Source organism: Actinomadura pelletieri DSM 43383, assembly GCF_003634705.1.
GTDB lineage: Bacteria > Actinomycetota > Actinomycetes > Streptosporangiales > Streptosporangiaceae > Spirillospora > Spirillospora pelletieri.
This window is the reverse complement of the sequence record NZ_RBWU01000003.1, coordinates 512,588-570,258: the sequence shown is the minus strand read 5'-3', so window position 1 is coordinate 570,258 and position 57,671 is coordinate 512,588. Positions and strand designations below refer to the sequence as shown.

The 57,671-nt window shown below is 72.2% G+C and carries 50 protein-coding genes (2 of these 50 running past the window's edge); 26 read left to right on the top strand and 24 right to left on the bottom strand.

The window, feature by feature from the left end; translation table 11 throughout:
- Positions 1-2,618 carry the 5' portion of a type VII secretion protein EccCa gene (gene eccCa, locus BZB76_RS15830; protein ID WP_121435123.1) on the bottom strand. 1,381 nt of this gene lie to the left of the window's left edge, so the window shows 2,618 of its 3,999 coding nt (coding positions 1-2,618); it begins with the start codon at positions 2,616-2,618; the stop codon falls past the left edge of the window.
- Between the two features lie 84 nt (positions 2,619-2,702).
- Between eccCa and BZB76_RS15825 the strand changes: the two genes are divergently transcribed.
- Positions 2,703-3,500 carry a PIN domain-containing protein gene (locus BZB76_RS15825; RefSeq protein WP_121435122.1) on the top strand — a complete coding sequence of 266 codons (798 nt, stop codon included), beginning with the start codon at positions 2,703-2,705 and terminating at the stop codon, positions 3,498-3,500.
- Between the two features lie 3 nt (positions 3,501-3,503).
- On the opposite strand, the gene BZB76_RS15820 is transcribed toward BZB76_RS15825, so the two are convergent.
- The 5 genes from BZB76_RS15820 to BZB76_RS15795 all read right to left on the bottom strand — a co-directional run bounded on the left by BZB76_RS15820 (position 3,504) and on the right by BZB76_RS15795 (position 8,450).
- The gene (locus BZB76_RS15820; protein WP_121435121.1) at positions 3,504-4,415 is read right to left on the bottom strand and encodes a nucleotide-binding protein; all 912 of its coding nucleotides are present in this window, start codon (positions 4,413-4,415) and stop codon (positions 3,504-3,506) included.
- An 884-nt stretch (positions 4,416-5,299) separates the two neighbouring features.
- On the bottom strand, positions 5,300-6,637 hold the full coding sequence (gene eccD, locus BZB76_RS15810) for a type VII secretion integral membrane protein EccD (RefSeq protein WP_121435119.1): 1,338 nt from the start codon (positions 6,635-6,637) through the stop codon (positions 5,300-5,302).
- Positions 6,638-6,659: 22 nt separating this feature from the next.
- On the bottom strand, positions 6,660-7,658 hold the full coding sequence (locus BZB76_RS15805) for a TNT domain-containing protein (RefSeq protein ID WP_246006975.1): 999 nt from the start codon (positions 7,656-7,658) through the stop codon (positions 6,660-6,662).
- 124 nt (positions 7,659-7,782) lie between these two features.
- Positions 7,783-8,085, bottom strand: a complete 303-nt coding sequence (locus BZB76_RS15800; RefSeq protein WP_121435118.1) for a pore-forming ESAT-6 family protein — start codon at positions 8,083-8,085, stop codon at positions 7,783-7,785.
- A 29-nt stretch (positions 8,086-8,114) separates the two neighbouring features.
- A complete protein-coding gene (locus tag BZB76_RS15795) occupies positions 8,115-8,450 on the bottom strand; it encodes a hypothetical protein (protein ID WP_121435117.1) in 336 nt (111 codons plus the stop codon).
- Between the two features lie 277 nt (positions 8,451-8,727).
- Here BZB76_RS15795 and BZB76_RS15790 point away from each other — a divergent pair, with 277 nt between their 5' ends.
- The 5 genes from BZB76_RS15790 (at position 8,728) to BZB76_RS15770 (ending at position 15,193) form a co-directional block, all read left to right on the top strand.
- A complete protein-coding gene (locus tag BZB76_RS15790) occupies positions 8,728-9,024 on the top strand; it encodes a hypothetical protein (RefSeq protein ID WP_121435116.1) in 297 nt (98 codons plus the stop codon).
- Positions 9,021-9,374, top strand: coding sequence for a DUF6507 family protein (locus tag BZB76_RS15785; protein WP_121435115.1), 354 nt, complete (start codon positions 9,021-9,023; stop codon positions 9,372-9,374). Before BZB76_RS15790 ends, BZB76_RS15785 begins: the two co-directional genes overlap by 4 nt.
- A gap of 102 nt (positions 9,375-9,476) precedes the next feature.
- On the top strand, positions 9,477-13,121 hold the full coding sequence (locus BZB76_RS15780; protein WP_121435114.1) for an ADP-ribosyltransferase: 3,645 nt from the start codon (positions 9,477-9,479) through the stop codon (positions 13,119-13,121).
- Positions 13,122-13,140: 19 nt separating this feature from the next.
- On the top strand, positions 13,141-14,247 hold the full coding sequence (locus BZB76_RS15775; protein WP_121435113.1) for a hypothetical protein: 1,107 nt from the start codon (positions 13,141-13,143) through the stop codon (positions 14,245-14,247).
- Entirely contained in the window at positions 14,240-15,193 is a 954-nt protein-coding gene (locus BZB76_RS15770; RefSeq protein WP_121435112.1) for a hypothetical protein, read from the top strand. Before BZB76_RS15775 ends, BZB76_RS15770 begins: the two co-directional genes overlap by 8 nt.
- A 29-nt stretch (positions 15,194-15,222) precedes the next feature.
- On the opposite strand, the gene BZB76_RS15765 is transcribed toward BZB76_RS15770, so the two are convergent.
- On the bottom strand, positions 15,223-16,986 hold the full coding sequence (locus BZB76_RS15765) for an NAD+ synthase (RefSeq protein WP_121435111.1): 1,764 nt from the start codon (positions 16,984-16,986) through the stop codon (positions 15,223-15,225).
- A gap of 32 nt (positions 16,987-17,018) precedes the next feature.
- Positions 17,019-18,281: an MDR family MFS transporter gene (locus BZB76_RS15760; RefSeq protein WP_337959753.1), complete on the bottom strand. Its 1,263-nt coding sequence runs from the start codon at positions 18,279-18,281 to the stop codon at positions 17,019-17,021.
- Positions 18,282-18,336: 55 nt separating this feature from the next.
- Here BZB76_RS15760 and BZB76_RS15755 point away from each other — a divergent pair, with 55 nt between their 5' ends.
- Entirely contained in the window at positions 18,337-19,314 is a 978-nt protein-coding gene (locus BZB76_RS15755) for an ArsR/SmtB family transcription factor (protein ID WP_121435110.1), read from the top strand.
- On the opposite strand, the gene BZB76_RS15750 is transcribed toward BZB76_RS15755, so the two are convergent.
- Positions 19,303-20,349 carry a terpene synthase family protein gene (locus tag BZB76_RS15750; protein ID WP_246006974.1) on the bottom strand — a complete coding sequence of 349 codons (1,047 nt, stop codon included), beginning with the start codon at positions 20,347-20,349 and terminating at the stop codon, positions 19,303-19,305. The genes BZB76_RS15755 and BZB76_RS15750 overlap by 12 nt on opposite strands.
- A 195-nt stretch (positions 20,350-20,544) precedes the next feature.
- Between BZB76_RS15750 and BZB76_RS15745 the strand changes: the two genes are divergently transcribed.
- From BZB76_RS15745 to BZB76_RS15725, 5 genes are all read left to right on the top strand, one after another.
- Positions 20,545-21,366 carry a substrate-binding periplasmic protein gene (locus BZB76_RS15745; RefSeq protein ID WP_246006973.1) on the top strand — a complete coding sequence of 274 codons (822 nt, stop codon included), beginning with the start codon at positions 20,545-20,547 and terminating at the stop codon, positions 21,364-21,366.
- The gene (locus BZB76_RS15740) at positions 21,363-22,190 is read left to right on the top strand and encodes an amino acid ABC transporter permease (protein WP_121435505.1); all 828 of its coding nucleotides are present in this window, start codon (positions 21,363-21,365) and stop codon (positions 22,188-22,190) included. Before BZB76_RS15745 ends, BZB76_RS15740 begins: the two co-directional genes overlap by 4 nt.
- On the top strand, positions 22,187-22,999 hold the full coding sequence (locus BZB76_RS15735) for an amino acid ABC transporter ATP-binding protein (RefSeq protein ID WP_121435108.1): 813 nt from the start codon (positions 22,187-22,189) through the stop codon (positions 22,997-22,999). The genes BZB76_RS15740 and BZB76_RS15735 overlap by 4 nt, the downstream gene beginning before the upstream one ends.
- Positions 23,000-23,171: 172 nt before the next feature.
- Complete coding sequence (glnA, locus tag BZB76_RS15730; protein ID WP_117399339.1) at positions 23,172-24,533, top strand: type I glutamate--ammonia ligase; 1,362 nt, start codon at positions 23,172-23,174, stop codon at positions 24,531-24,533.
- A gap of 28 nt (positions 24,534-24,561) precedes the next feature.
- Positions 24,562-27,597 carry a bifunctional [glutamine synthetase] adenylyltransferase/[glutamine synthetase]-adenylyl-L-tyrosine phosphorylase gene (locus BZB76_RS15725; protein WP_246006972.1) on the top strand — a complete coding sequence of 1,012 codons (3,036 nt, stop codon included), beginning with the start codon at positions 24,562-24,564 and terminating at the stop codon, positions 27,595-27,597.
- A 79-nt stretch (positions 27,598-27,676) separates the two neighbouring features.
- Here BZB76_RS15725 and BZB76_RS15720 read toward each other — a convergent pair whose 3' ends face one another.
- Positions 27,677-28,576: a phosphatase PAP2 family protein gene (locus BZB76_RS15720; protein WP_246006971.1), complete on the bottom strand. Its 900-nt coding sequence runs from the start codon at positions 28,574-28,576 to the stop codon at positions 27,677-27,679.
- 283 nt (positions 28,577-28,859) lie between these two features.
- Here BZB76_RS15720 and BZB76_RS15715 point away from each other — a divergent pair, with 283 nt between their 5' ends.
- Positions 28,860-30,374, top strand: coding sequence for an alpha/beta hydrolase (locus tag BZB76_RS15715; protein WP_121435106.1), 1,515 nt, complete (start codon positions 28,860-28,862; stop codon positions 30,372-30,374).
- Positions 30,375-30,477: 103 nt separating this feature from the next.
- A complete protein-coding gene (locus BZB76_RS15710; protein WP_121435105.1) occupies positions 30,478-32,214 on the top strand; it encodes a glycoside hydrolase family 3 protein in 1,737 nt (578 codons plus the stop codon).
- A 48-nt stretch (positions 32,215-32,262) separates the two neighbouring features.
- Here BZB76_RS15710 and BZB76_RS15705 read toward each other — a convergent pair whose 3' ends face one another.
- Positions 32,263-32,655 (bottom strand): OsmC family protein, encoded by a 393-nt coding sequence (locus BZB76_RS15705; protein WP_121435104.1) that lies wholly within the window; start codon positions 32,653-32,655, stop codon positions 32,263-32,265.
- Positions 32,656-33,032: 377 nt separating this feature from the next.
- On the opposite strand from BZB76_RS15705, the gene BZB76_RS15700 reads away from it, so the two are divergent.
- The 3 genes from BZB76_RS15700 (at position 33,033) to BZB76_RS15690 (ending at position 34,942) form a co-directional block, all read left to right on the top strand.
- On the top strand, positions 33,033-34,268 hold the full coding sequence (locus tag BZB76_RS15700) for a helix-turn-helix domain-containing protein (RefSeq protein WP_121435103.1): 1,236 nt from the start codon (positions 33,033-33,035) through the stop codon (positions 34,266-34,268).
- Positions 34,269-34,418: 150 nt separating this feature from the next.
- On the top strand, positions 34,419-34,610 hold the full coding sequence (locus BZB76_RS15695) for a hypothetical protein (protein ID WP_121435102.1): 192 nt from the start codon (positions 34,419-34,421) through the stop codon (positions 34,608-34,610).
- Complete coding sequence (locus tag BZB76_RS15690) at positions 34,607-34,942, top strand: hypothetical protein (RefSeq protein WP_121435101.1); 336 nt, start codon at positions 34,607-34,609, stop codon at positions 34,940-34,942. Before BZB76_RS15695 ends, BZB76_RS15690 begins: the two co-directional genes overlap by 4 nt.
- Here the strand turns inward: BZB76_RS15690 and BZB76_RS15685 are convergent.
- The 3 genes from BZB76_RS15685 to glnA (BZB76_RS15675) form a co-directional block, all read right to left on the bottom strand.
- Positions 34,920-35,429, bottom strand: coding sequence for a GNAT family N-acetyltransferase (locus tag BZB76_RS15685; protein WP_121435100.1), 510 nt, complete (start codon positions 35,427-35,429; stop codon positions 34,920-34,922). The two genes, BZB76_RS15690 and BZB76_RS15685, sit on opposite strands and share 23 nt — an antisense overlap.
- A 33-nt stretch (positions 35,430-35,462) precedes the next feature.
- Complete coding sequence (locus BZB76_RS15680; protein ID WP_121435099.1) at positions 35,463-36,062, bottom strand: hypothetical protein; 600 nt, start codon at positions 36,060-36,062, stop codon at positions 35,463-35,465.
- Between the two features lie 101 nt (positions 36,063-36,163).
- Complete coding sequence (glnA, locus tag BZB76_RS15675) at positions 36,164-37,588, bottom strand: type I glutamate--ammonia ligase (protein WP_121435098.1); 1,425 nt, start codon at positions 37,586-37,588, stop codon at positions 36,164-36,166.
- Positions 37,589-37,729: 141 nt separating this feature from the next.
- On the opposite strand from glnA (BZB76_RS15675), the gene BZB76_RS15670 reads away from it, so the two are divergent.
- Complete coding sequence (locus tag BZB76_RS15670; protein ID WP_121435097.1) at positions 37,730-38,203, top strand: RDD family protein; 474 nt, start codon at positions 37,730-37,732, stop codon at positions 38,201-38,203.
- Positions 38,204-38,232: 29 nt separating this feature from the next.
- Here the strand turns inward: BZB76_RS15670 and BZB76_RS15665 are convergent, their stop codons facing one another.
- Together BZB76_RS15665 and lipA are read right to left on the bottom strand one after the other, a co-directional pair.
- Positions 38,233-38,928 carry a DUF4191 domain-containing protein gene (locus BZB76_RS15665; RefSeq protein WP_121435503.1) on the bottom strand — a complete coding sequence of 232 codons (696 nt, stop codon included), beginning with the start codon at positions 38,926-38,928 and terminating at the stop codon, positions 38,233-38,235.
- A gap of 270 nt (positions 38,929-39,198) precedes the next feature.
- Entirely contained in the window at positions 39,199-40,125 is a 927-nt protein-coding gene (lipA, locus tag BZB76_RS15660; protein ID WP_121435096.1) for a lipoyl synthase, read from the bottom strand.
- Between the two features lie 291 nt (positions 40,126-40,416).
- Here lipA and BZB76_RS15655 point away from each other — a divergent pair, with 291 nt between their 5' ends.
- Positions 40,417-40,890, top strand: a complete 474-nt coding sequence (locus tag BZB76_RS15655) for a DUF1877 family protein (RefSeq protein ID WP_246006970.1) — start codon at positions 40,417-40,419, stop codon at positions 40,888-40,890.
- Here BZB76_RS15655 and lipB read toward each other — a convergent pair.
- The 6 genes from lipB to BZB76_RS15625 all read right to left on the bottom strand — a co-directional run bounded on the left by lipB (position 40,863) and on the right by BZB76_RS15625 (position 48,211).
- A complete protein-coding gene (lipB, locus tag BZB76_RS15650; RefSeq protein ID WP_246006969.1) occupies positions 40,863-41,591 on the bottom strand; it encodes a lipoyl(octanoyl) transferase LipB in 729 nt (242 codons plus the stop codon). The genes BZB76_RS15655 and lipB overlap by 28 nt on opposite strands.
- Before the next feature lie 36 nt (positions 41,592-41,627).
- A complete protein-coding gene (locus BZB76_RS15645) occupies positions 41,628-42,365 on the bottom strand; it encodes a Type 1 glutamine amidotransferase-like domain-containing protein (protein ID WP_121435093.1) in 738 nt (245 codons plus the stop codon).
- An 86-nt stretch (positions 42,366-42,451) separates the two neighbouring features.
- The gene (locus BZB76_RS15640) at positions 42,452-43,339 is read right to left on the bottom strand and encodes a TIGR01777 family oxidoreductase (protein WP_121435092.1); all 888 of its coding nucleotides are present in this window, start codon (positions 43,337-43,339) and stop codon (positions 42,452-42,454) included.
- Between the two features lie 209 nt (positions 43,340-43,548).
- The gene (sucB, locus tag BZB76_RS15635) at positions 43,549-45,087 is read right to left on the bottom strand and encodes a 2-oxoglutarate dehydrogenase, E2 component, dihydrolipoamide succinyltransferase (protein WP_121435091.1); all 1,539 of its coding nucleotides are present in this window, start codon (positions 45,085-45,087) and stop codon (positions 43,549-43,551) included.
- Positions 45,088-45,123: 36 nt separating this feature from the next.
- Complete coding sequence (gene lpdA / locus BZB76_RS15630; protein WP_121435090.1) at positions 45,124-46,515, bottom strand: dihydrolipoyl dehydrogenase; 1,392 nt, start codon at positions 46,513-46,515, stop codon at positions 45,124-45,126.
- 205 nt (positions 46,516-46,720) lie between these two features.
- Complete coding sequence (locus BZB76_RS15625; protein ID WP_121435089.1) at positions 46,721-48,211, bottom strand: leucyl aminopeptidase; 1,491 nt, start codon at positions 48,209-48,211, stop codon at positions 46,721-46,723.
- Positions 48,212-48,505: 294 nt separating this feature from the next.
- Between BZB76_RS15625 and BZB76_RS15620 the strand changes: the two genes are divergently transcribed.
- From BZB76_RS15620 to BZB76_RS15595, 6 genes are read left to right on the top strand one after another with little or no spacing between them, the layout of a single operon-like run.
- Positions 48,506-49,273 carry a GntR family transcriptional regulator gene (locus tag BZB76_RS15620; protein ID WP_246006968.1) on the top strand — a complete coding sequence of 256 codons (768 nt, stop codon included), beginning with the start codon at positions 48,506-48,508 and terminating at the stop codon, positions 49,271-49,273.
- Between the two features lie 12 nt (positions 49,274-49,285).
- Entirely contained in the window at positions 49,286-49,513 is a 228-nt protein-coding gene (locus BZB76_RS15615) for a 4Fe-4S dicluster domain-containing protein (protein WP_117399319.1), read from the top strand.
- A 10-nt stretch (positions 49,514-49,523) separates the two neighbouring features.
- On the top strand, positions 49,524-50,963 hold the full coding sequence (locus BZB76_RS15610) for an ABC transporter substrate-binding protein (protein ID WP_121435088.1): 1,440 nt from the start codon (positions 49,524-49,526) through the stop codon (positions 50,961-50,963).
- Positions 50,960-51,739: an ABC transporter permease gene (locus tag BZB76_RS15605; protein WP_121435087.1), complete on the top strand. Its 780-nt coding sequence runs from the start codon at positions 50,960-50,962 to the stop codon at positions 51,737-51,739. Before BZB76_RS15610 ends, BZB76_RS15605 begins: the two co-directional genes overlap by 4 nt.
- The gene (locus BZB76_RS15600) at positions 51,736-52,533 is read left to right on the top strand and encodes an ABC transporter ATP-binding protein (RefSeq protein ID WP_121435086.1); all 798 of its coding nucleotides are present in this window, start codon (positions 51,736-51,738) and stop codon (positions 52,531-52,533) included. The genes BZB76_RS15605 and BZB76_RS15600 overlap by 4 nt, the downstream gene beginning before the upstream one ends.
- The gene (locus BZB76_RS15595) at positions 52,533-55,232 is read left to right on the top strand and encodes a fumarate reductase/succinate dehydrogenase flavoprotein subunit (protein ID WP_121435085.1); all 2,700 of its coding nucleotides are present in this window, start codon (positions 52,533-52,535) and stop codon (positions 55,230-55,232) included. Before BZB76_RS15600 ends, BZB76_RS15595 begins: the two co-directional genes overlap by 1 nt.
- Here BZB76_RS15595 and BZB76_RS15590 read toward each other — a convergent pair.
- Both BZB76_RS15590 and BZB76_RS15585 read right to left on the bottom strand, forming a co-directional pair.
- Positions 55,216-55,986 carry an adenosylcobinamide-GDP ribazoletransferase gene (locus tag BZB76_RS15590; protein ID WP_121435084.1) on the bottom strand — a complete coding sequence of 257 codons (771 nt, stop codon included), beginning with the start codon at positions 55,984-55,986 and terminating at the stop codon, positions 55,216-55,218. The two genes, BZB76_RS15595 and BZB76_RS15590, sit on opposite strands and share 17 nt — an antisense overlap.
- Positions 55,983-56,927: a bifunctional adenosylcobinamide kinase/adenosylcobinamide-phosphate guanylyltransferase gene (locus tag BZB76_RS15585; protein WP_121435083.1), complete on the bottom strand. Its 945-nt coding sequence runs from the start codon at positions 56,925-56,927 to the stop codon at positions 55,983-55,985. The genes BZB76_RS15590 and BZB76_RS15585 overlap by 4 nt, the downstream gene beginning before the upstream one ends.
- 64 nt (positions 56,928-56,991) lie before the next feature.
- Between BZB76_RS15585 and BZB76_RS34795 the strand changes: the two genes are divergently transcribed.
- Positions 56,992-57,671, top strand: partial view of a DsbA family protein gene (locus tag BZB76_RS34795; RefSeq protein ID WP_170180642.1) — the 5' portion only. It continues 220 nt past the right edge of the window; the window shows 680 of its 900 coding nt (coding positions 1-680); the start codon lies at positions 56,992-56,994; the stop codon falls past the right edge of the window.

Genomic DNA, 57,671 nt, shown 5'->3' with positions numbered 1-57,671 from the left:
TACACCGCCGCCTGGGCGGGGGAGTGGGTCAGCGCCAGCGACAGCACCAGCGTGCGCAGCAGCGTCGTCTTGCCCGTCTGCGGGCCGCCGATCAGCGCGACATGACCGCCCGCCGACGCCAGGTCGAGGAACCACACGCCCTGCCACTGGCGGCGGGCGTCGTCCAGCAGCCCGATCGGCACCCGCATCGGCTCGACGCGCACCGGCAGGCGCATGCCGTCGTGGTCGATCCGGACGGGGCCGGTGACGCCGTCGAGGGTGACCAGCGCCGGCAGCGGCGGCAGCCAGATGTCCTGGATCCTGCGCCCGTGCCGGACGAGCCCGGTGACCATGACGTCCAGCAGCCGGGGACCGGCGGAGCGTTCGGGGAGCGCCGCGCCCTGATCCGCCGGTTGTTCGGCGCCGCGCGACGCGTCGGGCGGGCCCGCGACGTTGTAGGCCGTGTACACCCGCACCGGCGGTCGCTTGTCGCCTTCCTGCACGGTCTGCACGGGCCCCCGGTACGGGCCGGACACGTACCCGCTCTTGAACCGCTGGTACACGCTCGTGTCGACCTTCAGGTACCCGAACCCCGGCAGCGCGGGCAGGTGGAAGGCGTCCGGGGTGTCCAGGACCGTCCGGCTCTCCTCCTCCGAGAACGTCCGCAGCCCCAGCCGGTACGACAGGTACGTCTCCAAGCCTCGCAGTTTCCCGCTCTCGATCCGCTGGCTCGACAGAAGAAGATGCACGCCGATGCTGCGCCCGATCCGGCCGATCGACAGGAACAGCTCGATGAAGTCGGGACGGGCGGTGAGCAGCTCACCGAACTCGTCGATGATGACCAGCAGGTACGGCATCGGCGCGAGTTCGGGCCGCCGTGTCCGCTCGAACGCGTAGTCGCCGATGTTCGCGATGTTGCCCGCGTCACGCAGGAGCTGCTGGCGGCGCTGCACCTCACCGGACAGGCTCGCGTAGGCCCGCTCGATCAGCCCGGCGTCGTCCTCCAGGTTGGTGATGACGCCCGCCACGTGCGGCAGGTCCGCGAACGGCGCGAACGTGGCACCGCCCTTGTAGTCGACCAGGACCATGCTGACCTGCTCGGGCGGGTGCGTGGCCGCCAGCGTCAGCACCAGCGTGCGCAGCATCTCGCTCTTGCCGGAACCGGTCGCTCCCACGCAGAGCCCGTGCGGACCCATGCCGAGGCTCGCGGCCTCCTTCAGGTCCAGCACCACCGGCTCGCCCGCGTCGTCCAAACCGATCGGCACCCGCAGGAACGCGCGCTCGCTGCGCGGCGCCCACATGCGCGCCACATCGAGTTCGGCCGGGTCGTCCACCCCCCACAGCGCGGTGAAGTCGATCTCACCGCCCTCGGCCGCGCTCTCCTCCGCCGACTCGCGCGACAGCCGCAGCGGCGCCAGCATCCGCGTCAGCCCGACCAGCATCCCGGGCGGCACATCGTCGACCGTGCCGGCCATCGCCGTCCCGGCCGGGTCGCGCAGGTCCGCTATCTCGACGCGGTCGCCGTCCACCCGGATGCGGACGCTCACGTCGCCGGGCTCCTGCCGCTGGTCGGCCACCAGATGGACGATGGTCGCGCCGAGGTCGGCGGGCGGCACGGCCTCGTCCGGACGGACCAGATCGGCGGCGACCTCGCCGTGGGTGTCGTGCACCACCAGCAGCCTGCGCAGCAGCTGGAAGGAGTCCCTGCGACCGAGCCCGCGCCGCACCTCGGCCGCGAAGTCGGTGCGCTCCCGCAGGTCGTCGGCGAGCAGCGCGGCCAGCCGCAGCGGGCTCGGCGCGATCAGCCGGACGGGCGCGCCGCCGTCATGGCGATGCCGGTCCAGGACGTGCGGCAGCCACTTCACCCAGTCCCAGTCGGCGGCGCGGTCGGCGCCGCAGGCCACCGCGACGGCCACGTCCTGCGGCGAGTGGAACGCCGTGAGCTGGGCCAGCAGCGCCCGCATCAACCGCAGCACGTCGTGGCGCGAACCGACGACGCTGACGTTGCCCGCCATGTCGAGCGGCAACGTCAGCGGCATGTCGGGCGCGCTGCGGAACCGGTCCAGCACCGCCCGCGCCTCCGCGAGCATGAACGGGTCGGTCGGCGTCAGCGCGGTGCCCTGCTCCCCGAGGTCCAGCGGCGCGCCCGGCATGAACCCGGTGCCGACCCGCACCCGCAGGAAGTCGGGTTGGCGGCGCCGGCGCTCCCACAGCCGGGTCGGGTCGCGGACGATGTCGTACAGCGCTTCCGGCGGCGGGTCCAGGACACGGGCCCGCGCCCGCTCCGCCGCCTCCCGGGCCGCCAGTTCCTCCCGCAGCGTCTCCAGGTACTCCAGGTACCGTTCCCGCTGCGCGCGGCGCTGCCGGGACACCTGCCCGCGCCGCGACAGCAGCATCGCCGCGCCCGCCAGCACCGCGACGACCAGCAGCACCGCCCCGAAGACCATGAACGCCGGGTTTCGCAGCACCGTCATGATCGCCAGCGAGGCCATCATCCCGACCATGGGCAGGATCATCAGCACCTGGTTGCCCTGCGCGCCCTCCTCCGGAAGGGTCGGCGGCGCCTCGATGAGACGCGGCTCGGGCTCCGGAGGGGGCAGGATGGTACGGGCCGGCCGATGGACTACCCGGATGGTCACGACCGTTCACTCCTCGACGTTCACGGTGGCGTTGATCAACCCTAATGTCGGTTTCAGGGAGCCGGATCACCCTTGGAGGTTTCGATGGACATGCCGATCGTCGAGGTGTCCGGCCGGGTGCACGCCCTCATCGAGGACCTCCTGCCCGTCGTGTTCCCCGGCGCGACCTTCGACGCCCCCACCGCCAGGGTGATCTTCCCGGTGGGCCGGTACGCGCGCGGCGTCTCCACCTGGATCGCGCTGGAACGGTGCGCCCGGGAGCCGTCCGAACGCTGGCCGCGGCTGGTCGAGGACTGGATCCGCGAGGCCGGCGACCTCGTCGTGCTGTCGATCGCCGACATCGAACTGCTGGGGGACGTCCGGGAACTGCTGCGGCTCCGGATCGTGCCGAAGCTGTCCGACGCCGACCGCGAACCCCTGATGGCCGTGACCGCCGGACCGTTCTTCGACGGTGTGATCGTCATCGACCATCCCGAGTACGGCGGCCCGCTGACCAAGGCGCGGGCCAACCTGCTCGGGCTGCGGCGGCTCGGCTACGTCGTCGCCCGCACGCACGAGGAGGTGGCCGACGTGGACGTCCGTGACCAGCCCCTCACGCTGCGGGAGTCGGTCCGCGTGGTCAGCAAGCCGGGCTCCCGGTACGTTCCGGTCCTGCTGACCGAGATCGCGCGTTTCGTTCCCGAGGCCGGGCCGGAGGGGGCGCTGTTCTCCGTGCCGACGCACAGCACGATGCTGCTGCATCCGCTCACCTCGCCCGCCCGGGACGCCCTTCCCGCGTTCGCCGACGTCACCGAGGAAATGCACGCGTCCTCCTCCGATCCATGCGCGCCCACCACGTTCCGGTGGCGGCGCGGCGAGCCGATGGAACGGCTGCGCTCGTGACCGTCACGCCGTCAGCGCCCGTCGCAGCGCCTCGGCGGCGATCGAGACGGCGGTGACCCGGGTCGCGTACGCCAGCCGCCCGGTGTCGAGCACCGACCCGGTGGCGAGCTGCCGGTCGAACTGCAACCTGATCGAGGCGACCCCGGCCTCGGCGAGGATCTCCCCGGCCCTGCGCACGTCCGCGAGCCGTTTGAGATGCGGGCTCTGCACCGCGAACACCACCACGGTCCGGGAGACCAGGCCCTGGAAACCGGACGCGTTCATCCAGTCGATCGCGCGGCCCACGCTGGCGGCCCCGTCGACGGTCGCGGGGGTCACCAGCACCTGCGCGTGCGCCGCGGACAGCACCGTCCGGTGCAGCTCCGTGCTGATCCCGGCGCCGCAGTCGGTCACGGCGATCCCGAAGAACCGGCTCAACGGGATGCCCACCGCGCGGTAGACGTCGCCGTTCATGCCGCCGCCCATCGACCCGCGGTGACCGGGCAGCGCCCACAGGCTCTCGCCGAGCCGCGTCAGCCGCGGTTCGACCTCCTCGAACGGCGCCGCGCCGAGGTCGAGACCGGCGAGGTCGGCGGGCGTGTGCCGGGGCGGGGCACCGAGCCGCAGCGGCAGCGACCCGAGTTCCGGATCGACGTCCAGCGCCAGCACCCGGTCCTGCCGGTACCGGGCGAACACCGACGCGAGCAGCGCCGCGACCGTGCTCTTGCCCGCGCCGCCGCGCAGACCCGTCACCGCGATCCGCCGTCCGGTCGTCACCGGATGCTGGATCCACGCCCCGTGCTCGGACAGCGCCTGCACATCGTCGGACGGACGGAACGGCCGGACCGCGCCACGGGACACGCGACGCAGCAGCGAGTCACCGTGCACCTGCCCCCGCTCCAGCTCCTCCGGCGACACCGCCGGAGGCCCCGGCACGAGCCCCGACTGCGCCCCCGACTGCGACGGCGGCTGCGACCCCGGTTGCGATGGCGGTTGCGCGGGTGGCTGCGATGGCGGTTGCGCGGGCGGCTGCGTCGGTGGTTGCGCGGGCTGCTGCGATGGCGGTTGCGACGGCGTTTGTGCGGGCGGTTGCGCCGGCGGCTGCGACCCCGGCTGCGATGGCGGTTGCGCGGGCGGCTGCGACGGCGGTTGCGCGGGCTGCTGCGTCGGTGGTTGCGACGGCGCTTGCGCAGGCGGCTGTGTCGGTGGTTGCGCGGGTGGCTGCGATGGCGGTTGCGCGGGCGGCTGTGCCGGTGGTTGCGCGGGCGGCTGCGACCCCGGTTGCGATGGCGGTTGCGCGGGCGGTTGCGTCGGTGGTTGCGCGGGCTGCTGCGATGGCGGTTGCGACGGCGTTTGTGCGGGCGGTTGCGCCGGCGGCTGCGCCCCCGGCGGCGATGGCGGTTGCGCGGGCGGCTGCGACGGCACTTGCGCGGGCGGCTGTGTTGGTGGTTGCGCGGGCGGTTGCGATGGCGGTTGCGCCCCCGGCTGCGATGGCGGCTGCGCGGATGGCTGTGTTGGTGGTTGCGGGGGCGGGGACGGTGGCGGTCCCGGTTGCGGACGCGGCGTCGGCGCCGGGACGGGCCCCGGTCGTTGTGGCGGAGTGGCGGGACGCGGGGGTGGTTCCGCGGCGGCCCCGAACGACGGCGGCCGCGCGGGCGGAGACGTGTCCGGGCGCCGCGCCTCGGGCGCGGGGCGCGCGCCCTCCGGGGGGAGGCTCGCCGGCCGGCGGGAGGTGACGGGAGGATCGACGGCCGTCGTCTCGAGGGCCGGTCCGGTCTCCTCACCCGGCCTGTCCTCGCCGAGGTCAGCCAAGCTTCCTCTCAAAACGTCTCGCGCAACCGTGCGAAGATGCCGAAGACACCGATCGCGACCGGGATGATCGCGATCACGGCCGTCGCCTCGATCCGGTTCATGATCCGTCGCAGCCGCGCCCGGGTGTGCTCGGCCGGATGGACGGTGAGCACCACGACCGCGGCGGTCAGGCCGACGACCAGCATACCCAGCGCGGGCGCGATGCCCCAGGACACCTGTTCAGCCCACCGCACCCCGAGCCCGATGACGATCACCACGGCCGCGCCCAGCAGCGCCGCCTTCTGCAGGACCAGGGGAAAGACGCGGGCGCGGCCCGCGACGACGAGCGCCAGCAGCGCGGCCAGCGCGGCGTTCCAGGCGCCCCGCGACCCGCCGAGTTCGGTGGCGGCGCCCAGCCCGGCGACCGCCGCGGCCACCGACACCGCCAGTGTGGCGATCACCATGGTGCGGTGCGCCCGGTCGAGCGCGGCCATCAGGTCGACCCGCGGCACCGCGCCCCCGGCGCTGCGCCGGTCGTCGAGGGATGTCAGCCCGGACAGCGACAGCGCCGTCCGCAGCAGCACGCTGAGCAGCACCACGCAGGAGAGCGCGAGCACCGCCCCGGTGCGGTCGGGTTCCAGCCCCGACGCGGCGCAGGCCGTGCCGATTCCGGCGAGCAGGACGGCCGCGGCGCCGCCGACCAGCGCGCCGCGTCCGAGCGGTGAGCTGAGTCCGAGCAGCATGACCAGCACGGCGAGCAGCAACGCCGCACCGCCCCAGCGGCCCCAGGTCGGCCAGTCGTCAGCGGCGGCGGCCCACCACAGTGCCGGCAGGCCCGCCGCGCCACCGCCCAGGATCATCGCCAGCCCCGCGGGTTCGCGCCCGGCCATGCCGATCACGACACCGCAGAGCAGCAGCAACGCCGCCAGGCCCGCCGTCGCGACGGCGGCCGTCGCGGCGCTGGACCCCGCCCGGATCACCAGCCCGACGCCCACCGATAGCGCCACCAGCGTGAACGTCGCGGTCCACCGCGCCGCCGCCGGGCTCCAGCTCAGCAGCCGCAGGTCGAGCGAGTCGCCCACCACCTCCGGCACCTCGTGCACCACCGGCGCGGGCACCGGTTCGTCGGACCGGACGAGCCGCAGCACGGCACCGTCCGGCACCTGCCGGTCGGCGAGGCTCGCGCCAGGGTCGAGCACCTCGCCGGTGGAGGTGACCAGATGCCTCAACTGCGGCGGGTTACGCACCGGATCGCCCAGCAGTTGGAGCACGTCCGGCATCAGCGCGCCGAGCGGCTCCTGCGCCGGCAACACCATGTCCACCGTCCGGGCCTCACCCACCAGGGTCACCCGGCTCCACACGCTCATGAACGCCCTTCCGTCCGGACCGTCACCCGGGGACCGCCGTGCCCGAGACCCGCTCAAGGTAGCCGTCGCGGAGCAGCATCCGGACGGTCGGCAGCAGCGGGGGCCGCGTGAACAGGCCGGGCTCGATGGTGAACCGCACCGCTCCGCCGGGTGAGATCCCGACGCGCGGCGAGATCGACGCCGCCACCTTGAACGGGCGGCGGACCCGGTAGCGGTGGTAACCGGCGGGCGCGTCGGCGGGGACGCCCGCCCGCACCGCCTCCGGCAGCCCGCGAACCCCGAACCCGACGCCGAACGGGAACAGCGTCGCCCCGCTCTCCGGCCCGAACCGGTCGATCAGCGTGCCCTGCTTCAGCGGGACCGTCGTCGACGCGCCCCCGGCCACGGCGATCTCTTCCCGCACCCGCTGGTTCAGCGCCGCGCCGTCCGCGACCGCCTTCCGCTCGGCCGGCGGGTCGAGCCTGTGCGGGGGCGTCTCGGCGACGACCAGCTCACCGTAGAGCCAGCGGCATGCCTCGTCCTCGGACGAGAACTCGGCCGCGATCCGCGCCTGCCGGAACTCGACGACGCCGCCGGTGAAGTTGTCCTGGCCCCTGGCGATGACGTAGTAGCCGGCGGCCTTCGCCGGTCTCGGCCGTGGCTCGCCCGGCAGGACGTAGAGGTCACCGGGCACGCCCGCCTTCGTCAGCGCCGTCCGCAGCCGACCGAACGTCACCTGCGCGCCCACCCAGTCGGCGGGCACCGGCGCGGCGCCCCCGCCCGCGGGCTGCTGCTCCTGCGCGGCCCGCTCCCGCTTCTGCTCCTGGAACATCGACTGGAGATACGACCAGCCGACGGTGCCCGCGCACAGCACCGCCGCCACGCACAACCCGGCGATGATCTTGCCGACGTGCTCGTCGAACGTGCGGCGGGTGCGCTGCGGGCCGAACAACAGCGCGTCCCGGAGCCGGCGGCGCCGTACCGTCACCGACTCCAGCAACTGGTTGTCGTAGTCGCGCGCCAACGCCACCTCCCCTGCCACGCCCCCGCGTGCCCCTGTTACCCGTACACATCATTGACGCGGGAGGGGACGCGCACGTCCTGCGTTCCCTCCCGCGTCGGCCGGCCGCCGACCGTGGACCGGTCGGCGGCCGTTCAGTGACCGTTCAGATCGCCTGTACCGCCGCGCTCGCCTTGCCGAGCGTGGTGTGCGCGATCTCGTCGTTCTTCTCCAGCGTGGCCTTCACCAGGCGGATGATCTCACGGGTCTCGTTCGCCGCGGAGTGCCACTTCAACTCCTTGGCGTTGTACTCGTCCGAGACCCCGGTCGCCTCGAAGTCGGCCATCGCGGCCTTGACGTCGGTGTCGCGGGTGCCGATCAGGGCCTCCAACCGCGCCACGATCGCCTGGATGTTGGTCTGGGCCTCGCCCGAGGCCCCGGTGTCGTAACTGCGCCGTCCGTCCGTCACCGTGTTGTCCCCTTTCGTTCGTCCCCGTGTCAGGCGGTGCGGAACTTCGCGCCGTCGAAGTTGGCGGCGCCCATGGCGCGGGTCCCCTCGTCGGCCATCTCCTGGTCACCACCGGCGAACGCGCGCTCCATGCCGAGCTGACCGGTGTTGACGCGGTCCAACCCGCCCTTCAGATCCGCGCAGATCTGGTCGGAGCGAGCCTTGAAGCTGTCGAACGCCGCCTTGCCCGCCCCGTTGAACTTGCCGGACAGCGGTTCGGCGGCCACGATCAACTGCCGCACCAGCCCCGCCAGTTCCTCACCCGATGCCCCGGTCTGTTTGGCCAGGTGAATCAGCGTGTTCTGTCCTTGGTCCCATCGACCCATCACTACCTCGCTTGCCAGAGGTCGTCACACTTGATTCTCTGCAATTGCCGATGCCTGGCACCGACGATAGTTTCTCCGATGCCCGTCCTGCCACCCGGAGGTGATCCGTGGCCGATCGGAAACACACCGACAACCTAGTGTGAGACGCGCGCCACGGCCATTCGGTTCCGCGCGAAGCCGATCGACTGCGAAATCGTTCGGATCTGTGCCGTCCACTGGACATGGCGGCTCCGGACGATCAGGATAGAACGGCGATGTCGCCGTTCGGTGTGGAGTCATGAAGTTCGAGCTGGTCCAATTCCCGGAGACCGACGTCCCTGAAAGCACCGTCGAACCGCCCGTTGACGAGGCCGTTCGACCGGGGGTGCCGGACGGGGACCCGGTCGCGGCGGTCAACGCCGCCACCGCGCATCTCGCCGCGCAGGCGCGCGCCGAGGGTGAGCGGATCGGGGCCGCACTGACCGAACTCGCGGGCATCGTGGACGGGGCGCCGCCGCAGGGGACGCGGTGGCAGGCGGCAAGGCCGCCCGGAAACTTCCGGGCGGGCCGGTTCTCGAAGGGGGACGCGGGTTGACGACTTACGACATCAAGCCGTCGGGGGTGGCCTCGGTCGTCACCAAGGTCGGCGGCCTCGTCGCGGGCGAGGGGGGTGAGGGCGGCGGAGGCCTGGTCAAGCAACTGGAGACCTTCGGCACCCACGTCGGACAGGCCGGAACGGCGGCGGCGAGCATGCCCGTCGGAACCGCGCTGAAGGAGTACGTGGAGTACACGACCCCCGGGTTGAAGGGCATGGTGACGAAGGGTGGCGCCTGTATCACCGGCGCCGTCAAAGCCACCAAGGCCTTTATCAACGGCGACATGGAAATGCTCGCGGAGGCGCAGCGCACCGCCGTGAACGCGCCCGCTCCCAAGATCGGGAAGTAAAGGCCGGAGAACGGCCGAACGACGCCGCACCGCCGTGCGTCGGACACAGAAACGTAACGACCGCGTAACCGCAGGACACAGGGTGGTGCGACGTTGAGCGGAGTGATCGACCCGAACGCGATCCCGATTCCGAAGGCCGACCCCGACGGAGTCGAGGAAGCGGGACGGGCGCTCCAGAAGGACGGGACCACGATCGCCCAGACCGGGGACGACATCCATTCGGCCTGGCAGGGACTGGACGCCTTCTATACCGCGCCCCATGAACAACAGCTGTTCGCCGCGACCAAGCCGATCGCCACGGCCGGTCACGGGTTCAAGGGCGAGGTCACCACGGTCGGCAACGCCCTGGTGACGTTCGCGGGGGAGATCAGGCCGCTGATCAGCCGGTTGCAGGGCCTGAAGAGCCACGCCCAGCAGTTCCGCGCCGGCATCGAGGGCGACGACGACTGGCGCGAGGACGAGGACAAGGTCAAGGAGCACAACCAGCTCAACGACGACATCCTCGCGGCGATCGCGGCGTACCAGGAGGCGGAGCGCGCCTGCGCCAACAAGATCACCGGCGTCTTCGGCGGCACGCACTTCATTCCGGGCGACGGCGACCCGAAGGCCGGGGAGAAGGGGTACGGCCTCGGCCAGGCGCCCAAGGGCATCGAGACCCCCTGGGCCAAGCCGCAGGAGTACGACGCGCCCTGGTGGGAGGACGCCTGGAACGGCGTCAAGGACTTCGGCGTCGGCATCGTCACCGACCTCGCCGACCTGGTCGGCATCCACGGTGAGAACGGCTGGGTCTGGGAGGAGGACTCCCACTTCTGGAGCAACCTCGGCAACAACTGGATGGGCGTTCTGGAGGACACGGCGGGCCTGGTCGGCCTGCACGGTGAGAACGGCTGGGTGTGGGAGGAGGACTCCCACTTCTGGAGCAACCTCGGCAACAACTGGAAGGAGGTCGCGCACTCCTTCGTCCCGTGGCGCGAGTGGGGCGACCGTCCCGGCTACGTCATCACCTCCAGCATCCTCAACATCGGCAGCTGCTTCGTCGGCGTCGGCCTGGTCCGCGCGGGCGTCAAGCTCCTCAAACGCGGCGACGCCGACACCGACGGCGGCGGTAACGACCGCCAGAGCGGCGACCGCGACGGCGACGGCCGGATCGACCAGGACGAGGTCGGCTTCCAGCAGAACCCCAGCACCCAGGACCTCCAGAACCAGGTCAACAACCTGGACATCGACACCGGGGACCTCCAGGACTCCCTGGACGACATGGAGGACCTCCAGAACACCCCCGACCGCGATCCCGCGCACGTCGGCGGCAACGAGCAGAACGGCCAGAACCAGCAGAACGGCCAGGACGACCCCACGAGCAACGGTCGCGACCCCGCGAACAACGACCGCACCCCCCAGGACACCACCCCCGACGGCGGGAACGACCCGTCCAACGCGGACCCCACCCCTGACGGTGGCGACCCCACCCCCGACGGCGGCGACCCGACGCCTGACGGTGGCGACCCGACACCTGATGGTGGCGACCCCACGCCCGACGGCGCGGACCCGACGCCCGACGGTGGCGACCCGACACCTGATGGTGGCGACCCGACGCCTGACGGTGGCGACCCGACACCTGATGGTGGCGACCCCACGCCCGACGGCGCGGACCCGACGCCCGACGGTGGCGACCCGACACCTGATGGTGGCGACCCGACGCCCGACGGCGCGGACCCGACGCCGGACGGCGGCGACCCGACGCCCGACGGTGACGGACGGCCGGACGGAGACGGCGACGGGAAGGAGATCCCGCCCGACCACTTCGGCGACCAGGACCCCACGCAGCCGGGTCCGGTCGGCGACAAGTTCCGTCCCGGTGTCTACGACCCGCCCGAGGCCAACGACATCGACCGCTTCGACGACAAGGAGCGCGAGACCGCCGAGCAGCGGGCGGACGAGGGCAGGCTCGTCACACGGTTGCCGCGCCACCCCGACAGCGGCGACGGCTTCAAGTCCATGGACGCCCTGGAGCGCAGCGGCCCCGACGACCCGGGCACCCCGACCGAGTACAAGGACGTCGGCAAGAACACCCGCCGTGCGTTCGACCACCAGCTGAAGAACGGGCTCGACAAGTTCAACGAGCAGCCCGACGGCACCCGTCTGTCCGGCGACATCGTCATCGACGGCCGCCGCGCCGGGCTCAGCGAGGACCATGTCGTCAACGGCCTCAAGAGCCGGCTCGGACGGATGCTCGGCGCGGACGACGCCCGGCTGAACCAGCTCGGCCGGATCGAGACCTACCTCGGCGACGGGTCCAAGATCGTCTTCGAGAACGGCAAGATCACCAAGATCGACGCCGATGGGGAGCACGACCTCGGCCGCTGGGACCCGGACAGCCGCCGCTTCGTCACGCCCGACGAGAACGGGCCCCGCGGCGACGGCAAGGACGGCGACGGCGACGGCAAGGACGGCGACGGCGACGGCAAGGACGGCGACGGCGACGGCGGGGACGGCAAGGACGGGGACGGCGACGGCGGGGACGGCAAGGACGGGGACGACGACGGCGGGACGCCGAAGGGCGGCGCCGAGCCGCCGAGCGATCCGCGCGGTGGCGGCGGTGCCAAGGCCCCGGACGGTGACGGTCCCGATGTGACGCCGGTGCGCGACGGCGCCGACGGCGGTCCGGGCGACCCCGGCGGCCCGGGTGGCGGGAAGAACCCTGACGGCGGTCAGCAGGGCCCGCAGCAGAACGGCCCCGGCACCCCCGACCCGACCCCGGGCGGCGCGGACCCGACGCCCGATGGAGGGGACCCGACCCCGAATGGTGGGGACCCGACCCCGGACGGTGGGGACCCGACCCCGGATGGTGGGGACCCGACCCCGGATGGTGGGGACCCGACGCCGGACGGTTCCGACCCGCTTCCCGGGCATATGGACGACGACGGCATCCGCCGCTTCGACACCGACGACGACGGCCAGGACTACGGCGACCGGCACCTCTCCGACCAGTACAACGACCTGCCGGCGGAAGAGCGCGCCGCGATCCGGGAGTACACCCGCCACTCCTGGCCGTACAACCCGCACCTGCGCGGCCAGGCCGATGTCGCGAACAGCCTGCGACAGTGGTACGCGAACGTGGGTCCCGGGTGGTCGCTCTTCGAGATGAACCACGGCCGCCCGCCGTCCATGAGCGACATCTACGACGCGGCGCACCGAACCGATCTGACACCGGAACAGCGCCACATCGTCGATGACATCCTTAACAACCCGCAGCCCGGCCGGCGGTTGGAGGCGTGGATCCAGCACTCCGGTGCGCGCGGGATCATCGCCAGGAGTTTCGACGGTTTCCCGACCGTGGCCGAGTTCAACGAGCGGGTCCGGTTGATCGACCAGGCGCTGAGCCACCGGCTTCCCGAGGGCGTCCAGGTCCTGCGCGGGCTGCACGACGTGAACTTCATGAACGGGTTCAACGGCAACCCGCGCTCCTTGATCGGGACCGTCCAGACGGAGCAGTCGTTCATGTCGACGGCGTTGGGCCGGACGACTCCGCCGATCGACGGTCAACACCACCCGATCGTCATGCACATGGACGTGCCCGAAGGCTCACGCGGCCTCTGGATGGGAAGGAACAGCCTCTTCCCCGACCAGCGGGAGCTGATTCTCCCCCGGAACACGCGGTACGAGATTATGGACGCGCGGGTCGAGGCGGACGGGAAACTCCATCTCTATGCCAAGGTGCTGGAGACCCCCGTGAACGACGGACTGTGACGAGGAGGCTGACGATCACATGAGCGGGCGGCGGCCCAGACGCCCCGCGTCGTCCTACGAGGACAGCGCGCGGGGGAGCGTCCGGTATGTTCCGGTCACTCTCGGTGGGGAGTTGATCGGTTACCTGTGGGCGGCCAACACCGAACAGGCCGCCGGGTTCGTGCGGCGGCTGAAGGGGCCGCGGGCCGCGCTCCGCGCTCCGCTGCTGTGGTCGGAACGTTTGGACGCGGCGGCCACGGGCGGCCTGGAGCCGCTGGAGGCGCTGCGGAAATGGCGGGGCGCGCCCGAGCACGCGGAGGGCGGCGGCGTCCCCGCCGACGCCGCCGAGGAGGAGGCCAAGAGCGTCGACGAGTTGACCGAACGGCTGAATCCCGACTGGGTGGATCCGCTCAAGGACTTCTTCGCCAAGGAGCCGACCTGGCCGGACGGGACGCCCATCGACCGCAGGAAGGCGTGGGAGCCGCTCGGGCCGATGCAGGTTCCGGCGACGGACTATCCGGCGTCGACCGACGGCCCCGTCCGGTACTACCCGGTCGTCCTCCAGGGCAAGGTGGTCGGCTACCTGTGGGCGTCGGTGGCCGACGACGCCGCCTACTGGCAGGACCGCGCGGACGCCGGAGCGCTCGGCTACAACGCGGGCGTGCCGTGGGTGCTGCGGCTGCGCGAGGCGGCCCGGGAGGGTCTGACCCCGTTGCAGGCGCTGCGCAAGTGGAAGGGCGCGCCCGAGGATCCGCGCGGCGGAGCGATTCCGGCGGACGCCGAGGAGCGGGAGGCGCCCAGCCTGCGGGCCCTCCAAGAACTCACCGGCGACTATGCGACGTCCACCGACGAGCCGGTGCGGTACTACCCGGTCCGGCTCCGTGGACGCACGGTCGGCTACCTGTGGGCGTCGGTCGACGCGGCGTCGTACCTGGCGCGTCCCGACGCGGGAGCCGACGGGGAGAACGCGCGGACCGTGTGGGAGCGGCGCCTGCACGAGGCGGCCAAGGAGGCGCTCATCCCCTTGCAGGCGCTCCGCAAGTGGTGCGGCGCGCCGGAGGACCCGCGCGGCGGCGCCATCCCGGACGAGGTCGAGGAGCAGGAGGCGCCCGGCCTCCAGGCCCTGGAAGACTTGGCGAATGAGTAGCACGGTTCAGATCTGCCTGCGCCACCCGGGCGACGCGGCCGCCGCCATCGCGCGGATCGCCGTCGCACTGGACGTGCCCGGCTACTTCGCGTCCGCCGACGAGTTCGCCTTCACCCTGCGGTCCGACCCTTGGACGACCCGCGACGGCGTCCTGTCGGTCGACTTCTCCGCACTCGACCGCGAGCTGTACGGGACGGGCGACGACACGGCCTTCGCGCCCTACGACTTCGAACTGTCGCTGGAGCTGCGGAACGTCCCGGCGCAGGCCCGTCAGGAGCTGCTGGAACGCGCCGGACGCGCGGTCTTCGACCGGCTCACCGGGCTCGACGTCCCGCTGGCCTTCGGGGATGGGGTCGACCTGTTCGCCGACTTCCTCCCCGGCCGGGGCGTGCGGGACTTCCCGCCCGGCGTCTCCTGGGACGAGGACGCTCGCGACACGTGGTTCGAACCAGGTCTGCACGGCTCGCAACCCGCCCTCTCCTTCGACAAGGAGCGGATGAGCCCCGCCCGCCCCTCGCACGGCGCGGTAAGGGTGTACGAGGCGGACGGCCTGCTTCAGATCATCCCCTGGGGCGAAGCCGGGGCGGTGACGCCGGTGGCGGCGGTCCGCGCCGAGGCCGGTCCCGCCCTTCTCGGCAGGTTGCTGGCCGAGGAACTCGAACGGTCGGCGCTGGCGCCTCCGCAGAAGAACGATGCCTGGTCGTGGGTGTCCGGCACCGCGCGGCTGTCGCCCGAGGAGTACGCCCGGACGGCGGTGTCGATCGACGTCCGCGTGGGCGAAGGCGCCGTCCACGCCGTACCGCACGGCGCGGGAACGGACACGGACACCCCCGGCCCGACCGTCGACGCGCTCCCGGAACGACGGCCCGGCCCCTGGGACGACGAGGCCGCGGGTGAACTCGTCCTACGCCTGGTCGGCCGACTACGCGAGCACGCCCACTCCTGACCCGCGTCGGGCGCCCGGCGCCCGGCGGGTCAGTTCCGGGTGGACGGTTCCCGCCACCGGTTGGTGATGGGGAGCCGCCGGTCGCGACCGAAGTTCTTCGGAGTGATCTTCGGGCCGGGCGGGTACTGGCGACGCTTGTACTCGGCGAGGTCGACGAGCCGGATGGTCCGTTCGACGAGGGCCGGGTCGTGCCCGGCGGCGACGAGGGCGTCACGGCCCATGTCGCGTTCGACGTAGTCCGCCAGGACGGGGTCGAGGACGGTGTACTCGGGAAGCGTGTCGCGGTCGCGCTGGCCGGGGCGCAGTTCCGCGGACGGCTCCTTCACGATGATCGCCTCGGGAATGGGTTCGTGCGGGAACGGGTGCAGGAACGGCAGCTCGGTGCCCGCCTGGGCGTTGCGCCAGCGGGCGAGTTCCCACACGGTGAGCTTGAAGACGTCCTTGATGGGGGCGAACCCTCCGGCGGAGTCGCCGTAGAGGGTGGAGTAACCGGTCGCCAGCTCGCTCTTGTTGCCGCCGGTCAGGACGAGGTGGCCGTGCTCGTTCGACAGGGCCATCCAGACGTTGGCGCGGATACGGGCCTGGAGGTTCTCCGCGGCGAGGCCGTGCAGGTCGAGCTGCGTCTCGAACGCCTCGACCATGTCGGCGATGGGAACCGTGCGGGCGTTGACGCCCTGCCGTTTGACGAGGTCCTCGGCGTCGACGACGGAGCCTTCGGAGGAGTACCGGCTCGGCAGCAGCACGGCATGGACGTGCTCGGGCCCGATGGCGTCGGAGGCGATCGTGGCGACGAGCGCCGAGTCGATGCCGCCGGACAGGCCGAGGACTACGGAACGGAACCCGTTCTTGCGGACGTAGTCGCGGGTGCCGAGAACGAGGGCCGCGTAGATCTCGGCCAGGTCGTCCAACGGTTCGGCGACCGTCGGCGCCTCCGCCGGACGGTCGGGGAGCGGCTCCGCGGACAGGACGTGCCGGTCGACGGCGGCGTCGTCCGGGACGGTCGCGGGAGCTGCGGGCAGCGTGAGGTCGGTGACGAGGAGATGCTCGACGAACTGCGGCGCGCGGGCGAGCGGTGTCCCGTCCGAGCCGACGATGACCGAGTCGCCGTCGAAGACGAGTTCGTCCTGGCCGCCGACCATGTTGACGTAGGCGAGGGCGCAGCCCGCCTCGCGCGCCCGCCGGGCGCACAGGTCGAGACGGACGTCGTCCTTGTTGCGTTCGTAGGGGGAGGCGTTGACGGCGAGGAGCAGCCCGGCGCCCGCCGTGCCCGCGACGCCGACCGGTCCGCCGTCCTGCCACAGGTCCTCGCAGATGACGGTGGCGACGTCGACGCCGTGGACACGGACGACGGGCAGCCGGTCGCCCCGCACGAAGATCCGGTACTCGTCGAACACGCCGTAGTTCGGCAGGTGGTGCTTGGCCGAGCGGACGAGGACCTCGCCGCCGTGCAGCCACGCGGCCGCGTTGAGCGGCGCGCCCGCGGGCTGGCCCGCGCGGACGGGCCCGCCGGTACGCCGGTCGAGGTAGCCGGTGACGACGGGCAGGTCGCCGAGGCCCTCGTCGGCGAGCCTGCGGGCGAGACGGGCGAGGGCCCGCTGGGACGCCTCGACGAACGACGCGCGCAGCGCGAGGTCCTCCACCGGATATCCGGTCAGCATCATCTCGGGGAACGCGACCAGGTGCGCGCCCGCGTCGGCGGCGCGTCGGGCCCATTCCACGACTGTGTCGGCGTTGCCGTCGAGGTCGCCGACGGTCGAGTTCACCTGCGCGAGCGCGATCCTGAGGTGTGCCACGGTCCAAGGATAAGTGCCCGAGGCCGGTTTCGTCACTTTGACGAAAAGGAGGTGGGGGGCGCGGTGTCGTGGCGGCGCCTGATCGCGGGGGCGAGCGCGGACAGCCCGGCCGCGGCGCCGAACATCAGGCCCGCGCAGGTCAGCCACAGCAGGGGCGCGCCGCCCGCGCCGAGCAGTTGGGTGCCGCCGAGCGGCGCCAGCAGGAAGCCGCCCGACCATGCCATCCCGTAGAGACCGCCGTAGCGTCCGCGCAGGTCGGCGGGGGCGAGGTCGGCGACGATGGCCTGCAGGACGGTCGCCGCGATGATCTCCCCGGCCGTCCACACCAGGATCGTGGCGGTGTAGGCGGCGACGGAGGAGGCCAGCGAGGTGAGCCCGTACCCGATGCCGACCAGGACACAGCCCGACGCCATCACCAGGCTGTGGTCCCGGCGGGCGAGCCACGCGTTGACCAGCGGCTGCACGATGATGATCATGACCCCGTTCGCGCCGATCGCGATCCCGTACGCCTGCGGGCCGAGGCCGTCCTCCTTCATCGCCAGCGGCATCGTCGTCATGCCCTGCAGGAGCACGAACGCGTACGTCAGGGTGATCAGCGTGTAGCCGACCATCACGCGGTCGCGGAGCACCCGGCCGAATCCGGCCAGGACGCCCGAGGCGGCGCCGCCCCGCACGCGGGTCTCGGGAATGGCCCGCCAGGTCAGCAGACCGAACCCGGCGCACGTGATCGCGTCGATCCAGAACAGCCACCGGAACCCGTGCTGCGCCAGCGTCCCGCCGAGCACCATCGCGACGGCCCAGCCCAGGTTGATCGCCCAGAACAGCAGCCCGAACGCGCGCGGACGGTCCGCCGGGTCGATGATGTCGGCGACGATCGCCTGCGCCGCGGGCCGGTACATGTCGAGCATCAACCCGAGCAGCAGCGCCGCCGCGACGAGCGCGACGATCCCCTGCGCGTAGCCGAGCGCGAGCATCGCCGCACCGGCACCGATGGTCGCGAGCGTCAGCGTGGCGCGCCGTCCGATCCGGTCGGCGAGCGTGCCGCCGACGAGCGTCCCGGCGAGCGAGCCCACACCGAGGACCGCCATCACCACGCCCGCCTGCCCCAGCGACAGGCCGCGCACGGTCGTCAGGTAGAGGCCGAGGAACGGCTCGACCATCGTGCCGAGCCGGTTGAGGAGCGTCCCCGCCCACAGCGTCCAGAAGGTTCGGGGGAGGCCGCCGACCCGGGGGCGCAGGAACGCCGCGATCCGTCCCGACGGGGGGCCGACGGGAACGTCGTCCAGAGTGGTCACTCGCCGATGGTCCGCGCCGCGCACCCGCCCACGAAACTGATTTAGCCTGAGCTAAATGATCGAATTCGTGTTCGCCCCGGACGACGTGGCGCGCGTCCGGTTCGCGTTCTCGCCGCTGTGGGAGTTGGTGCGCAGCCTGCGGGTGCTCGCCGACCCGTCCGGGCACGCCCTGCACCTGCCGTGGGTGCACGCCGTCCGTCCCCGGCTGCGCGGGCTCGATCTCGGACCGCTCGGCGCGGTGGTCCGGCCCTCCGGGTACATTCCCGACTTCCTCACCCCGCCGCCCGCCACCCCGTTACCGGACCTGGACGCCGAACTGGAGACCGTCGGGGACACGCCGCTCGACGTCGTCGCGGCGGAGCTGCGCCAGGTGGAGCACCGGAGCCGCCCGACGCCCGCGTGGCACGCGATGGTCGACGACCCCGAACGCGCCCTCGACGTCCTGGTCGAGTCGCTCGAACGGTACTGGGTCGCCGCCGTCGAACCGTACTGGACGCGCGTCCGCGACCTGCTCGAAGGGGACGTGCTGCGCCGCACGGCCGCGCTCGCCGCGCAGGGCGCCGCGGGAGTGTTCGGCGACCTGCACGAGGCGGTGTCCTGGGGGTCGGGGACGCTGCGCGTCGACCGCCGCTGGACGTTCCACGGCGGCCTGGACGGGCAGGGCCTGCTGCTCGTTCCGAGCGTGTTCGTGTGGCCGAACGTGTCGGTGATGGTGCCGCCCTACCAGGCGATGCTCAGCTACCCGCCGACCGGTGTGGCGACCCTCTGGGAGACGGGACGCCCGCCCGCCGACCGGAGGGACGCGCTCGCCGCGCTGATCGGCCGCCGCCGCGCCGCGCTGCTCGTCGCGCTCGCGACGCCCGCCTCGACGGGGGAGCTGGCGCGGCGGATGGGCGTGACGCCCGGGGCGGTCAGCCAGCACATCGGCGTCCTGCGCGCGTGCGGCCTGGTCACCGGTCATCGGCTCGGTCGCCGCGTCCTCTACGTCCGCACGGCCGCGGGCGACGCCCTCATGGGCCCGTCAGCGCAGTGACGCGAGCGCGTCCAGACGACCCGGCGCCGGGCTCGCGCCGGGCGGCTCGTAGCGGCCCGACTCGGCGAGCCAGTCGATGTGGGCGCGGGGGACGTCCAGCAGCACCTTGACGACCTGCGCGGCGGCGGCGCGCTGCGCGACGGTGAGCTCCAGCCGGTCGAGCATCTCGGGGAGCCGGCGCGCGGCCGTCCAGGCGTCCTCGAGCCGGTCGGTGATCCGCCCGGCGACCAGGGCGGCGATCGTGTCGGCGTCGCCCGGGGCGACGCCGCGCGCGTGGGCGAGGACGGCGGGCAGGTCGTGGACGTCGCCGCGGGCCGCCTCCAGATCGTGCGAGGCGACGTCGTTGGACCAGGCCACGACGTCGGCGACGCTGTGCGCGAGCGTCTTCCAGCTCGGCGTCCGCAGCAGCCGCGCCGGAAGCTCGACGCCGAGGACGGGTTCCACCAGGTCGTACAGGAACGGGCCGCACGCCCGGCGGCGCAGCGACGCGAACTGCGCCTCCGTCGGGACCTGCCGGACACGGCGGTTGACCGCCTCCTCCGCGCAGCCGTCCCGGTGCGCCTCCAGTTGCAACATGAACCGGCGGCGCCACTCGCGGCTCATGCCCGTGGACGTGACGTCCCACAGTTCCACCAGCGCGGTCTCCAGCGGGCGCGCCCCCGGCCGGGCGTGGCCGCGCCGCATCGCGCGCAACAGGTCGTCATAGAGGGCGTGGACGGCGCTGCCGCTGTCGGAGAGCGGCGGGTGGTCCAGCGTGTCGTCCAGCGCGAGCGTCCAGGTCAACCAGCGGGCGAACAGGTCCACGGCGGCGAGGTCGACGGACGGGAATACCCGGGCGGCGAGCCGTTCGCAGCGGGCCCGGCCGAGCGGCGAGGTGTCCGGATCTCCGAGCACCAGCCCGCGCCCGCGCGCCCAGGTCTCCACCTGCGCGCCCAGTCGCCACGACTCCGGATGCATCGCCGACGGGGCGGCGGCCAGTGCCGGCACCCGGTCGGTCATCGAGAGAAGAAGAGAGATGTCCACGACCCTGACCACGTTAATGATCATTTCGTCGGGGGCGTTCGATCGGCACGTCAATTTTCGGGAAACCGATCGGCGGGGATGATCTCGATTTCCCCGTCGTTCGGTCTCCCGCGCGTGTGGACCGGCGTGGGATAGTTCGACTGCCACCCACGTATGAACTCCACCCGATCGCTCCCCAATCGAAGATCGCTCCCACAGGAGGAAAACGTGTCCGGACGGACGAGGCGTTGGGTACTGGGCGCGGGGCTGGCGGCCCTGGCGCTGACCGCATCGGCGTGCGGCGGCGACGACGGCGCCACGGTGCAGGGGGTGAAGCTCATCGAGAAGGGCGCGCTGACCTCGTGCACCCATCTGCCGTACCCGCCGTTCCAGTTCGAGGACAAGAAGTCCGGCAAGGTGGTCGGGTTCGACGTCGACATCATCGATCTCGTCGCCAAGCGGCTCGGGGTCGAGCAGAAGATCGTCGACACGCCGTTCGAGACGATGCGGACGGGCTCGGCGCTGAACGCCGGCAAGTGCGACATCCAGATGGGCGGCATGACGATCAAGCCCGACCGGGTGAAGTTCATGGACGTGTCCGCCCCCTACTTCGACGCCACACAGTCGCTGATGGCGAAGAAGGGCAGCGGCGTCACCTCGCTGGACGACGTCAAGGCCAAGAAGCTCAAGCTGGGCTCGCAGGCCGGCACCACCGGCGAGGACTTCGTCCGAGGCAAGGGCCTCGACCCGCGCTCGTTCGACAACTCCAACGCCGAACTGGACGCGCTGCGCACCGGGCAGGTCGACGTCATCGTCCAGGACGACCCGGTCGTCAAGGGCTGGCTGAAGGACCCGGCGAACGCGGCCTACGAGATCGTCGCGAACCTCAACACGGGCGAGCAGTACGGCCTGTGGATGCGCAAGGGCCACAACCCCGAACTCGTCAAGCTCACCGACCAGGTGATCGCGCAGGCGAAGGCCGACGGCACCTACCGGCGGATCCATGAGAAGTGGATCGGGCCGATGCCGTCCGCGGGCGCCGGCTCGTGACGGCTGAGCCGGTCGAGGCGGCGGCGCCCGGCGGGCTCTCGCGCAGGCGCCGCCGGCAACTGTCGCTCGGCGGCCAGTACGGGCTGTTCCTCGCCGTGGTCGTGCTGGTCGCGCTGCTGGCCGACTGGGAGCGACTGCGCGACAACTTCGCCAACTGGGACGTCGCCCGGGACCTGTTCCCCGACATCATCACGGTCGGCCTGCGCAACACCGTCGTGTACACCGCGGTCGGGTTCGGGATCGGGCTGGCGCTCGGCCTGGTCGTCGCGCTGATGCGGCTGTCGTCGGTCGCGCCCTACCGCTGGTTCGCGGCCGTCTACATCGAGATCTTCCGCGGCCTGCCGCTCCTGCTGATCTTCATCTTCATCACGGTGGGCGTGCCGCTGGCGTTCGGCTCCCCGGCGCCCGGCGGGGCCGTCGGGCAGACCGGTCTCGCGCTCGGGCTGGCGGGCGCCGCCTACATGGCCGAGACGATCCGGGCCGGGATCGAGGCCGTGCCGAAGGGGCAGACGGAGGCGGCGCGGTCGCTCGGCATGTCGGCGGGCCGGGCGATGTCGTCGATCGTCATCCCGCAGGCGTTCCGGATCGTCATCCCGCCCCTCACCAACCAGCTGGTGCTGCTGTGCAAGGACTCCTCGCTCGTGCTGTTCCTCGGCATCGTGCTGGAGGAGCGGGAACTCACCAAGTTCGGCCGCGACCTCGCGGGACAGGTCGGCAACACCACCCCGATCATCGTGGCCGGGATCTGCTACCTGATCATCACGATTCCGCTGAGTCTGCTGGCCCGGCGGCTGGAGGCGCGGCAGCGCCGGGGGCGGCGATGACGGAGCCGAAGAAGGAGACGTCCGGCGGCGCGCCGGGCGGCGCGATCGAGATCAGCGGGTTGCGCAAGGCGTTCGGGACGAACGAGGTGCTGCGCGGCATCGACCTGAGCGTCGCGCCCGGCGAGGTGGTCTGCGTCATCGGCCCGTCCGGGTCGGGCAAGTCGACGCTGCTGCGCTGCGTCAACCTGCTGGAGGAACCGTCCGCCGGGACGGTCAGGGTCGGCGGCGTGGACGTCACCGACCCCGAGGTCGACATCGACGCCGTCCGCCGCCGGATCGGCATGGTGTTCCAGTCGTTCAACCTGTTCCCGCACCTGACGGCACTCGGCAACGTCGTGATCGCGCAGCGGAAGGTGCTGCGGCGGGGACGGGCGGAGGCGGAGCGGATCGCCCGCGAGCACCTGGCGGGCGTCGGGCTCGCCGACAAGACCGGTTCCTATCCGGCGCAGCTGTCGGGCGGTCAGCAGCAGCGCGTCGCGATCGCCCGGGCGCTCGCGATGGGGCCCGAGGTGATGCTGTTCGACGAGCCGACGTCCGCGCTCGACCCCGAACTCGTCGGTGACGTCCTCGGCGTCATGCGCGGCCTGGCCCGGCCGGGGGAGGGACGGGGGATGACCATGCTCGTCGTCACCCACGAGATGAGCTTCGCCCGCGAGGTCGCCGACCGTGTGGTGTTCATGGACGACGGCGTGGTCGTCGAGGAGGGCCCGCCCGCGCGGGTGATCGACGACCCGGCCCACGAGCGGACGCGGACGTTCCTGTCCCGCGTCCTCGACCCGGCGGCCGCCCGTGTCGGCGAGACCGACTGACCCGGGCCCGGAGAGTTGACCGAGTTGCCCGACTGGCCCGGCTGGTCGGATATGTTCCGGACGGAGGTAACGTCCGAAGGGAACGTCCGGGGGCGCCGCGCGCACGTAACGTCGCGGTAACAGCGGCCGGGCATACTGCGTGGTAGCGGCAGGCGGCATCGAGGGAGAAGTTGTGGACCGTCAGCAGGAGTTCGTGCTCCGGACGCTGGAGGAGCGCGACATCCGCTTCATCCGGCTGTGGTTCACCGACGTGCTCGGGTTCCTGAAGTCCGTGGCCGTCGCGCCCGCCGAGCTGGAGGGCGCCTTCGGCGAGGGCATCGGCTTCGACGGCTCGGCGATCGAGGGCTTCGCCCGGGTGTACGAGGCCGACATGATCGCCAAGCCGGATCCGTCCACGTTCCAGGTGCTGCCCTGGCGGTCGGAGTCCCCGGGCGTCGGACGGATGTTCTGCGACATCCTCATGCCGGACGGGACGCCGAGCTTCGCCGACCCCCGCTACGTCCTCAAACGGGCCCTCGCCCGCGCCGCCGACCTCGGGTTCACGTTCTACACCCACCCCGAGATCGAGTTCTTCCTGCTGAACGACAAGCCCGAGGACGGTCGCGAACCCGAGCCCGCGGACGCGGCCGGATACTTCGACCACACCCCGCACAGCGCCGCGCACGACTTTCGCCGCAACGCGATCACGATGCTGGAGGCCATGGGCATCTCGGTGGAGTTCAGCCACCACGAGGGCGCACCCGGCCAGCAGGAGATCGACCTGCGGTACGCCGACGCGCTCACCACCGCCGACAACATCATGACGTTCCGGCTGGTGATGAAGGAGGTCGCGCTGGAGCAGGGCGTGCACGCGTCCTTCATGCCGAAGCCGTTCACCGAGCATCCCGGCTCCGGAATGCACACCCACATGTCACTGTTCGAGGGCGACCGCAACGCCTTCTACGAGCCGGGCGCCGAGTACAAGCTGTCCAAGGTGGGGCGGGCGTTCATCGCGGGGCTGCTGCGGCACTGCGCGGAGATCACCGCGGTGTGCAACCAGTGGGTCAACTCCTACAAGCGGCTGTGGGGCAACGTCGGGTCCGCCGCCGGGGCCGGGGGAGAGGCCCCCTCGTACATCTGCTGGGGGCACAACAACCGGTCGGCGCTCGTCCGCGTCCCCATGTACAAGCCGCACAAGGGGCACTCGACCCGTATCGAGTTCCGGTCGCTGGACACGGCCGCCAACCCCTACCTGGCGTTCGCGGCGATCCTCGGCGCCGGGCTGAAGGGCATCGAGGAGGGCTACGAGCTGCCGCCGGGCGCCGAGGACGACGTGTGGGCCCTCACCGTCGCCGAGCGGCGCGCCCTCGGCATCGAGCCGCTCCCGCAGAACCTGGACGAGGCGATCCACGCGATGGAGCGCAGCGAGCTGATGGCCGACATCCTCGGCGAGCACGTGTTCGACTTCTTCCTGCGCAACAAGCGGCAGGAGTGGGAGGACTACCGCCGCCAGGTGACCGAGTTCGAGCGCAAACGGCTCCTCGCCGTCCTGTGACACGGTCCACCGGATTACGGTGGACCCCGTGACCGAGTCCCGGACGCCCGAGCGCCGCTCTTCCCTCGCCGGACGCCTGGCGAGGCTCGGCTTCACCGACGCGGCCCGCGCCGAACGGCTCCTTCTCGACGTCGACAAGGACGATCTTCTCGACGTTCTCCTCGAAGCGCTCGGCGGCACCGCCGACCCCGATCTGGCGCTGGACGGGCTGTTGCGGCTGCTGCCGTCCGCCGAGGAGAGGGGAGTCGGTGGGGAACTCCGCGAGGCGCTGGCGAAGGAGCCGGGGACGCGGGAGCGGCTCACCACCGTCCTCGGGGTCAGCGCCGCGCTCGGTGACCATCTCGTCCGGCACCCGGAGCACTGGCGGGCCCTGCGCGACGGCACTCCGCAGCACACCGGGAGCCTCCGCGACGACCTGCTGGCCGCCGTGGGCGCCGACCCGTCAGCCGAGGAGCCGGTGGCGTCCGGCGCGGGCGCGGAGGCCCTGGCCGCGTTGCGCGTCGCGTACCGGCGGCGGCTGCTGGCGCTGGCCGGACGCGACCTGGTCGGCGCCGCGGACGTCGCCGACGTCGCCGCCGAACTGGCCGACCTCGCCGCCGCCGCGCTGGAGGCGGGCCTGGCGATCGCCCGCGCCGAGGTCCCCGAACACGGCTCGTGCCGGCTCGCCGTGATCGGCATGGGCAAGTGCGGGGCACGCGAACTCAACTATGTCAGCGACGTTGACGTGATCTTCGTGGCCGAGCCGCGCGACGACGGGTCCGGCGGGCCCGGCGGGTCGGAGGAGGCGGCCCTGCGCGCCGCGACCCGGCTGGCGGCGGCGATGATGCGGGCCTGCTCGGCCACCACCGCGGAGGGCGCGCTGTGGGAGGTGGACGCGGCGCTGCGCCCGGAGGGCAAGGCGGGCCCGCTGGTGCGGACCCTCGCCAGCCACCGCGCCTACTACGAGCGGTGGGCCAAGACCTGGGAGTTCCAGGCGCTGTTGAAGGCCCGTCCCGTCGCCGGGGACGCGGACCTCGGCCGCCGCTACCTCGACATGATCACCCCGATCGTGTGGCGGGCCGCCGGCGGCGAGAGCTTCGTCGAGGACGTCCAGGCGATGCGCCGCCGGGTCGAGGCCGACCTGGACCGGCGCACCGCCGACGCCGAACGCCAGCTCAAACTCGGGCCCGGCGGGCTGCGGGACGTGGAGTTCGCCGTGCAGCTGCTCCAGCTCGTCCACGGCCGCGCCGACGAGACGCTGCGCGCCCGTGCCACCCTCGACGCCCTCGCCGACCTGTCCCGCGGCGGTTATGTCGGACGCGACGACGCGGCGGCGCTGGCCGCGGCGTACCGGTTCCTGCGGCGTGTCGAGCACCTCGTCCAGCTGCACCGGCTGCGCCGCACCCATCTCGTCCCCGCCGACGAGGCCGACCTGCGCCGCCTCGGCCGCGCCCTCGGCCTGCGCGCCGACCCCGTCGGGGAGTTCACCGCGCTGTGGCGGCGGCACGCCCGCGAGGTCCGCCGCCTCCACGAGAAGCTGTTCTACCGGCCGCTGCTGCTGGCGGTGGCGCGGTTGCCGGGCCGGGAGGCGCGGCTCACCCCCGAGGCGGCCCGCGCGCGGCTGGAGGCGCTCGGCTACGCCGACCCGGCGGGCGCGCTCCGGCACATCGAGGCGCTGACCTCGGGCGTGTCGCGGCGAGCCGCGATCCAGCGGACGCTGCTGCCGGTCATGCTCGGCTGGTTCGCCGACGCCCCCGACCCCGACGCGGGCCTGCTCGGGTTCCGGCAGGTCAGCGACGCGCTCGGCACCACCCCCTGGTATCTGCGGCTGCTGCGGGACGAGGTGACCGTCGCCGAGCGGATGGCGTGGGTCCTCGGGTGCAGCCGCTACGCCACCGACCTGCTGCTCCGGGCCCCCGACGCGGTCGCGATGCTCGGCACCGACGCAGACCTGACGCCCCGCCCGTTCGAGGCGCTGCGCGCGGAGGCGCTGTCGGCGGTCCGGCGGCACGCCGAGGGGGCGACGCCCGCCGAGGAGACGGTCGCGGTGGTGCGGGGGCTGCGCCGCCGGGAGCTGTTCCGGGTCGCGGTCGGCGACCTGCTCGGCCTCGTGGACGTCCGGGTGGTCGGGGAGGCGCTCACCGGCATCGCCGCCGCCACCGTCGAGGCCGCGCTGCACGCCGCCGTCACCAAGGTCGAGCAGGAGTCGGGACGGCCGGTGCCGACCCGGATCGCCGTGATCGCCATGGGCCGGTTCGGCGGGCACGAACTCGGCTACGGCAGCGACGCCGACGTGATGTTCGTCCACGACCCGGAGCCCGGCGCGGACGAGCGGGCCGCGGGCCGCGCCGCCCACGCCGTCGCCGAGGAGCTGCGCCGCCTCCTCGCGCTGCCCGCGCCCGATCCGCCGCTGGAGATCGACCCGAACCTGCGTCCCGAGGGGAAGCGGGGGCCGCTCGTCCGGACGCTGGCGTCCTACGCCGCCTACTACGCCCGCTGGTCGCAGCCGTGGGAGGCGCAGGCGCTGCTGCGCGCCGACCCGCTGATCGGCGATCCGGAGCTGCGCGACCGGTTCCGCGACCTGATCGACCCGGTCCGCTGGCCGGAGGGCGGTGTCGACGACGACGCCGTCCGGCAGATCCGGCGGCTGAAGGCCAGGATGGAGTCCGAGCGGCTGCCGCGCGGCGCCGACCGGCGGCTGCACACCAAGCTGGGCCCCGGCGGGCTCTCCGACGTGGAATGGGTGGCGCAGCTCCTCCAACTCCAGCACGCCCACGAGGCCCCCGGGCTGCGGACCACCCGCACCCTGGACGCGCTCGACGCGGCGGTGGCGGCCGGGTTCCTGGACGCCGCGGACGCGGGCGTCCTCGCCGAGGCGTGGTGCCTGGCCACCCGGATCCGCGGCTCGCTCATGCTGGTGCGGGGCCGCGCGTCCGACCTGCTGCCGAGCGACCACCACCGGGAGCGCAGCGCCGTCTCCCGGGTGCTCGGCTACCCGGCCCCGGGCGACCTCCTGGAGGACTACCGCCGGCACGCCCGCCGGGCCCGGGCCGTCGTCGACCGGGTCTTCTACGGGGCCGACTGAACGGCCCGCCCCCCCGACACGACCGACCCCATGTACTCCTGGAGATGTACATGGGGTCGTGGGGAGGCGGCGGGCTCGATCAATATCGGGTGGCGCCGCCCGCGGTCGCGGAGCTCCGGGTGGCGGCGGCCCGTGTGGCCGCGGTGGCGCCCGGACGCGCCTCCCGGGTGCTGGGACGGGCGCGCAGCGCGACCCGGGCCGAGACGTGGGCCCACGCGACGACCAGGGGTCTCGGGCATCTGGTGTAGAGGATCCACGACACCCACAGCGCGCCGCCGACCAGCGCCGTCCCGGCGACCGCGTCCAGCACGTAGTGGTTGGCGGTGGCCAGGATCACGTACACGGTCGTGACCGGGTACAGCGCGCCGAGGGCCTTGGCCCACTTCTGGGTCGCCAGCTTGGCCAGGATGAGGCCGCACCACAGCGACCATCCCGCGTGCATCGACGGCATCGCCGCGTACTGGTTGGTGAGGGTTCCCGACGCGTCGCTGGCGTACAGGCCGAGCGAGTGCAGCGCCGTCACCGGGTCGACGAAACCCTCACTGTGCAGGAACCTCGGCGGGGCCAGCGGGTACAGCCAGAAGCCGATCAGCGCGAGACCGGTGGCGACCATGATGGACGTGCGCAGCCAGCGGTAATGCTGGGGCCGGTAACGATACAGCCACAGAACGACACCGAGCGTCACGATGAAGTGCATCGTGGCGTAGAAGACGTTCGCCGTGCGCGCCAACCAGGGCACCGAGAGAAGCGTATGATTCAGGGACAGCTCGATGTCGATTCCGAGCGCGCGTTCGACGCCGAGGATCTCGTCGGCGTGGGCGAACGCCGGTCCGGTGCCGTCTTGGACCAGGACGATGCGCGTCAGCGTGTATCCGGCATAGAAGAGCACGACCAGAAGAAGCTCACGCCACACCGGAGGCGCGGTGAGCACCCGTCGCCGCGTCGTTGCGGCCGCTGTGTGGGGGGGCGGTTGAGCCATGGTACCTATCTTTGCCGCACGGCCCCCTGATTGAGATCACCGCGACGAATGGTCTTCGTCTCAGACCTGAGTAGTACGACCCCGATGCGGTGTCCGGACTTTCGGGGGATAGGCCTTGGGGACACCTCCCCCTCCGCTTCCCCCGCGTGGAGCCTAAGGAGTTGATCAGGAGTCAGCATAGGAGCCCCCGGGTAGGTCAGCAGCGCCCCCCACGACACGAACGGGGGGACGAATGGGCCGCTTTTGGGTGATAGTTGGCATTATCACCGTCGGCGCCGCAGCGATGGCCGCTTCCGGCCCGCACTACTCCGCCGGCAGTACCCGCGCACGCCAGGCGGCGTTCACCAGTCTACCGAGCCCGACCGAGGCCGCCACCGCCGCAGCGCCGGACTGGAAGCGGTGCACCGGCCTGCCGAAGCTCCCCCGGGGCGCGAGCCCGCCCGCGTCCCTGTTCCGCTGCGCGACGCTGGAGGTGCCCCTCGACCACTCCAGACCGTCCGGAGAGAAGATCGGCATCGCCCTGATCCGGGTTCCGGCGACCGACCCGCGGCACCGCATCGGCTCCCTGCTGTTCAACTTCGGCGGCCCGGGCGGCGACGGCGTCACCACGCTCGCGCAGGTCGCGGGCCAGTACAACGCCCTGCGCGCCCGCTACGACCTGGTCGGCTTCGACCCGCGTGGCGTCGGGCGCAGCGCCCCCGTGCGGTGCGCCGGTGCCCGCCAGATGGACCGGCTCCTCGCCCTGGACGACAGCCCCGACACCGCCGCCGAGCGGGCCGCCTACATCGGCGGCCGCGCGGCCTTCAACAAGGAGTGCGCGGCCCGCTCCGGCAGGCTCCTGCCGCATGTCGGCACCGTCGACGCCGTCCGCGACCTCGACCTGATCCGCGCGGCGCTCGGCGACGACAGACTCCACTATTTCGGGATCTCCTATGGCACCTGGCTCGGTGGCGCCTACGCGCACCGGTACCCGCACCGGGTCGGGCGCGCCGTCCTCGACGGGGCGGTCGACACCACGATCGGCAGCGCCGACCTCGCGCTCCAGCAGGCGGCCGGGTTCCAGCGCGCCCTCGGCGAGTTCGGAAGGGCGTGCGCCCGCCTCGGCCGCAGGTCGTGCCCCCTCGGAACGGACGGCCCGTCCGTGGTGCGGTCCGTGGCACGGATCCTCGACCGGCTCGACACGCGGACGCTGCCCACGCTCGGCGGCCGGAGGCTCACCCAGAGTCTCGGCACGACCGGGGTGGTCGCCGGGCTGTACTCCCGGGACGCCTGGCCGTACCTCGCGCAGGGCCTCGTCGACGCGGTCAAACGCCACGACGGCACGTTGCTGCTCCTGCTCGCCGACGCCCAGAACGGCCGTCAGGAGAACGGCGCCTACACCAACCTGACCGCCGCCAACACCGCGATCACCTGCGCGGACGGCACCGACCGGCACGGCCCCGCCGACGTGCGCCGCCTGCTGCCGGCGTTCCGCCGCGCCTCGCCGGTCTTCGGGACGTCCATGGCCTGGGCGCTCCTGCAGTGCACGGGGTGGCCGGTGCCGGGCGACGCCACGGCCCGCGGGGTCTCCGCGCCGTCCGCCGCGCCGATCCTCGTCATCGGCAACACCGGCGATCCGGCGACCCCCTACCGGTGGGCGCACGCGCTGACGAGGGAACTGGGCGGACGGGCGGCGCTCCTCACCCTCAGGGGGCAGGGGCACGGCGCCTACGACACCGGCGACAGGTGCGTCCGCTCGACCGTCCACGCCTACCTGTTCCACGGGACCGTCCCGCGCGCCGGGGCCACCTGCGGCTGAACGGGCCGCCTGCCCGATGAATCCCGTTTTTGGCAACATTCACCATTGATCCTCCAGGGCGGTATGGACTGGTCTAGACCATCAAGCCCGAGGGAGGCACAGCATGAACAACAGCGGCCGAGCCTTGCTGTCCGTCGCCGTGATCGCGGCGGTCGGGCTGGCGCTGACCCCGCCCGTCCAGGCGCAACAGCGGTCCGGACGCGGCGGCTGCGACCCCGACGCCCAACTGGCCCGGATGACCGACGCCGAGAAGGTCGGCCAGATGGTCATGGCGTCCACCGGCGCCGACGCGGACGACCGGCCGACCGAGAACGCCCGCCGCGCCGTCCAGGAACTGAAGATCGGCTCGATTCTCACCCACGAGCCGGCCACACCGGACCGCGCGGCCCGCTACGCCAACCAGATGCAGCGCCTGGCCCGCGACACCCGGCTGGGCCTGCCGCTGCTGATCTCCGGCGACTTCGAGTTCGGCACCACCCACAACGTGCGGCTGGGCACCACGCCGCTGCCCAACGCCATGGGCCTCGGCGCCGCCCGTGACCGCGATCTCGCCCGCGAGGCCGCGGTGATCACCGCGACGGAGGCCCGCGCGATGGGCTTCCACTGGAACTACGCGCCGGTCGCCGACGTCAACACCAACCCCGCCAACCCGATCATCGGGGTCCGTTCGTTCGGTGAGCGCACGGCCCTGGTCGCCGACCTCGTCGAGGCGCAGGTCCGCGCCTACCGGCGGGCCGGGACGATCGCCACGCCCAAGCACTTCCCCGGGCACGGCGACACCGAGTTCGACAGCCACCTCCAACTGCCGACCGTCACCTACGACCGCGCGACCCTGGACGCGGTGCACCTGCCGCCGTTCCGCCGCGCCGTCGAGGCGGGCGCCGACTCGATCATGACGGCGCACGTCGTGGTCCAGGCCGTCGACCCCGAACTGCCCGCCACGCTGTCGCCGAAGGTCCTGACCGGCCTGCTCCGCCAGGAGATGGGGTTCGACGGGCTCATCGTCACCGACGCCATGGACATGGACGCCATCGCCAAGAACTGGGGCACCCGCGAGGCCACCGTCATGGCGATCAACGCGGGCGCGGACGTCGTCATGGCCACCGGCGACTACGCCACCCACGCCGAGGCCGTCGACGCGCTCGCCGACGCCCTGCGCGACGGCTCCCTGAGCGAGGAACGGGTGAACGCGTCCGTGCGCCGCGTCCTGGCCCTCAAGTGCAAGTACCGGGTGGCGGACCACCGCTACGTCGACCCGAAGACCGCCGAGAAGGTCTCCGGCAACCGCCACTTCCTGCGCCGCGCCCTGGACATGGGCATCGCCGCCACGACCCTGGTGAGGAACGACGGGGACGTCCTCCCCTTCGACCCGGACTCCGGTGACAGGACGCTCGTCGCCGGGGCCGTCCAGACCCAGGTCCTCGCCGACGAGATCGCCGCCGTCGCGGACGGCCCGGTGGACGCCTGGCAGTCCGCGACCACCGACCCGACCGACGCCGAGATCGCCGAGGCGGTCAAGCGCGCCGCGTCCGCCGACCGGATCCTCGTCGCCACGTTCTCGTCCGGGAAACTGCCCCCGGGCCAGGCGAAGCTCGTAGACGCCCTGCGCGCGACGGGCAAGCCGGTGGCGGCGATCGCGATCGGCCTGCCGTACGACCTGACCTCCTACCCGGACGTCAAGGCGTACATCGCCACCTACGGGACGACCGCGCGCACCCAGCGGATCGACCTGACCATGCACAAGGCCGCCGCCCGCGTCGTCTTCGGCGAGCAGCCCGGCGGACGCCTGCCCGTCACGATCAAGGGTCTCTACCCGTACGGGCACGGCCTCCGCTACTGACCGCTCGTCCGGGTGCGCCGCCCCCCCGATCGGCGCACCCGGACGGGCTCACACGACCTGGTCGACCCGCATCGGCTCCCGCAGGGCGTTGCCGACGGTGCAGTACTTCTCGTGCACCCGCCCGGCCACCGCCCGCAGCACGTCCGCGGCGTCCGCGTCGCCCTCGGGAAGCTCGACGTCATAGGTGACCGTGATCGTGCCGAGCGTGCTCGTCGCGACCTTGTCGGCCTGGACCCGCGCGGCGAGCCGCACCATCCGATGCCCACGCTGCGCGGTCAGCGGCTCCACGGTCACCAGCTCACAGCCACCGAGCGCCGCCAGCAACAACTCGACCGGCGTGAACACGCCCTCCTCACCGGAGTCCCCGATCGCGACCCGCGCGCCCCGATCGTTGACGGCCTGGAACCCGTCCTCGGTGCGCTCCACCCTGACCTCGGCCATCGCCGTCCCCTCTGATCGCCTGGTTTTCCGCTCAACAGCCCCTCTCGGCGCGTTCTTCCCGCACCGGGAGGGGCGAGGCGCTCCTCCTCGATGACCCGCAGGCCGGAGCCCGTCGGTATGGAGTCGAGGGCGTTCGCCACGCTGACGACCTCGGGCCCCGTGCACCGGGCCGTGCCGGAACGTCCCGTCCGCGAGCCGCTTCACCCGCACCCATCACCGTCTGCTCGTGATCGATCATCCGATGGCACACGAGAGCCGCGTACGCCGCAGCGCACCCTTGCGCTCGTCCGTCACCCCGCCCCCAACTCGCGCGCTCCGCCACATGATGTCAGCGCTCCCACCTAGCCTGGAACCACCGAACAGGGAGGTGCAGTGCCTTGAACGACCGGCGCATCGACCCCGCCGACCCGGACCTCACCGTTGGGCAGCGCATCAAATACCACCGAGAGCGACGTGGCATGTCCCGCGAGGTTCTGGGCGGCTTGATCGGCAGGAACGCGCGGTGGATCAAGGCCGTCGAGCGCGGTGAGATCGGCCAGCCCAAGCTGCCGACCCTGCTCAGCCTGGCCGAGGCGCTCAAGTTGCGGGATGTCGCCAAACTCACCGGTGGTGAGCCTCTGCCCATGAGCATGTTCCGTGGTCCCGGCCACCCCGCGCTCAACGACGTGCGTGACGCGATCAACGCCGTGGCCGTATCGATGACCGGTCCGCCGAGCCCGCTGGATCACCTTCAGGCTCGGTTGGACGCGGCATGGCGCGCCCGGCACGCCGCCCCTGATCATCGGACCGTCCTGGGCGGCCTGCTCCCCGAGTTGATCCGCGATGCGAAACGTGCGGCGCGCGATTACGAGGGGCCGGACCGTCGGCGTGCCCTGTCGCTGCTCGCCCGCGTCTACAACCTCACGCAGTTCTACCTCGCCTACCAGCCCTCCGCCGACCTTCTGTGGCGCGTCGTGGAGCGCAGCATCATGGCCGCCGAGGAATCAGAGGACCCCAAGGCGTTCGGCGGCGCGGTGTGGCTGGCGGCGCAGGCACACCGAGACGCCGGAGACTTCGATGCGGCCGAGGCCGTCAACCGTGAGGGCCTCGAACTGCTCAAGTCCAGCGTGGACGACACCGACGACGAGCTGCGCGCGATGTGGGGCGCCCTCCACCACGAGGTCGCGTACACCGCCGCCCGGGCCGGTCAGAGCGGCACGGCCTGGCGATGGTGGGATCGGGCCGATCGGATCGCCCAAAGCCTTCCGGCGTCGCACTACGACCCGATGACCTCGTTCTCACGGGTCATCATGAACGCCCACGCCGTGACGATCGCGGTCGAACTCCGCCACGGCGGTGAGGCCCGCAGGCACGTCCGGAAGACGGACGCGGCCGCCATCCCGTCGCAGCCCCGGCGCGGTCGTCACCTGATCGAGGAGGCACGGGCCTGGCGGCTGGCCAACGACGCCGGGGCCGCACTCGGCGCCCTGGAACACGCCTACCGCACCGCTCCGGAGACGATCCGCTACAACGGCTACGCGCGCCGAATGGCGGTGGAACTCGCCAAAGAAAGCACGCCCGCCTTGCGGCGAGATGCCCGAGAATTGGCTGATCGTATCGGCCTACTGGTGTGACACAGGGGACAGAAATCCCGTCCCTTCGCGACCGAAGACACGGAGAGTCTGTGCTCCGTGACAGAGAACATTCCTAGCGGGCGCGGCTTCTTCGAAGTCCCCCGACTGTACGCGTGGGACGTCCGGGCGGCGGATGCGGGGCGGAGCGGGGTGACCGATGATCGGGACGCCGCGATCCGGCACGTGCATCAGGCGCTCCGCCGTGTCGACGGCAGGGCGTCGGGGGAGGTGCGGAAGGTCGCGCTCGCGCCGGACGGCAGCGCCGCCTACATCGACCTGCGCACCGTGGGGGAGGCGTGGCGGGACGCGGCGACGGGCGCCATCGTGTGGCGCGGCGAATGAGCGCCCACCTAGACGCCCTCGCCGACGCTCTGGCGTTCGCGGGCTGGACGTGCGTCCCGCGCTACGACGAGGCCACGCCGCTGCTGCGCGTGTTCTCGCCGTCGCTGCCGATGATCGGCGAGAGCATCAGCGTCAAGGCCGGGGTGGGTGGTGTCCCCTGGTTCATCTCCTCGACGGGCGACCCGCTGCGGCCATGCCACGACCTCCGCGGAACGTGCGTGGAGGTGTCGGCGCGGCTGGCACCGCTCGTGGTGGACGCGCGCTCTCCCAGGTCCGGCTCCCGACGGTGGCGCGATCGGCTCTTCGTCCTCACCCGGCGCAGGGATCGGTGATCGAAAAGGAGATCCACACGTCGGGCGATAAGTGAGGGCGGCCCGGGATGGGTCTGCGCTCCTCCGTCCACGCGTCCGGTGCCAGCGTGGCGGCGACGCGCCGCCAGAAGCGCGCGGCCGCGTCGTTGTCGTCCTGGAAGGGGATCTCCCAGTGACCCGGATGCGCGGTGATCACCTCCCGGACGCCGCGCAGGCCGACCCCGGTTCTACGGGCGCCGCGCACGACGAAGAAGGAGTTCATGACGCGCGTCTGGTCCTTGAGGCCGCGAACGACCGCGAACCCGAGCGGGGTCTCACCGTCCTTGATCAGGTAGGCGGTCCAGCCGGGGTCACGAAACGCGGCGTCGAGTCGGTCGCTGCGGAACGTCCCGTCCGGCTGGGGGAGCAGGTCGTGGAACGGTGAGATGTCGTGCGCGAACATCAGCCACAGCCGCTCCAGGACGGGCCGGTCGGCGGCATCGGCACGGCGAACGAGAAGCCCAGACATGCAAGATTCCTACCGGATCCGGACCGGGCCGGGTCAGTGCAGGCCAGCGACCCCGCCCGGATGTTGTCCACCGTTCGGCGACCGCCACCACATCGGCGGTGGAACACCCTCGACGGTCATGGACGGGTTGCTCAGCCAAAGGCGATACACCAGGGTGCGGAAGTCTTCGGCGACGGGTCGCTGGCGGAACAGCCTGCCGAAACGGGTCGGTGGACTCGACTGGTACCTCATGGCCTGCCAGACCCGGAACCGGCCGCCCTTCCAATGGACCACGGCGAAACCGAACCCGGCGTGTGCCCACCGGGACACGGTGATCGCGGTGAGTTCACGTGTATCGACATCGATCCGCTGCCCGAACCCCGTGATGAGGAGGCGGCCGTCGGGTGACAGCACGACCCGCCGGACGGGAAGACCTGCGAGGGAAGCGCTGATGAGGGACGCGGCAATGATCATCAACTGGTCCGGTAGCCATGGGTTCAGGACCAGGACCCACAGCGGTATCAGAGGACCGATCACCATGAGAGCGAAGACCAGCGCGACGCCGGTCGGGAGGTAGGCGCGATAGTGGGGCGCGTCCCCGATCGTCTCGTCAGGGCGCCCCGAGGCGCTCCGCGTCCGCTGGTTCGTGGTCACCCCGTCAGCGTGATCGCATCGAGGGCCAAGCTCAAGGCCGTCGCCTGCGGGGGCCGGGCGGGGCGCGCTGATCGGATCACCGATCAGCGCGCCCGCCGGGGCTAGATGTCGTAGTACAGCTCGAACTCGTGGGGGTGTGGGCGGAGGCGGATGGGGTCGATCTCGAACTCGTTCTTCATCGTGATCCAGGTCTCGATGAGGTCCGGGGTGAAGACGCCGCCTTCGAGGAGGTAGTCGTGGTCGGATTCCAGGGCCGCGAGGACCTCGGGAAGGCTGCCCGGAACTTGCGGGATGGCGCGGGCCTCCTCGGGCGGGAGCTCGTAGAGGTCCTTGTCCACCGGCTCGGCGGGTTCGATCTTGTTCTTGATGCCGTCCAGGCCCGCCATCAGCATGGCGGAGAACGCCAGGTACGGGTTGCAGGACGGGTCCGGAACGCGGAACTCGACGCGCTTGGCCTTCGGGTTCGAGCCGGTGATCGGGATGCGGATGCAGGCGGACCGGTTGCGCTGGGAGTAGACCAGGTTGACCGGGGCCTCGTAGCCGGGGACGAGACGGTGGTAGCTGTTCACGGTCGGGTTCGTGAACGCCAGCAGGGACGGGGCGTGCCTGAGCAGGCCGCCGATGTAGTAGCGGGCGTTGTCGGACAGGCCCGCGTAGCCGACCTCGTCGTAGAAGAGCGGCGCGCCGTCCTTCCAGAGGGACTGGTGACAGTGCATGCCGGAGCCGTTGTCGCCGAAGATCGGCTTCGGCATGAACGTGACGGTCTTGCCCGCGGCGCGCGCGACGTTCTTGACGATGTACTTGTACAGCATGAGCTGGTCGGCGGTCTTCAACAGCGTGTCGAACCGGAAGTCGATCTCGGCCTGGCCCGCGGTGCCGACCTCGTGGTGCTGCATCTCGACATGGATGCCGGCGGTGAGGAGCTGCGCGACCATCTCCGACCGCAGGTCGGTGTAGTGGTCCATCGGCGGGACGGGGAAGTAGCCGCCCTTGTAGGGGGGCTTGGCGCCGAGGTTGCCGCCGGCCTCCTCGCGGCCGGTGTTCCAGGCGCCCTCGACCGAGTCGAGGTAGTAGTAACCGGCGTTCTGCTTCGTCTCGAAACGGACGTCGTCGAAGATGTAGAACTCGGCCTCGGGGCCGAAGTAGCAGGTGTCGGCGATGCCGGTGCCGCGCAGATAGTCCTGCGCCTTCTTCGCGACGTTGCGCGGGTCGCGGCTGTAGGGCTCGCCCGTCAGCGGGTCGTGGACGAAGAAGTTCAGGTTCAGGGTCTTGTGCTGCCGGAACGGGTCGATCACGGCGGTGGTCGGGTCCGGGAGCAGGAGCATGTCCGACTCGTGGATCTCCTGGAAGCCGCGGACGGAACTGCCGTCGAACATCAGCCCCTCGGTGAAGACGCTCTCGCCGAAGCTCTCGACGGGGAACGTGAAGTGCTGCATCTTGCCCGGCAGGTCCACGAAGCGGCAGTCGACAAATTGCACACCTTCGTTCCTGATGTATCCCAGGACCTCGTCGGCGTTGCTGAACATCAGGCCTCCTCGGGGCGATACTCGGCTCCTGGCAGGCTAGGACGGCGCCGTTTCCCGGCCGTATCTCATATGTTTCCGCCGTGTTACGCGCCCGGCGGGAGCCGGGTCGGGGCTCGCCGGGCGACCGGATAGCGTAGGGCCATGAGCAGTGGTAAAGGCGGGCCGCGGTGGACGCAGACGTGGCTCGGCGGGGCGCCCTCGGCCGGGGTCGATCTCGGAAAGCCGGGTGAGCGGCTCAACCTTCCGGAGAGCGGCAGCGGCGCCGTCGCGCCCTACGGTCGGCGGGTGGTCGCGCTGTTCATCGACTGGGGCCTGTCGATGCTGGTCGCGAGCCTGCTGGCGCGGTCGTTCGGCTGGGAACCGGCGGAGCGCAGCATGTGGACCATGATCATCTTCGCGATCCAGGCGTGGGTGCTGACCGCGTTCGTCGGCGTGACGATCGGCAAGCGCATCTGCGGTGTCCGCGTCGCGCGGTTGGACGGACGGCCCGTCGGCCTCGGTTGGGCCCTGGCCAGGACGCTGCTGCTGGTCCTCGTCGTTCCCGCGCTCCTGTGGGACCGCGACTACCGGGGGCTGCACGACCGGGCGAGCAACACCGTCGTCGTCACCCTCTAGACGGAAGCGCCCCCGAGAGGGGCGCCTCGTCAGCGCATCTTGGGCTTCGGGCCCTTCGGCATCTTCGCGCCCTTGGGAATGGGCCCCTTCGGCATCTGCATCGACCGGGGCAGCGCCTGCAACCGGTCGTTCAGCTCCGCCACCTGCCCCTTGGTGAGGTTGCGGGGCAGCTTCATCAGATGGCGCTGGAGCCGGTCCACGGGGATCTGGCCCTCGTCGGTGCCGACCTGCACGTCATAGATCGGCACCTGCTGGGCGGCGCGGGAGAGCCGCTTCTTCTCCGCGCCGAGCAGCGGCCCGACGCGGTTGCGCGGGCCCTCCGAGACCAGGACCACGCCGGGACGTCCCACCGCGCGGTGCACCATGTCGAGGTTGCGATTCCCGCTGACCGCCTCGGTGACCGTCCAGTTGCCGCGCATGTTCTTCAGGATCGCGGCGGCCGCGCCCGGCTGCCCGGCGATCACCTTGTACTGGGCGCGCTGGGCCATCTGACCGAAGACGATCATGCCGACGGCCAGGGACGCCAGGACACCCAGCGGGATGAAGAACCACAGCTGGTCGAAGATCAGCCCGATGAGGACGACGACGACCAGGGTGCCGAGCGCGGAGGCGAACACGATCGGCAGGGCCTTCGGGTCGGCCTGCCGGAGCACCTGCGCGACCATGCGGATCTGCTTGAGGCGGCCCGGACGCTCCTGGGCCCCGTCCGTGGGCGTTTTCGACATGGACACAAGAATAGTGGTGTCGAGTCACGATCCCGACAGCCCCCGGACCGGGCTGTGTTGATTGCAGGCCCGGCCCACTGCGCTCGCCTGGCGGCTCGCTGTGTTGATTGCAGGACCGGCCCACTGCGCTCGCCTGGCGGCTCGCTGCGTGACCGTTCCTGGGCGAACGCGCATCGCTTCGCGATCCGCCCGGCTTCGCTCGCCTTCGGCATCGCTGCATCGGGCGGGTCACGCGTTCGTGTGTGGGGTGAGGCCGCTTTGCAACAGGCCCTAGGCTCGTGCCTCGATGGCCTGGCGGTAGAGGCGGCCGGCGCGGTAGCTGGAGCGGACCAGCGGTCCGGACATGACACCGGCGAAGCCGATCTCCTCCGCCTCGGCGGACAGCTCCACGAACTCCTCCGGCTTCACCCAGCGCTCCACCGGGTGGTGGCGGGCGCTCGGCCGTAGGTACTGCGTGATCGTGATGAGTTCGCAGCCCGCGTCGTGCAGGTCGCGCAGCGCCTGCGAGATCTCCTCGCGGGTCTCGCCCATGCCGAGGATCAGGTTCGACTTGGTGACCAGGCCGTCCTCGCGGGCGCGGGTGATGACCTCGAGGGAACGCTCGTAGCGGAACGCGGGACGGATCCGCTTGAAGATCCGCGGCACGGTCTCCACATTGTGCGCCAGGACCTCGGGCCGGGACGAGAACACCTCGGCGAGCTGCTCGGGGACGGCGTTGAAGTCGGGGATCAGCAGCTCGACACCGCAGCCGGGAACCGCGGCGTGGATCGCCCGGACGGTCTCGGCGTACAGCCAGGCGCCGCCGTCGTCCAGGTCGTCGCGGGCGACACCGGTCACGGTGGCGTACTTCAGGCCCATCGTCGCGACGGACTCGGCGACGCGGCGCGGCTCGTCACGGTCGAGCTCGGCGGGCTTGCCGGTGTCGATCTGGCAGAAGTCGCAACGCCGGGTGCACTGGTCACCGCCGATCAGGAACGTGGCCTCGCGGTCCTCCCAGCATTCGTAGATGTTGGGACACCCGGCCTCCTGACAGACCGTGTGCAGGCCCTCCGCCTTCACCAGGCCGCTGAGCTCCCGGTACTGCGGGCCCATCTTCAGCCGCGTTTTGATCCAGTCGGGCTTGCGTTCGATGGGGGTCTGGCTGTTGCGCGCCTCGACGCGCAGTAGCCTGCGTCCCTCAGGTGTCACCGTCGTCACGGATCCCAGCGTACGTCGCGGTCAACGACGTCGGCACACCGGGCCGTCTGGGCATATGGTGGGACTCGTCTCGTCGCACTCGGCGGACCGGGCCGGAGTCGTCCGGCGGGCCTCGAAGCCGTATCGGTGCGGTATCGAACGTATGACAGTACCTTCTCCGCCCGGTCGATTCGTGTCGTTTCGGCCGTGGACCACGGTGGATCTCTCTAAGGTGACTCCCTGTCGTCACGCAACAGCGTCAGCAGGAGGACCGCAGTGGGCCTGGCAATGTCGTACCTCAGGGTGCCGCCGGTGCTGGAAGGTGAGCCCGATCCCGGCCGGATCGCGCGCCACGTCTTCGGCGACGCCCACTGGCGCCGCCGCGGCGCGTCCGCCCTGTTCGACCTCGGCCGGGCGTGGCAGGCGATGCACTACCTCTGCACCGGCGACCCGTGGGAGGGACGCCAGCCCGAGTCGGACATCGTGTGCGGTGGGCGGCTGCTCACCGAGGACGGCGCCGACGAACTCGGCATGGACGTCATCTACCTGGCGCCGGACCGGGTGAAGCTCTCCGCCGACCATCTCGTCGCGACACCGTTCGGCGCGGTCGCCGGACGGTACGACCCCGCGGCGATGGGCGAGGCGGGGGTCCAGGACGCGGACCGGCTCGACGCCGACGCCCGTGACCGGATCCTCGAACCCGCCTACCGGGGCCTCACCGAGTTCTTCCAGGCCGCCGCCACCGAAGGTCAGGCCGTCTACAAGGTGATGGCCACCGCGGGCTGAGCGCCCCGCAGGGCCTCCAGTTGGGCCGTGGTGCGGTGCAGGGTGCCGTCCGCGCCGAGCACCGCGGCCAGATGCCGCTCCACCAGCGGCACGACCTCGGCGACCGTGACGTTCCGGTCGAGCTCCCGGCTGAGGGTCGTGGACCCCACGTCCCGGATCCCGCAGGGGACGATCTTGTCGAACCAGCCCAGATCGTTGTCGCAGTTCAGCATGAACCCGTGCATCGCGACGCCCTGCGCCACCCGGATCCCGATCGAGCCGATCTTGCGGTCGGGAGCGCCGGGCACCCAGATGCCGCTGCGTCCCTCCACCCTGACGGTCGCCAGGCCGAGGTCGGCGCAGACGTCCATCATCATCTGCTCCAACAGCCGGACGTACCCGACGACGTCCCGCGGATCGGTCAGCCGGACGATCGGGTAGCCGGTGAGCTGGCCCGGACCGTGCCAGGTGATCTTGCCGCCGCGGTCCACGTCCACGACCGGGGCGCCGGGGTCGCCCAGCGGCCGGTCGGCGAGCGCGGTCCGTTTGCCCGCCGTGTAGACGGGCTGATGCTCCATGAGAAGGACGGTGTCGGGAATCGCGTCGTCGACCCGCAGGGCATGGGTGCGCCGTTGCAGCTCCCACCCCTCCTCGTAGGGGACGGCCGCCGCGCCGAACCCCGCGTGCACCACCACAAGCTCGCGTACGCCCACATCGCTCACACGAGCCAGCCTAAAGCCTCGCGGATCGACCGGTACCTATGGGGATGCCAGCAACCGGGGCTCCAGCCGGAACTCCTTCGCCGTTCCCGGCCCGTCCGGTTCGACGCGGTATGCTCCCGCGTCCTTCCGGTAGGAGACGGCCTGGACGAACTCGGCGCCGACGTAGTGCAGCGCGACGCCCTCGTCGGCCGCGTACCCGCTCGGCAGCGTCGCCTCGCCGACGAGCTGCTGGAGCAGCGGGCGGCGCTGCGGCTCGCTGTCGTAGTGGACGCCGCACGAGTACGGCAGGAACCCGAGCCCGTCGGTCAGCGGCCGCAGTTGCGGCCCGAACGAGTCGGTGGTTCCGCCGACGTGCCAGCACAGCGCGCCCGCGCTCTGCCCGGACAGCACCACGCCCTCCTGCCACACCTCCAGCAGGATCTCGTCCAGCCCGTGCAGCCGCCACAGGGCGAGCAGGTTCGCGACGCTACCGCCGGACACGTACACCAGGTCCTGGTTGAGCAGGTGCGCGCGGACGTCGGCGACGTTCGGCATCGGGAACAGCGCCAGATGGCCGACCTCGGCGTCCATCGAGGAGAACGCGGCGTAGAGCCGGGACACGTACTCGGCGCCGTCGCCGACCGCCGTCGTCAGGAAGCAGACCCTGGGGCGGTCCTGGCCGGTCAGGTCGAACGCGTAGCGCAGCAGCGGGCTCGGTGTGTGCCCGTCCCGCCCGTCCGGGACGAAGCTCCCTCCGCCGATCGCGAGGATGTGCGGCTGTCCGTCGGTGCTCATTCACCCTCCTCGTGGGTCGGGCCATCTCACCGTCACCGTACGACCACCGAGCGGATTCAGCGGGGACTTTGGCGTTTTCTTGGAATTCACAGCACGGCACGCAGGGCCGAGTCCACGTCCTCGTGCGCGAAGCGGAACCCGGCCTCCGCCAGCCGCCGCGGCACGACCCGCTGGCTGATCAGCGGCCCCTCGTCGGCGAACTCGCGCAACGCCGTCCGCAACGCGACCTTCGGAACCTTCACCCGGGTCGGCCGGTGCAGGACACGGCCGAGCGCCCGAGTGTAGGTGTCGTTCGTCACCGGGTTCGGGGCGGTGAGGTTGACCGGACCGGCGATCTCGTTCTCGATGAGGAACCGCAGCGCGGCGACCTGGTCGTCGATGGAGATCCAGCTCGTCCACTGGTCGCCGTCGCCGAGCCGCCCGCCGAGACCGAGCCGGAACAGGGGGAGCGTGGACCCGAGCAGGCCGCCGTCACGGGCCAGGACGACGCCCGTGCGCGCAAGGACGACCCGGACCCCGGCCTCCCTGGCCGGGGCGGCCGCGGCCTCCCAGTCGCGGACGAGCGTGGCGAGGAATCCGCGTCCGGCGGGGGCCTTCTCGTCGACCTCCCGCCCGTCGGTGTCGCCGTAGTAGCCGATCGCGGAACCGCAGACCAGCACGGAGGGCCGGGAACTCGCGGCGGCGATGGCCTCCGCGATCGTCCGGGTGCCGGTCAGTCGACTGTCCCGGATCTTGCGTTTGTAGGCCTTCGTCCATGGACGGTCGCCGATCCCGGCCCCGGCCAGGTGCACGACCGCGTCCGCGCCGTCCAGCGACGCCGCCTCGACACAGCGGTCCGGGGGAGACCAGCGCGCCTCGTCCGACCGGGTCGGTTCCCTCCTGATCAACCGGACGACCTCGTGGCCGTCCGCGCGCAGCGACCGCACCAGCGCCGAGCCGATCAAGCCCGACGAGCCCGTGATCGTGACCCTCATGAGTCCACCCTAGGCCGAACGACGCCACCGACCGCTGAGAATCTCACGCGTTTTTGCATCAGTGGCCTTCGCTTTCGGGCCAGTTTCCGCTGGTGAGGGCACACGCGGACGCGGCCGGGGGCGGGGTGCGCGGGCCCGTAAGAAAAAGAACCCCGCCGCGGCGGATGCCGCGGCGGGGTTCCGGTGTCCGTGGACGAACCGTCACACGGTCACAGGCCCAGCTCCGACTCGAAGTTGCCCTCTTCCAGCCGGTGCTTGATCGTGGCGAGGAAACGCGCGGCGTCCGCGCCGTCGATCAGCCGGTGGTCGTAGGTCAGCGCCAGGTACACCATCGACCGCACCGCGATGACCTCGCCGATCTCCGGGTCGTCGATGACGGCGGGACGCTTCACGACGGCGCCGGTGCCGAGCATCGCGACCTGCGGCTGGTTCAGGATCGGGGTGTCGAACAGCGCGCCGCGGCTGCCGGTGTTGGTCAGCGTGAACGTGCCGCCCGCCAGCTCGTCCGGGCTCACCTTGTTGGTGCGGGTGCGCTCGGCGAGGTCGGCGATCCGCTGCGCGAGGCCGCCGAGGTTGAGCTGGCCCGCGTTGTGCACGACGGGCACCATCAGGCCGCGCTCGGGGACGTCCACCGCGATGGAGAGGTTCTCCACCTCGTGGTAGGTGACCTCGTTCGTCTCGGGGTTGATCACGGCGTTCAGCTTCGGGTGCGCCTTGAGCGCCTCGACCGTCGCCAGCGCGAAGAACGGCAGGAACGACAGCTTGACGCCCTCGCGGGCCTGGAAGTCGGCCTTCGCCTGCTCCCGCAGCCGCGCGATCTTGGTGATGTCCACCTCGACGACGGTGGTGAGCTGCGCGGACACCTGCAACGACTCCACCATGCGGCGGGCGATCGTCTGCCGCATCCGGGACATCTTCTCGGTCCGGCCGCGCAGCGCGAGCTGCTCGGCGGGCGCGCCCGCGGGCGCCGGGGCCGCGTGCCGCCCGACCGGGGCCGGCGGCGCGGCGGCGGGCGCCGGAGCGGGCGCCGCCGGTGCGGTGGCCTGCTGGGCGGCCTGCTGCGCCGCCTGCTGGGCGGCGCGGGCGGCCTCCAGGACGTCCTGCTTGCGGATGCGGCCGCCGACGCCGGTGCCCTTGACCGTGCCCAGGTCGACGTTGTGCTCGGCGGCGAGCTTGCGCACCAGCGGCGTGACGTACGGTCCGTCGCCGGACGGCGCCTCGGCCCGCTCGGGCTCGGCGGCGGGCCGCGGCTGCGCCGCGGGTGCCGGCGCCGGCGCGGACGGCTGCTGCGGCGCCTGCTGCTGCGGGGCGGGCGCCGGGGACGGCGGCGCGGGCGGCTGCTCCTGCGCGGGCGGCGGCCACGACGCGGGCGGCGGGGCCTGCTGCTGCGGTGCCTCCTGCTGCGGTGCCTCCTGCTGCGGTGGCGCGGCGGGCGCCTGCTCGGCCTGCGGCTCGGCGGGCGCCTCCTCCTCCTGCGCGGCGGGGGCGCCGCCGCCGGACGGCGCGTCGCCCTCGTCGCCGATGACGGCCAGTTCGGCGCCGACCTCGACGGTCTCGTCCTCGGCGACGGTGATGCTGGTCAGGACGCCCGAGGCGGGGGAGGGGATCTCCGTGTCGACCTTGTCGGTCGACACCTCCAGGAGCGGCTCGTCGGTCTCGACGCGCTCGCCCTCCTTCTTGAGCCAGCGGGTGACGGTGCCCTCGGTGACGCTCTCGCCGAGCTGGGGCATGGTGACGGAGACCGGCATGTCTCAGCGACTCCTTCGGAATACGGGTGCGGCTTGTCAGCCGTGAACGTGCAGTGGTTTGCCGGCGAGGGCGAGGTGGGCCTCGCCTACCGCCTCGGACTGGGTCGGGTGCGGATGGATCAGCTGGGCGACCTCGCTCGGCAGGGCCTCCCAGTTGTAGATGAGCTGCCCCTCCGTGATGAGCTCGCCCACGCGTGCCCCGACCATGTGCAGGCCGAGGACGGGACCGTCCACGGCCGCGATCACCTTGACCTCGCCCTGCGTCCCGAGGATCTTGCTCTTCGGGTTGCCGGCCAGGTCGTAGACGACCTCCTTGATCTCGTACCCGCGCTCGCGGGCCACGGCGGATGTGATGCCGACCGAGGCCACCTCGGGATCGGAGTAGGTGATGCGGGGGACGCCGTCGTAGTCGATCGAGGCGGGGTTCAGCCCGGCCAGCCGCTCGGCGACGAGGATGCCCTCCGCGAACCCGACATGGGCGAGCTGCGGCGTCTGGATCAGGTCGCCGACCGCGGAGATGGTCGGGACGTTCGTCCGGCAGTACTCGTCGACCTTCACGAACCCGCGCTCGGTCTCGACGCCGACCTCGGCCAGGCCGATGCCGTCGGAGACCGGGCCGCGGCCGACCGCGACCAGCAGCAGCTCCGCGTCGATCGTCTTACCGCCCTGGAGCGTGACGGAGACGCCGCCCTGGGTCGTCTTGACGCCCTCGAAGCGGGTGCCGACCTCGAACTTGATGCCGCGCTTGCGGAACGCGCGCTCCAGCCGCTTGGAGCTGGACTCCTCCTCCAGCGGAAGCAGGTGCGGGAGGGCCTCGACGATGGTGACCTCCGCGCCGAACGAGCGCCACACGCTGGCGAACTCGACACCGATCACACCGCCGCCGAGGATGACGACCGAGCCGGGGACGCGGTCGAGGCGCAGCGCGTGGTCGCTGGAGATGACGCGCTCCCCGTCGATCTCCAGGCCGGGCAGCGACCTCGGCTCGGAGCCGGTGCCGAGCACGATGTGCCGTCCCTCGACGGTGCGGGCGCCGTCCGCGCCGGTGACCTCGACCGTGGTCGGGCCGGTGAGGCGGCCGGCGCCGTGCACGATCTCGATGCCCTTGGCCTTGATGAGCCCGGTGAGGCCCTTGACGGTCGTCGAGACGACCCTGTCCTTGTAGGCGTGCACGCCCTCGATGTCGATGCCCTCGAACGTGGCCTTCACGCCGAACTTGGCGGCCTCGCGGGACTGGTCCGCCACCTCGGCCGCGTGCAGCAGCGCCTTGGTGGGGATGCACCCGCGGTTCAGGCACGTTCCGCCGAGGGACTCGTCCTTCTCGATCAGCGCGACGGTCTTGCCGAGCTCGGCGGCGCGCAGCGCGCACGCGTAACCGCCGCTGCCGGCTCCCAGGACGACGATGTCGAAGGGGCCGTTGTCAGCCACTGGACGCTCCCTTTCCGGGTCGTGGCGCCACGGATGTCGAGGCGCCCCTTCAGGTGGTGCGGGTCCTTCGGGTGGAGGACCGGGCGGGCGCGCCGGTGCGGGCCCCCGCCACCACGAGAGAATCTATTCTGCTCACTCCGCGCGACGGCGGGCGGGTCCCCTCGCGGAATTCCTGATCCCCCCTGTTCCCGGTTCCGGATTTCGGCTACAGGACTCCGGCGGCGAGGTCCTCGGCGATCTGGACGAGCGTGCGGGCCGCGGCGCCGGTGCCGCCCTTCGGGGTGTAGCCGTACGGCTCGCCCTTGTTGAACGACGGGCCCGCGATGTCGAGGTGCGCCCACCTGACGCCGTCCGGCACGAACTCCTTCAGGAACACCCCGGCGACGAGCATGCCGCCCCACCGGTCGCCGCTGATGTTGGCGATGTCGGCGACCGCCGAGTCGAGGCCCTTGCGCAGCTCCGCCGGAAGCGGCATGCCCCACGACGGCTCGCCGGCGCGCTCGGCCGCCGCGACGACCTTCTCCCGGACGGCGTCGTCGTTGGCCATGACGCCGGTGGTCCGGGTGCCGAGCGCGACGAGCTGCGCGCCGGTCAGCGTCGCGACGTCCACGAGCAGGTCGGGGGAGTCCTCTCCGGCGCGGACGAGGGCGTCGGCCATGACGAGGCGGCCCTCGGCGTCGGTGTTGAGGACCTCGACGGTCTTGCCGCCGTAGATGCGCAGCACGTCCGACGGGCGCTGCGCGGTGCCGCTCGGCATGTTCTCCGCGATGGTCAGGTACCCGACCACGTTGACCTTGACCCCGAGCCTGGCGACGGCGGCGAGCGCGCCGAGGACCGCGGCGGCGCCGCCCATGTCGGACTTCATCCAGTCCATGGCCTCGGACGGCTTGAGGGACAGGCCGCCGGAGTCGAACGTGATGCCCTTCCCGACCAGCACGAGGGTCCTGGTCGCCTCCGGGTGGGTGTGGGCGAGGCGGACCAGGCGCGGCGGGTTGACCGAGCCCTGCCCGACGCCGGCGATGCCGCCGTAGCCGCCCTCGACGAGCGCCTTCTCGTCCAGCACCTCGATGGCGAGGCCGGTCTCCCCGGCGACCCGGGCGGCCTCCGCGGCGAGGTCCTCGGGGGCGAGGTGGGACGGCGGGGTGTTGACGAGGTCACGGACGAGCTTCACCGAGTCGGCGAGGACCCGGGCCCGTTCGACGGCCGCCTCCACGGCCGCCTCCTCGGACGCGGGCGCCGACAACCGGATCTCCTCGACCGGGCTCCTGTGGTCGCCGCCGGTGCGGTAGGCGTCGAACGAGTAGGCGCCGAGCAGCGACCCGAGCGCGACCGCCTCGACGTCCTCGGTGGACACGGTCGGCAGCGCGACGGCGACACGGGCGTGCCCGGCGAGGGAGCGGACGGCGGCGCCCGCGGCGCGGCGCACGTCCTCGGCCGACGGCGACTCGCCCAGCCCGGCGGCCACGATGACCTTGGCGGTGACGGCGCCGAGCGCGGGAAGCTTGGTGATCTCCCCGGCCTTGCCGGTGGCGCCCAGCGCGGCCAGCGCCTCGGCGAGCCTGCCGTCCAGCGCGCGGTCGAGGTCCTCGGTTCCCGCGGCCGGCGCGACACCCGTCCCGGCCGGAGCGACGCCGATCACGATGGCGTCTACGTCAATGCTTGCCAGGGCTGCGCCGTCAAGGCTGATGCTCGTCACGTAGCACGATGTTAGTCCCACCGGTGACCGCTTTCGCCCTTTAGGAGCAAGCCTTGCCCGTCCCCTAGGACGGTCCCCGCCAGGGCGTGACAAAGGGCCCGACGGCGGCACGGTCGGCCGCGTGGGCGTGGGCGCGGTTGGTGGTGTGGGTGGGTGGCGCGGGCGGCGGAACGGGTGGCGGAACGCATCTGGTGGAGCGTCGCGCCCCAGGTGGCGCGGGGGGTCATGGACATTCGCGGTGGCGGAACCTCCCTTCTATTCACCTATTCCGACTTGTTTAGTAGGTTTGCCGCCGTGACCAGGAACGACAATGCCGCCGAGCCGCTGACGTTGGCGGACGTCCGCAGGTTGCGGGCCGACCGCGCCCGCCAGGTGGCGGACGTGCTGCGCCGCCAGGTGCTGTACGGCGAGTTCCGCAGCGGGGTGCTGCCCGCCGAGTCCGAACTCGTCCGGGAGTTCGGCACGTCCCGCAACACCGTCAGGGAGGCGCTGGACCTGCTGCGCGCCGAGGGCCTCGTCGAACGCTGCCCCGGGGTCGGCACCCTCGCCGTCGCCGAGAAGTACCCGCACGGGTTGGAGCCCCTCCGCGGGCTCGCCGAGACGCTGCGCGAGCACGGCGAGGTCGACAACGAGGTCCGCGCCACCGGGCTGATCACGCCGTCCCGGGAGATCACGGCCCGGCTGCGGCTGGCGCCGGGGGAGCCGGTCGTCTACATCGAGCGGATCCGGCGGGTGAACGGGCTGCCGCTCTCCCTCGACCTCACCTACATCGCCCGCGACCTGGGGGAGCCGCTGCTCGCCGAGGACCTCGCCCGCAACGACATCTTCGGCCTCCTCGAACGGATCGCCGGGCAGCCCCTCGGACGCGCCGAGGTCACGTTGGAGGCCGTCAACGCCGACCCGCACTCGGCCGCGACCCTGGACGCTCCGCGCGGCGCGGCCCTGCTGATGCTCGAACGCCTCACCCACCTCGCCGACGGCAGACCGGTCGACCTGGAGTTCATCCGGTTCCGCGGCGACCGCATCGCGATGAGCGGCACCCTCCGTCGCACCCGTCCCTGACAGGAGAGACCCATGGCACTCGTGGAGAACCGCGCCGACGTCCCCGTGACGGTGGACGAGGCCCTCTGCGTCGACGGCTGCACGCTGTGCATCGACGTCTGCCCGCTGGACGCGCTCGCCGTCCACCCCGAGACCGGCAAGGCGTACATGCACGTCGACGAGTGCTGGTACTGCGGCCCCTGCGCCGACCGCTGTCCGACCGGAGCCGTGACCGTCAACATGCCGTACCTCCTGCGCTGAAAGAACCCCAATGAGACTTCCGCTGCCAAGAACCCTCGTCGTCGGACTCGCGTCGGTGCTCGCCGCCGGCGCCGCGACCGGCTGCACCGTCGCCGGCAACGCCTCCGCGGGCGGCGGCTCCGGCGAGATCGTCGTGGGCTACCAGTCGAAGACCATCAACACCGTCACCGCCGGGACGCTGCTGCGCACGCTCGGTTTCTTCGAGAAGCGCCTGCGGGAACTGGACGGTGAGCACTCGGTCGTCTGGCGTGACTACGACACGGGCGCGCCGATCACCGCGCAGATGCTCGCCGGGAAGATCGACATCGGTTCGATGGGCGACTACCCGCTGCTGATCAACGGCTCGCGCGCGCAGGCCCAGGGCGGGGACGCCGAGACCCAGTGGGTGTCGGTGACCGGCTACAACCTGCGCGGCTCGCTGAACAGCGTGGTCGTCGCGCCCGGCTCGAAGGCCCGGACGCTGCGCGATCTGAGGGGCGAGACCGTGTCGGCGAGCGTCGGGTCCGCGGGGCACGGCACGTTCGTGCAGGCCGCCCGCAAGTACGGGCTCGACCCGGCGAAGGACGTGAAGGTCGAGAACCAGCAGCCGACCGTCGGCGCCTCCGCGCTCCAGTCGGGCTCCGCCGCGGCCTTCGCGCAGTTCGTCGCCTGGCCCGGCCTGCTGGTGAACAAGGGTCAGGCCAGGCTGCTCTACGACGGCGGGGACCTGAACGTGCCGACCTTCCACGGTGTGGTGGTCCGGAAGCAGTACGCCGAGGAGAAGCCCGAGATCCTCCAGGCGTTCCTCCGCGCGCAGATCGACGCCACGAACCATCTGCACGCCCGGCCCCTGGAGGCGGCGCAGTCGGTGGCGACCACGACGGGCCTGCCGGTGGAGACCGTGTACCTCTACAACGGTCCGGGCGGTGTCGCCACGTTCGACCCGACCATCAAGAAGGAACTGCGGGACGCGTTCGTCCAGGACGTGCCCTTCCTCAAGTCGATCGGCGTCATCCAGACACCGCTGAAGGTGGACCCGTTCGTCAACGACGCCCACATCAGGAAGGCGGTCGGCGCCGCCTACGACCGGCAGGTCGCGTCCACGGCCAACCCCGCCGCCATCACCGGGACCGACGCCGTGTGCGGACGGAAGGTCGACGACCCTCGGACCGCAGGCGAGGTGTGGGTGCAGGGAGAGCCGAAGACGCGTCCCGTCGCCGATCCCGTGTGCCTCCTGAAGAACGTCCGGGCGCTCCAGGGCGAAGGCAAGCGGATCAGGGCCGTGTACATCCCCGACACGGCCGCCGGAACCCGGTGGTTCGCCGACAAGGACGTCTGGGTGGAGGACCCGTCCGCGCCGGCCGCGCAACGGTTCAAGCCGTTCGCGACCGACGAGGGCGCGCGGAAGTACGTGTCGGCGCACTCCGGAGCGAAGGTCGTTCCGTACGCCGAGGCGGTGCGCCGCGCATGAAGCGCCTGCACCGGTGGCCCGTCCGGGTGGCGTCGCTGCTGGCCGCCGTGGCCGTCTGGCATTTGGTGACCGCCGCCGACCTGCGGTTCTGGGTCCGGTTCGACCGGTTTCCCGGTCCGGTGGACGTCGTCACCGAGTTCGGTCGTCAGGTCGAGCAGGGCCGGTACTGGCAGGACATCGCGCAGAGCCTCGTGCGGATCCTCACGGGGTTCGTGCTCGCCGCCGTCCTCGGTGTGGCGCTCGGCGTCGCCACCGCCCGCTCCCGGTGGGTGGGGGACGTGCTGCAGCCGCTGTTCGAGGTGGCCCGCCCGATCCCGGCGATCGCGCTGGTCCCGGTCGCGATCCTGCTGTTCCCGGCGAACGAGCAGGGGATCGTGTTCATCACGTTCGCGGCGGCGTTCTTTCCCGTCCTGGTCAGCACCCGGCACGCGGTGAAGGCGCTCCCGGTCGCCTGGGAGGACGCGGTCCGCACGCTGGGCGGCGGGCGGTGGCGGGTCCTGGTCCAGGTCGTCCTGCCGGGGGTGCTGCCGGGCGTGTTCGGCGGCCTGTCCATCGGCATGGGCGTCGCGTGGATCTGCGTCATCTCCGCCGAGATGATCTCCGGCGACTTCGGCGTCGGCTACCGGACCTGGCAGGCGTACACGATCGTCGACTACCCCGGCGTGCTCGTCGGGATGGCCACCATCGGGTTGCTCGGCTGGTTCACCTCCGCCTCGGTGGAGTTGGCCGGACGTCGCCTCACCCGGTGGCTGCCGAGGGAGGGGGAACGGACATGAGCGGTTTGTCGCTGCGCGCGGAGCGGGTGACCCTCGGGTACGGCGGCCGTCCGGCGCTGCGCGGGCTCGACCTGGACGTGGCGGCGGGGGAGTTGCTCGTCGTGCTCGGGCCGTCCGGCTGCGGGAAGTCCACGTTGCTGCGCGCGTTCGCCGGGCTTCTCCCGGCCATGTCCGGGCGCGTCCTCGCCGACGGCGAGCCGATCACCGGCCCGTCCGCGGACCGGGCGCTGATGTTCCAGGACGACGCGTTGTTGCCGTGGCGCACCGCCCGCCGCAACGTCGAGCTGGCCCTGGCGCTGCGCCGCGTCCCGCGCGGGCGGCGCCGCGCGGAGGCGGAACGCTGGCTCGGCCGGGTGGGTCTCGGCGACGACGCCGGGCGGCTGCCACGCGAACTTTCCGGCGGGATGCGGCAGCGCGTCCAGCTCGCCCGGACGCTCGCCGCCGGGCCCCGGGCGATCCTCATGGACGAGCCGTTCGGCGCCCTGGACGCGCAGACCCGCGCCTCCATGCAGCGGCTACTCCTGGACGTGCTGGCCGACGCGCCCGCGACGGTCGTGTTCGTCACCCACGACGTGGACGAGGCGCTGCTGCTCGGCCACCGCGTCGTCGTCCTCGGCCGGGACCGCCCGGCCGGTGTCGCCGCCGAGTTCGCCGGCACCGCGTCCCGCGAGGACCTGCTCACCGCGCTCGGAGCCGGCGACCTGACGGGCGACGCGCTGCAGGGCGACGCGCCGAAGGGCGATGCGCCGGCGAGCGAGCCGCTGAAGGGCGACTCGCTGAAGGAGGCCGTCTGATGGAGATCCCGTCCGTGGTGGAGCGCCGCGAACTGAGCTGTGACGTCCTGGTCGTCGGGGGCGGCACCGCCGGGACGATGGCCGCGATCACCGCCGCCGAGCACGGCGCGTCCGTCCTGCTGCTGGAGAAGGCGCACGTCCGGCATTCGGGCGCGCTCGCGATGGGCATGGACGGCGTCAACAACGCGGTCATCCCCGGCAAGGCCACACCCGAGGACTATGTCGCCGAGATCACCCGCGCCAACGACGGCATCGTCGACCAGCGGACCGTCCACCAGACCGCCACCCGCGGTTTCGCCATGGTGAAGCGGCTCGAACGGTACGGCGTGAAGTTCGAGAAGGACGAGTACGGCGAGTACGCGGTCCGCAGGGTGCATCGTTCCGGCTCGTACGTCCTGCCGATGCCGGAGGGCAAGGACGTCAAGAAGGTGCTCTACCGGGTGCTGCGGCAGCGTTCCATCCGGGAGAAGGTCCGGATCGAGAACCGCGTCATGCCGGTGCGCGTCCTCACGTCGGGCGGGCGCGCGGTGGGGGCCGTGGGCTTCGACACCCGCAGCGGCGAGTTCGTCACCGTCTCGGCCGGTGCCGTCATCCTGGCGACGGGCGCGGCCGGGCGTCTCGGCCTGCCCGCGTCCGGCTACCTCTACGGGACGTACGAGAACCCCACCAACGCGGGCGACGGCCACGCCATGGCCTACCACGCGGGCGCCGAGCTCAGCGGCATCGAGTGCTTCCAGATCAACCCGCTCATCAAGGACTACAACGGGCCCGCGTGCGCGTACGTCGCCAACCCGTTCGGCGGCTACCAGGTCAACGCCGAGGGGACGCGGTTCGTCGACTGCGACTACTGGTCGGGTCAGATGATGGCGGAGGTGAAACGCGAGATCGACTCCGCGCGCGGCCCCATCTACCTGAAGCTTTCCCACCTGCCGGACGAGACCCTGACGGCCCTCGAAGGCATCCTGCACACCACCGAGCGCCCGACCCGGGGCACGTTCCACGCCGGGCGCGGCCACGACTACCGCCACCACGACGTCGAGATGCACATCTCCGAGATCGGGCTGTGCGGCGGGCACTCCGCGTCCGGCGTGTGGGTGGACGAGAACGCCCGCACGACCGTGCCCGGCCTGTACGCGGCGGGCGATCTGGCCTGCGTCCCGCACAACTACATGATCGGCGCGTTCGTCTTCGGGGACCTCGCGGGCGCGCACGCCGCCGCCCACCGGCCCGCCGCTCCGGACGGGCCGGCGTCGTTGCCCGAGGACCAGATCCGGGCGGCGCACGAGCTGATCTACCGGCCGCTGCGCAACCCGGACGGACCGCCGCAGTCGCAGGTCGAGTACAAGCTCCGCCGGTTCGTCAATGACTACGTCGCGCCGCCCAAGACGCAGGCGAAGCTCGACATCGCCGTCGAGACGTTCGCCCGAATGGAGACGGAGATCGCGGGCATGGGCGCGCGGAACCCGCACGAGTTGATGCGCTGTGTCGAGGTCACGTTCATCCGCGACTGCGCCGAGATGGCCGCCCGCTCGTCCCTGACCCGCACCGAGAGCCGCTGGGGCCTCTACCACGACCGGGCCGACCTGCCCGAACGCGACGACTCGGCGTGGATGTACCACCTCAACCTGCGGCGCCGCGACGACGGCGCGATGGAGTTCCTCAAGCGGCCCGTCGCGCCCTACCTGGTTCCGGTCGAGGAGTTCACCGTGCCGGAGCCCGGCGAGCCGGTCGTCCTCGGCCCGGCGTCCACCGCCGCGCCCGCGCGCCGGACGGGGTCCGCCGGGCCCGCGCGTCCGGCCACGGCGATCGGACGTTCCCCGCGGCTGCTGGAGCTCCAGGAACTCGCCGAGACGGGTCCGGGCGTCGACGCCATCGCCGCCTACCTCGCCGACCCCGACCCGAAGGTCCGGCGCGCGGCCGTCGCGACGCTCACCGAGGTCGCGCCGGACGGCGTCGCCGCCGCCCTCGCGACCGCGCTCGCCGACGCGCACGGCTCCGTCCGGCACGCCGCCGCGACCGCACTCCGCGAACTGGTCGAGGTGCTGCCCGCGACGCCCGAGGTGCGGGACGTCCTCGTCCCCGCGCTCGGCGGCGCGGACGCCGTCGTCCGCGCCGCCGTCCTGGACGTGCTGCGCGCCCTCCGCCTCGGCGACAGGGCGGTGTTCGGGGACGCGCTCGGCGACCCCGACCACCGCGTCCGGCTCCAGGCCGTGCGGGGTCTGGTCGCCCATGACGCCGCGGACGAGGTCGCGCGCGCCGTGACGGACGCGTCCCGCGAGGTGCGGATCGCGGCGGCGCACGGCCTCGGCGCCATCGGCGACCCGGCGGCGTCCGGGACGCTCGGCGACCTTGTCGGCGACGCGGACGACCTGGTCAGGGCGGCGGCCCTGGAAGCCCTGGCCGGGATCGGCTGTCCGGCCCCGCTGGACCTCGTGGCCGTCGACGCCCTGCACGACGCGGCCTGGCAGGTCCGCACCGGCGCCGCGCGGGGCCTGGCCGCCGCGCCCCCCGACGTCGCCGCGAACCCGCTCGTGAAAACCCTGGGCGATCCGCACCAGGACGTCCGCAAGGCCGCGGTGATCTCCCTCGGCGCCTTCCGCTACGTCGCGGCGGTGCGCGACGCCCTCGTCGCGGCGCGGGACGACTCCGACGCCGACGTCCGCGCCCACGCCCGCCTCGCCCTCAGCGAAACGCGCTGAGGGCGACCAGGGCGGCCGTCGTGGCGGTCTCGACGAGCGCGCCGAGGACGTCACCGGTCACGCCGCCCAGCCGCCGCAGCGCGTGACCGAGCAGCGCCAGCGCCGCGCCGAGCGCCACGATCACCGCCGCGGCGGCGTGGACGGCGCCGCCGGTCCCGCCGAACGCGGCGCCGACGGCCGCCGCGACCACGAGCACGGCGGCGGTGGCGACCCATGCGGCCCGAAGCGCGACCGTGCCCGCGACCAGTGTGCCGAGCCCGCCGGAACGGGCCGGAGGGACACCGGCGCGGCAGGCCCAGGGGAGCGCGAGGCGCCCGGCGACGGACGCGACCAGGACCGCCGCCACCGGCTCCGGGGCGGCGGCCAGTGCGGCGACCTGGACCAGCAGGGTGAGCATGAGGGTGACGACGCCGAAGGGGCCGATGTCGGACCGCTTCATGATGTCCAGGGCGTCTGCGGCGGGACGGCCGCTGCCCAGACCGTCCGCGAGGTCCGCGAGACCGTCTAGGTGCAGAGCCCGCGTGACGGCCGCCATGGCGGCCACCGCCAGCGCCGCCGCCAGGAGACGGCCGAGATCCAGCAGGTCGCCCGCCAGCAGGACCAGCGCGGCGGCGCCGCCGGTGAGCAGGCCCACGGACGGCGCAAGCAGCATCGCCGTGCCCGCCGTGCCGCGGTCCACCCGCTGATCCGTCGCGCGCGACCCCAGCGGAACGACGGTGAGCAGCGTGACCGCCAGCCGCAGACCGGCGATCATCCGAGCTCCATGACGCGGCCGGCCACGACCAGCGCGGCCTCCTCGGACTCGGCCGCGAGCCGCTGGTTGAGGCGTCCGAGCAGGTCGCCGAACACCCGTCCCGACCGTGTCGTCGGCACCAGCGACAGGCCGACCTCCTCGCTCACCGCGACCACCCGCGCCCGCGTGCCCCGCCACGCCGCGACCAGGTCGTCCAGGTGTGACCGCGCCGTGGACGGGTCGTCCCACGCGGCGGCCGCGTCCATCGTGGCGGCGAGCCATGTGCCGATGCCGTCCACGAGGACCGCGCCGGCCTCGCGGTCGAGCACGCCCGCGAGATCGGTCGTCTCGACCGTCCGCCACCAGGCCGGGCGGCGAAGCCGGTGGGCGGTGACGCGCTCCGTCCATTCCGGGTCGTCGTCACGGACGGGACCGGTCGCGACATAGAGGACCTCCGGGCACACCGCCAGGCGCAGTTCGGCCTCCGCCGACTTGCCCGACCGGTTTCCACCGAGCAGCAGCGTCCTGTGCGGGCCGTGGTCGGGGCGGCGCCAGAACGTCATGCGGCGGTCCAGTTCGGCCGGCGACGGCAGACGGTGGTCGACGTGGACCGCCCACACGCCGGTCTCGGACGTCACGGCCCCGATGCGGCGCAGATGGCCCAGATGTTCGGGGGAACCGGCCAGGTCCAGGAGGACGGCGTCGTACTCCACGCCGGGCGCGGCCTCCGGTCTGGTTCCCGGGCCGGACGCCACGAGCACCCGCCCTCCGCGAGGTCCACGGACCTCGAAACCGCCGGGGACGTCCGTTCGGGGAAGGTCGTCCATCGGTGTGCCGTCGACGACGACGCTCACCGGCTCGTGCCGGACCCCGGCGGCGCGCAACCGGCCGCACGACGCGCAACGGCATCCCGGCACGGGCCATCCTCCCGGTGCGGCGCTGCCGCGAAGCTCGATGTCCATCTTGATCGGAACTCTACGGTTACGCTCACCGGGAACGCTCATGACGTCCCGTCAGGAGGCCCAGGTGAGCAACCCCCCGAACGCGCCGTGGCCGGGCGGCCCGGGCGGCCCCGGCCCGGGCGTGCCACCGCCCTATGGCCCACCTCCCGTTCCGCCCGGTGTTCCGCCGGGAGGCCCGCCGCCGGGCGGCCCCGGCTGGCCGCCCGGACCATCCGGAATGCCGGGAAATATGCCGGGAAAGCCGCCGCAACGCGGGAACGGCGGCCTGGCGGTCGCGCTGATCGGCGGCGGAGTCGTCCTGGTGCTGGCCCTGGTCGCGGTCGTCCTGGTGATCGCCCAGAGCGGTGACGGCGGCGCGGGCGAAGGCGGCGAGACCCGGCTCCGGGTCGGGCAGATCGCCGGGGGAGCGCAGGCCACGCCGCTCCCCGACGGCAGCCTGGCCATGGCCAGGCCCGGTGTCACGAGCCCCGTCGTCGACGTCTACGAGGACTTCGCCTGCCCGCACTGCGGCGACTTCGACCGCAAGCACGACCCGATGCTCAAGGAACTCACCGTCTCCGGACGCGCCAAGGTCGTCTTCCACCCGATGGTCATCTTCGGCGAAAGCACCCAACCGGCGCACGACAACGCCCTGCGCGCCGCGGCGGCGCTGCGCTGCGTCGGCGACGGCGCACGCTGGCTGTCCTACCAGGACGCCCTGTACGCCCACCAGCCGCCGACCATCTCCTCCCAGGGGTACTCGAC

Bases quoted from the DNA above. Each gene is read 5' to 3' on its own strand.
- BZB76_RS15605 (WP_121435087.1), top strand. From the start codon at position 50,960: ATGAAGCGCCTGCACCGGTGGCCCGTCCGGGTGGCGTCGCTGCTGGCC.
- BZB76_RS15640 (WP_121435092.1), bottom strand. From the start codon at position 43,339: ATGAGGGTCACGATCACGGGCTCGTCGGGCTTGATCGGCTCGGCGCTG.
- BZB76_RS15685 (WP_121435100.1), bottom strand. From the start codon at position 35,429: ATGTCTGGGCTTCTCGTTCGCCGTGCCGATGCCGCCGACCGGCCCGTC.
- BZB76_RS15770 (WP_121435112.1), top strand. From the start codon at position 14,240: ATGAGTAGCACGGTTCAGATCTGCCTGCGCCACCCGGGCGACGCGGCC.
- BZB76_RS15775 (WP_121435113.1), top strand. From the start codon at position 13,141: ATGAGCGGGCGGCGGCCCAGACGCCCCGCGTCGTCCTACGAGGACAGC.
- BZB76_RS15690 (WP_121435101.1), top strand. From the start codon at position 34,607: ATGAGCGCCCACCTAGACGCCCTCGCCGACGCTCTGGCGTTCGCGGGC.
- BZB76_RS15645 (WP_121435093.1), bottom strand. From the start codon at position 42,365: ATGAGCACCGACGGACAGCCGCACATCCTCGCGATCGGCGGAGGGAGC.
- BZB76_RS15590 (WP_121435084.1), bottom strand. From the start codon at position 55,986: ATGATCGCCGGTCTGCGGCTGGCGGTCACGCTGCTCACCGTCGTTCCG.
- BZB76_RS15715 (WP_121435106.1), top strand. From the start codon at position 28,860: ATGGCCGCTTCCGGCCCGCACTACTCCGCCGGCAGTACCCGCGCACGC.
- BZB76_RS15825 (WP_121435122.1), top strand. From the start codon at position 2,703: ATGGACATGCCGATCGTCGAGGTGTCCGGCCGGGTGCACGCCCTCATC.
- BZB76_RS15755 (WP_121435110.1), top strand. From the start codon at position 18,337: ATGATCGAATTCGTGTTCGCCCCGGACGACGTGGCGCGCGTCCGGTTC.
- BZB76_RS15735 (WP_121435108.1), top strand. From the start codon at position 22,187: ATGACGGAGCCGAAGAAGGAGACGTCCGGCGGCGCGCCGGGCGGCGCG.
- BZB76_RS15595 (WP_121435085.1), top strand. From the start codon at position 52,533: ATGGAGATCCCGTCCGTGGTGGAGCGCCGCGAACTGAGCTGTGACGTC.
- BZB76_RS15720 (WP_246006971.1), bottom strand. From the start codon at position 28,576: ATGGCTCAACCGCCCCCCCACACAGCGGCCGCAACGACGCGGCGACGG.
- BZB76_RS15705 (WP_121435104.1), bottom strand. From the start codon at position 32,655: ATGGCCGAGGTCAGGGTGGAGCGCACCGAGGACGGGTTCCAGGCCGTC.
- BZB76_RS15615 (WP_117399319.1), top strand. From the start codon at position 49,286: ATGGCACTCGTGGAGAACCGCGCCGACGTCCCCGTGACGGTGGACGAG.
- BZB76_RS15585 (WP_121435083.1), bottom strand. From the start codon at position 56,927: ATGGACATCGAGCTTCGCGGCAGCGCCGCACCGGGAGGATGGCCCGTG.
- BZB76_RS15610 (WP_121435088.1), top strand. From the start codon at position 49,524: ATGAGACTTCCGCTGCCAAGAACCCTCGTCGTCGGACTCGCGTCGGTG.
- BZB76_RS15795 (WP_121435117.1), bottom strand. From the start codon at position 8,450: ATGGGTCGATGGGACCAAGGACAGAACACGCTGATTCACCTGGCCAAA.
- eccD (WP_121435119.1), bottom strand. From the start codon at position 6,637: ATGAGCGTGTGGAGCCGGGTGACCCTGGTGGGTGAGGCCCGGACGGTG.
- sucB (WP_121435091.1), bottom strand. From the start codon at position 45,087: ATGCCGGTCTCCGTCACCATGCCCCAGCTCGGCGAGAGCGTCACCGAG.
- glnA (WP_121435098.1), bottom strand. From the start codon at position 37,588: ATGTTCAGCAACGCCGACGAGGTCCTGGGATACATCAGGAACGAAGGT.
- BZB76_RS15670 (WP_121435097.1), top strand. From the start codon at position 37,730: ATGAGCAGTGGTAAAGGCGGGCCGCGGTGGACGCAGACGTGGCTCGGC.
- BZB76_RS15790 (WP_121435116.1), top strand. From the start codon at position 8,728: ATGAAGTTCGAGCTGGTCCAATTCCCGGAGACCGACGTCCCTGAAAGC.
- BZB76_RS15665 (WP_121435503.1), bottom strand. From the start codon at position 38,928: ATGTCGAAAACGCCCACGGACGGGGCCCAGGAGCGTCCGGGCCGCCTC.
- BZB76_RS15600 (WP_121435086.1), top strand. From the start codon at position 51,736: ATGAGCGGTTTGTCGCTGCGCGCGGAGCGGGTGACCCTCGGGTACGGC.
- BZB76_RS15710 (WP_121435105.1), top strand. From the start codon at position 30,478: ATGAACAACAGCGGCCGAGCCTTGCTGTCCGTCGCCGTGATCGCGGCG.